Genomic DNA, 57,671 nt, shown 5'->3' on the forward strand with positions numbered 1-57,671 from the left:
AGCAGAGAAAGCACGAACAACTCCTTGACGTCGAGGACGTGGCGCTTGGTCACCAGACGCGGATGCGATGGAACGAGGCCGACGACTGGCTGTGGTCGACCGACATCGCTCACGCCCCCATCGTCAACACCGACACCTTCAACGCCGTCCAACAGCGCCTCGCCTCTCGGGGCCCACGCTCAACGAAACGCGCCACAGCGCGCGCCAAGCACCCCTACGCCTTCAAAGGGCTGTTGTACTGCGGGCTCTGCAACCGGCGAATGCAGGGGACTTGGAACCACGACAGAGCCCACTACCGGTGCCGCTTCCCGTCGGAGTACGCGATCGCGAACAAGCTGGACCACCCACGTTCGGTCTACCTGCGCGAGGACCAGCTCACCCCAGCCCTCGACTCCTGGCTAGCCGAGGTGTTCGCCCCCGATCGCGTCCGTTCGACTCTCGAACAACTCGCGGACAACCAAAAATGCAGCACCACCACCGACGAAGAAGCGGTCACCGCGCTGCGACAGAAGGTCGCAGGATGCCGACGCAAGCTTGAACGCCACAAAGAGGCCCTCGAAGCAGGCGCCGACGCCAGCTTGGTTGCGGGCTGGAGTAGCGAGGTCCAGAACGAGAAAGCCGCCGCCGAGGCGCAGCTCGCGCAACTCCAATCAGCATCCCGCCGAACGAGACCGATGACGGCAACACAGATCCACAAGACCGTGCGGGCGCTTGGCGGTCTACTCACGGTCCTGCAAAGGGCCTCGCCCGAAGACAAAGCCGAGGTCTACCGCCAGCTCGACTTGACGATGACATACGACCCAACACGCAAGATGGTCTTGGTCAAAACTCGACCAAGACCATCCGTGGACCAACTGGTTGTGTCCGAGGGGGGACTTGAACCCCCACGCCCATTAGTAGGGCACTAGCACCTCAAGCTAGCGCGTCTGCCATTCCGCCACTCGGACCCCTCAGGCCTCACCCGTTTCACCGGGTGCTGCCTGCTGTGTTGTGCGTACAGATTAGCGGACGCCTTCCGGGGCGTTCCAACCACCCCTCCTCGATCGACACGGATGGTAGAAATGCCTGGTGAACGAGCACACGGACACGCCCACCGAGGGTGAAACCGCAGGACTGCGCCAGGCCGAGGACGAGGTCGTCGAACTCACGAGCGATCTCATCCGGATCGACACCTCCAACACCGGCGACCCCGAGACCCTGAAGCCGGAGCGCCCCGCCGCCGAGTACGTCGCGGCCAAGCTCACCGAGGTCGGCTACGAGGTCACCTATGTCGAGTCGGGTGAGAATCCCGGCCGCGGGAACGTCATCGCACGCCTGCCGGGGGCCGATCGCTCGCGAGGTGCCCTGCTCGTGCACGGGCACCTCGACGTGGTACCCGCGGCGGCCGCCGACTGGTCGGTTCACCCCTTCTCCGGCGCGGTCCAGGACGGATACCTCTGGGGCCGGGGTGCGGTCGACATGAAGGACATGCTCGGGATGATGCTCGCCGTCGCGCGGCGGCTGAAGCGCGACGGCCTCACCCCCGAACGCGACATCGTGTTCGCTTTCCTCTCCGATGAGGAAGCGGGCAGCTTCCACGGGGCCCAGTGGCTCGTCGACCACCGCCCCGAACTGTTCGAAGGCTGCGTCGAAGCCATCAGCGAGGTCGGCGGGTTCTCCGTGACCCTCAAGGACGGTGTCCGCACCTACCTCGTGCAGACCGCCGAGAAGGGCATCCGCTGGCTGAAGATGCGCGCCCACGCCCGCGCCGGACACGGCTCGATGGTCCACGAGGACAACGCGGTCACCCAGCTCGCGACCGCAGTGTCCCGTCTCGGGCAACACCGGTTCCCCATCGTCATGACCGACTCCGTGCAGGAGTTCCTCGACGGAGTCACCGAGATGACCGGCTGGGACTTCCCGGCCGACGACCTCGACGGCGCCGTCGCGAAACTCGGGAACCTCTCCCGCATCGTCGGTGCGACCCTGCGCGACATCGCGAATCCGACGATGCTCGACGCCGGATACAAACACAATGTCATCCCCGCCGTCGCGGAAGCCGCCGTCGACTGCCGCGTGCTGCCCGGACGCGAAGCCGCGTTCGAGCGGGAGGTCGCCGACCTCGTCGGCCCGGACATCGAACTCGACTGGGTCGGACTGCCCCCGGTGGAGACGAAGTTCGAGGGCAGGCTCGTCGACTCGATGAGCGACTCCCTGCTGGCCGAAGACCCCGACGCACGGATGCTGCCGTACATGATGTCCGGCGGCACGGACGCGAAATCCTTCGCGCGACTGGGTATGAACTGTTATGGATTCGCACCGTTGAGGCTGCCGGCCGACCTGGATTTCAGCGCTTTGTTCCACGGTGTCGACGAACGCGTCCCCGTGGACGCGCTGCGCTTCGGCACGCGCGTTCTCGACCGCTTCATCCGCACCAGCTGACCGGGGCTCGCAACGACGAAAGGCCCGCTCACGTCTCGGCGAGTGCGTCGGCCTTCTCCTGCCTGAGTTGATCCTGCACCGCGTTCGTGGTGCGCAACGGAACCTCCTTGATTCCGGCGATGGCGACCAGCGACAGCGCGGCGAGCACGGACGCGACGAGGAAGATCGTGGCGGTCCCGTCGCCGTAGGCCCCGCGCACGATGTCGGCGAGCACCGGGGGAAGTCGGTCGAGGGAACCGATGCCGACGGTGCCCTCGCCCCCACCAGGCGGAACGGGCACTCCCAGTGCGGCCAACCCGCTCGCGATGGACTCGGTCACGCGGGTCGCCAGGACGGCGCCGAGCACCGAGACACCAACGGTGCCGCCGAGTGACCGGAAGAACGCCACCATCGAACTCGCCGCACCGAGATCGGACGAGTCCACGGTGTTCTGCACGGCGAGCACCAGGTTCTGCATCAGCATGCCCATCCCGAGCCCCATGAGGACGAGGTACGAACCGAGCAGCACCATGTTCGTGCGGTGATCGATCGTGCCGAGCAGCGCGAACGAAACAGACAGCAGCACGCTGCCGGCGAGTAGGAACCCCTTCCACCGCCCGAAACGAGTGATCAACGCCCCGGAACCGGCCGAGCCCACCATCGAACCGACGACCATCGGCAACGTGAGCAGGCCTGCCGCTGTCGGCGAGTAGCCTCGCGCGACCTGGAAGTACTGCCCGAGGAACACGGCGCCGCCGAACATCGCCGTTCCTACAGCGACACTCGCCAACGTTGCCAACGTCGTGGTGCGGTCGCGGAACAAGCGGAGCGGGATGATCGGCTCCGCAGCCCGGGTTTCGGCCACCACCGCGAGCGCCAGCGACACGACACCGAGCGCGAGCATCGTCCACGACGTGCGCGAACCCCATGCGAATTCGCTGCCGGCGAGAGTCACCCAGATCAGCAGCGTCGACACGCCACCCGCGATGAGCACCGCACCCGGGTAGTCGATGCGAACCTCGCGCTTGACCACGGGCAGGTTCAGCGTGCGCTGGACGACGACCAGCGCCACCACGGCCAGGGGCACACCGGCGAAGAAGCACCAGCGCCAGCCGAGCGCACTGTCGACGATGACACCGCCCAGCAGCGGGCCCGCGACCGTCGCCACCGACATCACGGCGGCGATCGGTCACATGTACTTGCCACGCTCGCGTGGGCTGATCATCGCCGCGACGACGATGACCACCAGCGACTGCAGTCCCCCGAGACCGAGTCCCTGGAACGCGCGCCAGGCGATGAGGGTGTCCATGGACTGCGCAAGGCCCGCCGCGATCGAGCCGAGGGTGAAGACGCTGATCGCCACCTGCACCAGCAGTTTCTTGCTCACCAGGTCCGCGAGCTTGCCCCAGATCGGCGTGCTCGCCGTGGACGCCAGCAGCGTGGCGGTCACCACCCACGTGTACTGGTCCTGGCTGCCGTTGAGCTCGGTGGTGATCGTCGGCAACGCGGTGGAGACGACGGTCGACGACAGCAGCGCGGTCATCATCGCCAGCAACATTCCTACGAGTGCCCGGATGACCTGGGCATGCGTCATGCGGCCGGACTCTTCGGCCGTGGGGGCGTCCTCCCCGGTCTCGGCGCCGGGCGGCCCAGCGTTGGACATGAACGATCCCCCGAAAATGAACGAAAGTGCGCACTCGACTCCGGAGACAACGTGCCGCGACGCACGCAGGTCGATGTACACCGCAACCATATCGATGATGGTTGCTTTACGCAACTATTTCGAGCGTAGTCGCCCGTCAACAGCGTGACGCCGGGAGGAACTCACGCAGCAGCCGGGCGACCGCGCCCGGCGCTTCGACAGTCGGCGAGTGCCCCGCATCCGGGAGGATTTCGACGCGAGCGCCTGCTGCCGCATAGCGATCGGCGGAACGAGCGCCGTAGAACCGGTCGCGGGAACCCAGGATCGCAAAGGACGGCAGCCCGGTCCGCGCCAGCTGCACGTCGAGTGGGCACGTGGCCATTCGGTCGCGGCGCTCGGTCAGCACCACCCTGAACATGCCCGGATGCATCGCGCGGTGGTCGAGATACGTCTGCTCGTCCAGCGCGGCCCCGGGTCGGAATCCCGGCGCGAAAGCATAAGCCGCGACGGTCCGCACCACGGGTCGCGGCGCCATGCGATGAGCGAAGGCTCCGAGGAACCTCTGTGCCATCAAGGCGTTCCCCGGCGGGAAAGTCGCTCCCTCGTAGTCCGGCGCCTGCGCGACGACGACCACTTCGCCGATTCGGCGGGAGCGCTCGGCAAGCGCGATCGCGACGTCGGCACCGAACGAGTGCCCGACCGCCGCCGCCCCGTCGACACCGAGTACCCCCAGGACCACCTCCACCATTCGAGCCTGTTCGCCGGCGTCGGCGGGTTCTCCACCGGTACTACCGTGGCCGAGCAGATCCACCCGGATCACCCGATACCGGTCGGCGAGCAAGGGCGTCAGCCGATCGAACCACTGCAACGACGCGCTGAAGCCGTGGAGCAACACCACCGGCTTGCCTTGTCTGCTCCCGTCCTCGCGGACGTGCACGCTCCTGCCGCCCGCGGTGAGGATTCTCCCGAGGCGCGGGCGCACCGGCATCAGGACAACCCGTGTTTGCGGGCGACGATCCGCTCCACCACCGAGCGAGGCACCAGCCGACGCAGGGCGAACACGAACGGCGCGTTGCTGCCGACGGCGTACAGCGAGCGGGGCTTGCCTGCGTCGATCGCCTTCACCACCGTTCCCGCCACCGTGTCCGCCGAGATCCCGCGCCGCTCGTTGCGATCGAGATGCGCGAGCATGGTGCGGAATCGGCCGGCGTGTACGGAGCCGTCCGCGAGGTACTTCGTGCGGCGCTCGCTGATGCCGGTGTTGATCGACCCGGGCTCGACGGTCGTGACCCACACGCCGAACGGTGCGAGCTCCCGGCGCGCCGCCGTCGCGAACCCCTTGATCGCCGCCTTCGATGCCACGTAGGACGACCGGTAGGCCAGCGGGAAACTCGCGAGCATCGAACCGATCATCACCACGCGCCCGTGCCCGCGAGCGCGCATCCCCGGCAGCAGCGACTGGGTCAGCCGCACCGCCCCGAAGACGTTCAACCGGAAGAGTCGCTCGAGCACCTCTGTTGGCAGATCCTCCAACGGCCCGGACTGACTCTCCCCCGCGTTGTTCACCACCACGTCGACCGCACCGACACGGTCGACCAGCGCATCGATCGAGGCATTGTCGGCGAGGTCGAGTTCTTCGTACCGCACTTCGGGAATCCGCATCGAGTCCGCAATGGACTCCGGCTTACGACTGGTGCCGATCACCCGGTAACCCCGCGCCACGAGAGCGCTCGCGACGGCGTGTCCGATGCCCGAGGAAGCGCCCGTCACGAGCGCCGTGCGGCTCACGCTCGCCCTCGCGCGAGCGCGAGACCCGCCGCACGGCCGGAGAAGATGCAGCCTCCGAGGAACGTGCCTTCCAGAGCGTTGTAGCCGTGCACACCGCCGCCGCCGAACCCGGCGACCTCCCCTGCCGCGTAGAGGCCGGGCATCGGCGTGCCGTCCGCGCGCATGACCTGTGAGTCGAGGTTCGTTTCGATCCCACCCAGAGTCTTACGGGTGAGGATGTTCAACCGCACGGCGATCAGCGGGCCGTGCGCGGGATCGAGGATCTTGTGCGGCTTCACCGCTCGAGCGAGCTTGTCCCCGAGGAACCGGCGGGCGGTGTCGATGGCCTTCAGCTGGGCGTCCTTGCCGTACTTGTTGTCGAGCTGCCGGTCCCGCGCGAGGATCTGGCGCTCGAGCTCGTCGTGATCGACCTTCGGCCCGCGGGCGATCGAGTTCATGCCGTCGACCAGCTCGGCGAGACTGTCGGCGACCACGAAGTCCGCGCCGTGTCGCTTGAACGCCTCCACCGGTCCCGACGCGCCCTTCTGCAGCCTGCTGCTCAGGGTCAGCTTCGTGTCCTTGCCGGTGATGTCCGGGTTCTGTTCGGATCCGGAGAGGTTGAACTCCTTCTCGATGATCGACTGCGTGAGCACCAGCCACGAGTAGTCGTGCCCACCCGCCAGAATCGCCTTCATCGTGGAGTTCGTGTCGAAACCGGGAAAGTTCGGCGCAGGCAGCCGACGGCCGTCGGCGTCGAACCACATCGAGGACGGCCCAGGAATGATCCGGATGGCATGGTCCGGCCAGATCGGGTCCCAGTTCTCGATGCCCTCGGTGTAGTGCCACATGCGGTCGCGGTTGACGATGTTCGCGCCCGCCTGCTCGCTGATCTGCAGCATCCGGCCGTCGACGTGGGCGGGCACACCGGAAATCAGCTTGTCCGGGCACGGGCCGAGACGATCGGTTGGCCAGTTGCGCCGGATCAACTCGTGGTTGTGCCCGATGCCGCCTGTGGTCACCACGACCGCCGGAGCCCGCAGCTCGAAATCCTCGACCTTCGTCCGCGAGGACGCCTCACCCCGTTCGAGGTCGGTCGGTTCCAGCACGGACCCGCGAACGCCGACGACGGCACCGTCCTCGACGACCAGCTCGTCGACCTGGTGCCGGAACGCGAACGACACCAAACCCCGCGTCTCCCCCGCCAGCACCGGTTCGGCGAACACGCGGACGACTTCGGGACCGGTGCCCCACGTGATGTGGAATCGCGGCACCGAGTTGCCGTGCCCGTCGGCGGTGCCGTCGCCGCGTTCGGCCCAGCCGACCACCGGCGTCACTCGCAGTCCCAGATCGTGCAGATACTGCCGTTTCGTCGTCGCCGCGAACTCGACGTAGGCCTGCGCCCATCGACGCGGCCAGGTGTCCTCCCGCTCCCGATCGAACGCGGCGCTGCCCATCCAGTCCTGCATCGCGAGTTCGTAGGAATCCTTGACGCCGAGCCGCCGCTGCTCGGGTGAGTCCACGAGGAACAGGCCGCCCAACGACCAGTAGGCCTGGCCGCCGAGGTTGCTCCGGTTCTCCTGATCCACCACGACGACCCGTTTGCCCGCCTTCACGAGCTCGTGGGTCGCCACCAGGCCGGCCAGACCGGCGCCGACCACGATCACATCGGCTCGTTCCTTCATCGCCACCTCCGGCGGACTCGGTGTGCAGGCAGGCACGACACCGAAGCGTCACCCTGCGCTTCGGCACCGTCGAGGCGATCAGCTTATGGCACGAACCTGCCGTCGTGAACGCACAGACCACCGCGTCGGCGCATCCTCGTTACTCAACGATCACGGGCGTTGCCGGATGCGAGAGACGTGGTCAGCTCTGTCGGGCGGCCACGTCGCCGTGCCCCGACGCGGCGGGGCGTACCTCGTGCGCCGGGTCGCTCACGGTCTGACACGAACACGCGCGTTGTTTCTGCCGCAGCATCTGCCCGTCCGCGGCCTCCAGTGCCTCGGTGATGCTGGGCATGTCGGTCAGCCTCGCCAGCCCGATCGTCACCGACACCGGCGTCCCCGGCACGAGCGCGCCCCAATTGCACTCGGCGATCGCCTGCTCCACCCGATGCCGCACTCCGTCCGCGTCCGCCAGTTCCACACCGGGGAGCACGACGACGAACTCGTCCCCACCGTAACGCGCCACGAAATCCCCGCCGCGGATCGTGCTCGCCAGAATCCCGGCGAGCCGTTGCAGCACGATGTCGCCCGCGAGATGGCCGTGGACCGTGTTCACCGCCTTGAACCCGTCCACGTCAACCACGCCCACCACCGCCGTCGCGTCACGGGCGACGAGTTCGGCGACGTAGCGGTCGAAATGCCTGCGGTTGGGCAGACCGGTCAAGGGGTCGGTCATCGCCTGCGTCACGCACTGCGCGACGACCCGTTGCAGCGCGTCGTGGTCCAGCTGCGTGTTCGTCCCGTCCAGCAGACGAGCCCGCAACATCGGGGTGGCCTTGTTCGCGGTCCGTACCGCGGACCGGTCGGCCGTCATCGCCGATTTGTGGTCGCCCGCCGCCACGTGAGCCAGCGCCCGCACCCGATCCAGCTCGGCACCGCCCAGCGTGTACTCCTGCACGGACTCGCCGTGCAACCGGTCGAGCGCGTCGCGCGGCCGTCCGTTCAGGATCGCCACGCACGCCTCACCGAGCAATCGCAGATCCTGGCCTTCCCACCCGTGGAGATCGGCGAACCCGGTGGGCAGCGCGGCGGTCGCAGCCGAGTGGTCCTCGACGGAGCCCGTCAGCAGCGCAAGCCGCACCTGCGCGTAGTCGTAGTAGAGCCGCTCGATCGACCACAGCTCGGAGATCGGGAAGCGCCGCGGCCACGCGGTCAGGACCTCGCGGAGAGCCGCGATGCAACCGTCGCTGTCGCCGAGCTGGTCCAAGGAGAGCGCGCGCCGGACCCCGATCTCGGGCAACGCATGGTCTCCTGGGCCGAGCCCGGCACCTCGCGCGCACCGATACGCCTGTTCGGCGGTCTCCAACGCGTGCCCGTGGAAGCCGATGTAGGAGTACGCGACGGCGAGGTTGTGCCACGCGTTGGCGGCTTCGACCGTCGGCGTTTCCACCTGGTTGAGTTCCCGGGAACTCTGCACGAGATGCCGCACCGCGCGGTCCATCGATTCCTGCGACGGGATCGTGCCCGCGAGGGCGTAGAGATCACCTCGGACCGTGGGAGCCTTGAGTCCGTCGATCAGCGCGAACGCCCGGTCGAGATGCGGGGGACACTCGTCGTGCCGCCCCAGGTTCAGCAACGCGGCGATCACCATGACCAGGGCGCGGGCGCCCGTGTGCGGATCAACCGCCCGATCGGCCAGCCGCGAGGCGAAATGCACGACCCCCTCGTGGTCGCCGACGCTGAACAGTCGACGCGCCTCGCCGAACGCGTCCTCGTCTCGCTCGAACTCCTGGTGAAGTGGTGTCACACGCCTGGTTCCCCTCAGCCCAGACCCACACCGTACTCCCGCGCGGTGCGGCGTTCAATGAACGCCGGAGCACCCAGGTAGGCAGAGTGATCAGGACGGTACGGATACGGCGTCACCCTCGGCGCAGGCAGTACCGGACCGTCCAGTGGCTCCGTGTGGCGTCTACGTGCGCGCAGTGAGCATTCGCAAGCGCGAGATCATCGACTGAACATCGGTCGTGTCGAGAACTCCGAACCCACGCCGGAGTGCTTGCGGGACTCCGCACTCCGTCGAGATCGAACCGGTATTCCTCGCCTGATCGTCTTCTCGTAGAGTGATGCCTCCAACACGCACCTGTGGAAGGACCGCCCCATGAGCGAACCCGCCCCGCGCGAGCCCGTGGGCGTTGACAGCACACGCGCCAGCATCGCCCGCGTCTACGATGCGATGCTCAACGGCAAGGACAACTACGCCATCGACCGCGAGGTCAAGCAGCAGCTGCTTGAGGCGGCACCTCAGATGGAGACGATCGCCCGGGACAACCGGGAGTGGTTGATCCGGGTGACCCGGTTCCTCGCGGGCACCGTCGGCATCGAACAGTTCCTCGACTGCGGTTCGGGGCTGCCCGCCGCCGAGAACACCCACGAAGCCGCTGCGCGTCTCAACCTCGACACCAAAGTCGTCTACGTGGACAACGACCCCGTGGTGTCCGCGCACGGGCGTGCGTTGCTCGACGAGGGAACGAACGGGTTCTTCGCAACAGCCGATCTCACCCGTCCCGACGAGGTGTACGGGAACCCGCTCGTCGCGCGCACCCTCGACCTCACGCAGCCGACCGCCTTGATGCAGGTCTCCACGCTGCACCATGTCGCCGACGACCACGACCCGGTCGCGATCATGCAATCCTACGTGGACAACCTTCCCTCCGGCAGCTACGTCGCGATCACCCACTTCTACGACCCAGAAGATGGCGGCCCGCTGTCGGCACTGGCCTCCGAACTGGAGGAGATCGCCAGCAGCGGGCCGATGGGCTCGGGTTTCTTCCGCACACGGGACCAGATCGAGGCGATGTTCTGCGGCCTCGAGTTCGTCAACCCCGGTTTGCAGTTACTGCCGGACTGGTGGCCGGACGGCCCGCGCACCAAGCCTCTGTTCGACGTACAACGGCTGATCCTCGGCGGAGTCGCCCGCAAACCCTGATGCGCGATCCGATCGCACAACGAAGCGGCGGTGCCCTGCCTCTGGTCGGCACCGCCGCTTCGTGCGCGACGGCACAACTCTCGCTCCCTGCGCCGAACAGCGCAAATGGCGTCCCCCGTTCAGTCCACTGTGCTCGGCTCGTTGGTTTGTTTCTCACTGTATGCATTGTCGGTGTGTTGTCGACCTGGCAGCGTGACAGCTCGTCGTGACCGCACACGAGGAGCACCCATGACACGCACCCGCACACTTCGATTACTCGCCCTGTCCGCCGCCGTCTCGCTCGGCCTGGTCGTGTCCCCTGCCCACGCTGCCGAATCGCCGGAACAGGCGGACCCGTTCAGCATCGTCGTCCTTCCGGACACCCAGTACTCGTCGGAGAGCTACCCCGCGGCGTTCGATGCCCAAGGCCGGTGGATCAAGGACAACAAGGACAGCCGCAACATCACCTACGCCCTGCACGCGGGAGACGTCGTCGACGACTCCGACCAGGACGGTCAATGGACGACGGCCTCCAACGCGATGGGCTGGCTGGACGGCAACGTTCCCTACATCATCGGCGTCGGCAACCACGACATGGACGCCATGCCCAACGGTGACGATCCGGAAAACGTCCGCGACGCCACGGCATTCAACAAGAACTTCCCCGTGAGCAAGTTCGAGAGCCTGCCCTCCTTCGGCGGCTCTTACCCGGAAGGACAGAACGACAACAGCTACCACACCTTCTCGGCGGGCGGCACCGACTGGCTCGTGCTGTCACTGAAGTACGTGCCCACCGACAAGGAACTCGACTGGGGCAACCAGGTCATCGCCGACCACCCCAACCACCAGGTCATGGTCCTCACGCACTCGTACCAGAAGGGCGAACAGAAGACCGAGGATGGCAAGCGAATCTGGTCGGAACTGGTCAGCAAGCACGCGAACGTCTCGTTCGTCTTCTCCGGCCACCACGTCGCGGCCGGCATGATCGAGGAGAAGGGCGACAACGGCAACACCGTCTATCAGATCCAGGCCGACTACCAGGACAAGAACAAGCTCGACCCGAACAGCTTCTTCCGTGTCATGGACTTCGACCCCGCGGCCGAGACGGTGTCGGTGGAGACCTACTCCCCCTACCTCGACGCGAACAAGGACGACGCCGCCAACGAGTTCGTCATCAAGGACTTCGATTTCCTGCCCGCCAACTGACGAGCCCACTCGCCACGCCGGAGCCGACGGTCCACGATGATGAACGCCCCGGCGCGAAGCCCGGATCCCTCGGATCCTGCGTCGCGCCGGGGCGTTCTGTTCGTTCGAGGATTCGGAACCGCTCAGATCGTCCAGGTGTCGCGACCCGTGAGCAGGCTCTGCAGGTCCGGCGGCGAACTCTGCGCCGCTTCCGCGGTCTGAGCCCGCACCAAGTCGTCGTAAACCGGGCGCTGCGTCGCGCGGAACACACCCGTCACCGTCGGGTCGAGATCCTGACCACCGAGACGGGACAGCGCGAACGCGAACGAGGAGTCCGCACGCTCGGCGTCGTGCACCACGATCGCCGAGGAGTCGACGTCGGAGCTCTTGGCGATCGTGAGCTCACCGTCGTCGTCACGGACCACGCACCGCTGCTCGCCCTCGGGCCCGAACACGATCGGCTCCCCGTGGCGCAGCGGAATGATGCGGCGCTGCTTCTCGTCGTTGTCCTTGAGGACGTCGAACGCGCCGTCGTTGAAGATCGGGCAGTTCTGGTAGATCTCCACCAGAGCGCTACCCCGGTGTTCGGCGGCGGCCTGCAACGTCTCCGTCACGTGCGCACGGTCGGAATCCAGCGTGCGCGCCACGAAACTCGCCTCGGCACCCAGCGCCAGGGACACCGGGTTGAACGGATGGTCGACCGAGCCTGCCGGGGTCGACTTGGTGACCTTGCCGACCTCACTGGTCGGCGAGTACTGGCCCTTCGTCAGTCCGTAGATCCGGTTGTTGAACAACAGGATCTTGAGGTTGACGTTGCGCCGCAACGCGTGGATCAGGTGGTTGCCGCCGATGGAGAGCGCGTCGCCGTCACCGGTGACCACCCACACCGACAGGTCCTCCCGCGAGGCCGCCAGGCCGGTCGCGATGGCGGGCGCACGCCCGTGGATGGAGTGCATCCCGTAGGTGTTCATGTAGTACGGGAACCGCGAGGAACAGCCGATCCCCGAGACGAACACGATGTTCTCGCGCTTGAGCCCGAGCGAGGGCAGGAAACTCTGCACCGCGTTGAGCACGATGTAGTCACCGCAGCCCGGGCACCAGCGCACTTCCTGGTCGGACTTGTAGTCCTTCGCCTTCTGCTGCTCGTCGGTGGTCGGAACACCGGCCAGGCCGCCCGGTGTGGGGAGTCCGAGGTCGGTCGTCACGCCGTCACCCCCTGAACGAAGTCGGTCAGCACGTTCTCCAGCTCCTCCGCGCGGAACGGCAGGCCTTCCACCTTGGTGTGACTGATCGCGTCCACCAGGTACCGGGCCCGCAGCAGCATCGCCAGCTGCCCCATGTTCATCTCCGGCACGATCACTTTGTCGTAGCGCCGCAGCACCTCGCCGAGGTTGCCCGGCATCGGGTTCAGGTAGCGCAGGTGTGCTTGCGCGACACGCATGCCCTTGCTGCGCACCCGCCTGCAGGCCGCGCCGATCGGGCCGAACGACGAGCCCCACCCGAGGACGAGCACGTCGGCGGCGCCGGACGGGTCGTCGACCTCGATGTCGGGGACCTCGATACCGTCCACCTTGGACTGACGGAGCCGCACCATGCGGTCGTGGTTGCTCGGGTCGTAGGAGATGTGGCCGGGGCCGTCGGCCTTCTCCAGACCGCCGACGCGGTGTTCCACCCCCGGCGTACCGGGCACGGCCCACTCCCGCGCAAGAGTCTCCGGGTCCCGCAGGTACGGCCAGAACTCACCCGAGCCATCCGGAGCGTTCGGCTCGGTCGCGAACGACACGCGAAGGTCGGGCAGGTCGGCCACGTCCGGGATCATCCACGGCTCCGAGCCGTTGGCGACCGCACCGTCCGAGAGCAGCAGCACCGGCGTCCGGTAGCGCAACGCGATCCGGGCGGCCTCGAGCGCCACGTCGAAGCAGTCCGACGGCGAGCAGGGTGCGATCACCGGCACCGGCGACTCGCCGTTGCGGCCGTAGAGCGCCTGCAACAGGTCGGCCTGCTCGGTCTTGGTCGGCAGACCGGTCGACGGGCCGCCCCGCTGGATGTCGCAGATCAGCAGCGGCAGTTCGAGCGTGACCGCCAGACCGATCGTCTCCGACTTCAGCGCGAGGCCCGGTCCGGAGGTCGTCGTCACGCCCAACGCACCGCCGAACGCGGCACCGAGCGCGGCACCGACCCCGGCGATCTCGTCCTCTGCCTGGAACGAGGTCACGCCGAAGTTCTTGTGCTTGGAGAGCTCGTGGAGCACGTCCGAGGCGGGGGTGATCGGATAGCTGCCCAGGAACAGATCGAGCCCGCTGCAGTGCCCGGCGGAGACCAGGCCGTAGGCGAGCGCCGCGTTGCCGGTGATCTGCCGGTAGGTGCCTTCCGGCAGCGTGGCCGGGGCGACCTCGTAGGTCACCGCGAACGACTCGGTGGTCTCGCCGTAGTTCCATCCGGCCCGGAACGCCAGCACGTTCGCCTCGGCCACGTCCGGCTTCTTGGCGAACTTCTCGCGCAGGAACGCCTCGGTGCCCTCGGTGGGCCGGTGGTACATCCACGACAGCAGGCCGAGCGCGAACATGTTCTTCGCCCGCTCGGCCTCCTTGCGCGAGAGGCCGGTCGGCTCCACGGCGCCCTTGGTCAACTCCGTCATGGAGACCTGGTGCACCTGATAGCGCTCCAGGTCGGGAGTCTCCAGCGGGTTCGACTCGTAGCCGACCTTGGTCAGGTTCCGCTTGGTGAACTCGTCGATGTTGACGATCAGGATCCCGCCGTGCGGCAGGTCGCCGATGTTGGCTTTGAGGGCCGCGGGGTTCATCGCCACGAGCACGTCCGGCCGGTCGCCGGGCGTGAGGATGTCGTAGTCGGCGAAGTGCAGCTGGAAGCTGGACACACCGGGCAGCGTCCCGGCGGGCGCGCGAATCTCCGCGGGGAAGTTCGGCAGCGTCGCCAGGTCGTTGCCGAACGCGGCCGCTTCCGAGGTGAACCGGTCGCCGGTCAGCTGCATGCCGTCGCCGGAGTCCCCGGCGAACCGAATCACCACGCGGCTGACCTGCACGGCTTCCTCGCCGGAGCCGTTCACCGGCTGAGCGGCGTGCTGCCCGTTCGTCGTCACCACTGGACCAGTGCCCTTTCGCCGTGCGGAGAAACTTCTTCTTCCACCACGCGCACGATACAACCTCCCGCAGTCGCTCCTACTCGCAGTAGCCCCCGGGATCGACGCGTTGTCCGCTGACAGGATACGCGCGGTCCCGGGTCCGACGAGGAATTCTCCCCGGTCCATCGTGAGTCGATTTCGCGAGGTGATCGCGAAGTCGACTCGCCTCCGTTGTCGCGTTGTTCCGAAGAAATGCACCGAGGGAAACACTTTTCGACCATCCGTGAACCGCACAGGAACGAGGGAATGACCGACTCGCGAACGGATCGGCACGACCATCCCCGCATGGAACCGACGCGCGCGCCGGGATGACGATCGCGACCGCACGTGGCTCTCGCACGCCCCTCCGTCTTCACGCCGCCTGCGGGACCGCACCGCAGCGCGCAGACTCGACCCGTTGATGCCCCGGCATAACGAGGACGCGACCCGCCGGACAAACCGAGGGAGAATGATCGAGCGCGCTGCACCGTGTCTCCGGTTCCGTGCGCGCGACCGTCCACCCTCACATCGGAAACCCCCGACCGGAACGTCGGGCAGCATTCCTCTGTGTTCCGGAAATTCATACCCGCCGCACCTCTCTCGTCATACTCTGTCTCGCCCACGAACTGTTCGCCCGGGAGGCCGACGAAATCAATTCCGCGTACGCTCGCTCAATTTTTCCCGAAGCCCTATGAGTTACGTCACAAAGCGGTCACATCCGCCTTCGTTCCCACTTCGCAGGATTTTCCGATGAAGTCCACACGATTCAGCGACGTCCACAGAGTGAGACCGCCTCGGTGCGGACCTCACCGGGTGGTGGTTCACACGGCTCCGTACACCGGCTCCGGCGCCGGCGCCTCGGCCACGAGGTCCTTGATCGCGGCGCCGAGCTCGGCGGCCTCCCAGCGACGCTCCGCCGTCCGCTCCGGACCATGCCGCCAGCCCGTGGCCAACGCGACCGCACCCCCCTCGACCTCGAACATCCGGCCGGTGACCTCCCGCGACTCCGCGCTGCCGAGCCAGACCACCAGCGGCGAGACGTTCTCGGGCGCCATCGCGTCGAAGGTCTGCGCGCCCGGGGCAGCCATCCTGTCCCGGAACACCTCCTCCGTCATACGCGTCCGCGCGGACGGTGCGATGGCGTTGACCGTCACCCCGTAGCGGCCCAGCTCGGCCGCCGTGTTGATCGTCAGAGCGGCGATCCCGGCCTTGGCCGCGGCGTAGTTGCTCTGGCCGATGCTGCCCAGCAGGCCCGCTCCGGAGGCCGTGTTCACCACCCGCGCGTCGACAGGCTCGCCGGCCCGCGAGCAACCGCGCCAGTACGCGGCGGCGTGGCGCATCGTCGCCGCGTGCCCCTTGAGGTGCACCCGGACCACGTCGTCCCACTCCTGTTCGGAGAGATTGACGAACATCCGGTCCCGGACCACGCCCGCGTTGTTCACCAGCACGTCGAGCCGCCCATAGGTCTCGACCGCGAAGTCGACGAGCTCGCGTGCCTGGTTCCAGTCGGCCACGTCGGCGCGGTGCACGACCGCCGAGCCACCGGCGTCGACGATCTCGCGCGCCACCTCGTCGCCGGGCGTGGTGGCACCACCCGACCCATCCAACTCGACGCCGACGTCGTTGACCACGACCTTCGCGCCGTGCGCCGCGAAAGCACGCGCGTGCGCGCGGCCGAGTCCGCGACCCGCTCCGGTGACGATGACGACCCGGTCCTCACAGATGCCGGACACTGTTCCTCCTGTCGTTGCCGGTACTGCCGTCGTCGAGGCCACGGCCGCGAGCGCGACGCACCTCGTCAGCTCGTGGCGTGCGCTCGGTGATCGGACCTGGTGAACGCCGCCAGGTGTCCCGGCGACTCGCCGCCACCGTCCACTGCCAGCTGAGCACCGCTGACGTAGGCCGCCAACGGCGAGGCGAGGAACACGCAGGTGTTGCCGACGTCGACGGGGTCGGCGGCCCGGCCCAGCGGGATGGCCGCCGTCGCGCCTCCGTCGTCGGCGCCGTAGTGCTCCTCGAATGCTTCGGTCCTGGCCAGGCCCAACGTGATCGCGTTGACCCGCACGTGCGGCGCGAACTCCCAGGCGAGGGTCCGCGTCAGGTTGGCGAGTCCTGCTTTGGCCGCCCCGTACGACGCCACGCCCGGTGCCGGGCGGGTCGCGGCGATACTGCTGATCATCACGATGGAACCACCGCTGTCCCGCAGCATCGGCCACGCGCACCGCGACGTCGTCAGTGGCGCCAGCAGATTCAGCTCCACGATCTTCGAGTGGAACCGCATCGACGCCGACAGCGTGTCGGTAGGCGGTGCTCCGCCCGCGTTGTTCACCAGCGTGTCCAACCGTCCCGATTCGTCCCGCACCGTCTCCACGACGGCGTCGACCTGATCCGGGTCGCGAACGTCGGCCGGGACGAAGCGGGCGGTGCGTCCCTCGACGACAGGGAGCTCGTCCGGCTCGTGTCGCGAGCACACGTACACCTCGGCTCCCGCGCGCAGGAACACCGTGGCGATCCCCGCGCCCACTCCTTTCGTGCCGCCCGTGACGAGGGCGACCCGACCGGTCAGATCGATCTGCACACTCACCGAATCTCCCTTCGCCGCGGCGAATTCCGACACTGGCGGTGGCCGCGTCGCGTTGCTACCGTACCAACCGAACCAAACAAGTGCTAGGTTTGGCAGGTGGCATGGGCACACGCATCGAGCGCCGCGACGACGGGGTCGTGATCCTCACCGTCGATCACCCTCCGGTGAACGCGCTGCCGGTCGACGGCTGGTTCGCACTCGCCGACGCGCTCCGGGAAAGCGGAGCCGACCCGCACACCCGCGTGGTCGTTCTCCGAGCAGAAGGACGCGGCTTCAACGCGGGGGTCGACATCAAGGAACTCGCCGCCGCCGAGGACCACTCCACGCTCGTCGCGGTCAATCACGGTTGTTACGCGGCTTTCGCCGGCGTCTACGACTGCCCGGTTCCAGTCATCAGCGCGGTGCACGGGTTCTGCGTCGGCGGCGGCATCGGCCTGGTCGGCAACTCCGACGTCGTCGTCGCCTCTGACGACGCCACGTTCGGTCTCCCCGAGATCGACCGCGGCGCACTCGGAGCCGCGACCCACCTCGCGAGGCTGGTTCCGCAGCACCTGATGCGGACGCTGTTCTACACCGGCAGGACGGTGACCGCGCAGCAGCTCGAGCATTTCGGTTCGGTGTGGCGGGTCGTGGCCCGCGAGGACCTGCTCGACACGGCACTCGAACTCGCCGGTGAGATCGCGGCGAAGGATCCGCTGATCATCCGCAAGGCCAAGGAGTCGCTCAACGGGATCGACCCGGTCGACGTGCACCGCAGCTACCGCTTCGAGCAGGGATTCACCTTCGAGCTCAACCTCGACGGGGTCGCCGAACGCGTACGCAACACGTTCGGTCGTCGCGATGACTCGACCGCCGCGGTCCACACAGGACCGTCCAGGGACGGCAGGAGGAAATGACGGTGCAGGACAGATCCACGACCGTCGACGGAGTCGTGTCCCGGCTCCGGGACGGAATGACGATCGGCATCGGCGGCTGGGGGTCACGCCGCAAACCGATGGCGCTGGTGCGGGCGATCCTGCGCTCCGAACTCCGGGACCTGACACTGGTCTCCTACGGCGGTCCCGACGTCGGACTGCTCGCGGCGGCTGGGAAGCTCCGCAAAGTCGTGTACGGGTTCGTCTCGCTGGACTCCGTGCCACTCGACCCGCACTTCCGCGCCGCACGGCAGCGCGGTGAGCTCGACGTCGCCGAGTACGACGAGGGCATGGTGCTGGCTGGACTCCGTGCGGCCGCGGCGCGGCTTCCGTTCCTGCCGACCCGCGCCGGCCTCGGCTCGGACGTGATGGCACTCAACCCCGGGTTGACGACCGTCACTTCGCCGTACGCGGACGGCGAAGAACTCGTCGCGATGCCCGCATTGGAGCTCGACGTCGCGCTGGTGCACATGAATCGAGCGGATCGGGCAGGCAACGGCCAGTACCTCGGTCCCGACCCGTACTTCGACGATCTGTTCTGTGCGGCGGCCGCCGAGGCGTACGTGAGTTGTGAGCAGCTCGTGTCCACAGAGGAACTTCTGCACACCGGGCCGTTGCCCTCCCTGCTGCTCGATCGAACCCACACCACGGGGGTGGTGGAAACGCCGAACGGTGCCCATTTCACCAGTTGCGTTCCCGACCACGAGCGGGATGAGCCGTTCCAGAGGCAGTACGCCGCGAGCGGAAAGTCCGCCGAGGCGTGGCAGGAGTTTCGCGAACGCTTCCTCAGCGGCGACGAGTCCGACTACCAGCAGGCCGTCGACGCGTTCCACGCCGGCGCGACAGAACGGCAGGAGGCGAGGGTCCGATGAACGACGTGACGCGGGCCGAGGTCTGTGCGGTCGCCTGCGCGGACTCGTGGGCCGACGCGGGGACGGTGCTCGCCTCCCCCATCGGCATCGTGCCGACCGTCGGCGCGCGGCTGGCCAAGCTCACCACGGCGCCGGAACTGCTGCTCACGGACGGCGAGGCACAACTGCTGGCTGACGTCCCTCCGATGGGGTCCGGCGCGGACGGCGCCACCGTCGAAGGGTGGATGCCGTACCGCAAGGTGCTCGACATGCTGGCAGGCGGACAACGCCGCGTGATGATGGGCGCGACCCAGATCGACCGCCACGGCAACCAGAACATCTCCCGGATCGGCACGTGGGACGCCCCGAAGGTGCAACTGATCGGCGTGCGCGGAGCGCCGGGGAACACGATCAACCACACCACGAACTACTGGATTCCCCAGCACGGCCCGCGCGTGTTCGTCGAGTCGGTCGACGTCGTCTCCGGGGTGGGTCACGACCGTGCCCGGCGGGTCGGCGCTCGCTATCACGACGTCAGCGTCGTCGTCACCGATCTCGCCGTTCTCGACTTCGCCGGACCCGAGGCGACCATGCGGCTGCGTTCGGTGCATCCGGGCGTCACGGTCGAGCAAGTACAGGAGAACACCGGGTTCCCGCTCGCGATCGACACGGTGGAACAGACGCGACTTCCCACGAGCGAGGAACTCGACCTCATTCGAAGCACTGTCGACCCGAAGGACCTCCGCTCGCAGGAGGTGGCGCAGTGACGGTGTCGCTTCGAACGCCACTGTGCGACCTGGTCGGCGTGCGGCACCCGGTGGTGCAGACGGGCATGGGCTGGGTGGCGGGACCGCGGCTGGTCTCGGCGACGGCCAACGGTGGCGGGCTCGGCATTCTCGCCTCGGCCACGATGGGCATCGAGCAGCTCACCGACGCGATACACGAGGTCAAAGAGCGCACCGATGAACCGTTCGGCGTGAACCTCCGCGCCGACGCCGAGGACGCCGAGCAGCGCGTCGATCTGCTCATCCGCGAAGGAGTCCGGGTCGCGTCGTTCGCCCTGGCACCGAACCAACGACTCATCGGCAAGCTCAAGGACGCCGGGATCGTCGTGATCCCCTCGGTGGGTGCGCGCAGACACGCGGAGAAGGTGGCAGCGTGGGGTGCGGACGCGGTTCTGGTTCAGGGCGGCGAAGGCGGCGGCCACACCGGCCCGGTCGCCACGACGCTGCTCGTTCCCCAGGTCGTCGATGCCGTGGACATTCCGGTGATCGCCGCGGGTGGGTTCTTCGACGGACGCGGGTTGGCTGCCGCGCTGTGTTACGGCGCGGCGGGCGTCGCGATGGGAACACGATTCCTGATGACGCGGGACAGCGCGGTTCCGGACGAGGTCAAGCAGCGCTACCTCGCGTCCGCATGCACGGACACGCTCGTGACGTCCCGAGTGGACGGACTGCCACACCGGATGATCCGAACCGACGTGTCCGATTCCGCCGAGCGTTCCGGGTCACTGCGGCGACTCCCCGGGGCAATTCGTCAAGCGGTCGGTTTCAAACGCATGATGGGGCTGTCGTGGCGCGGTCTCGTCACCGACGGGCTCGCGATGCGCAAGGCACAGCAGCTTCCGTGGCACCGGTTGTTGCTCGCGGCGAACACTCCGATGCTCATCAAGGCCGCGCTGGTCGACGGCGATCCGGAGGCCGGAATCCTGCCCTCCGGTCAGGTCGTCGGCATGATCGACGACCTGCCCAGCTGCGCGGAACTGATCGACGGGTTGGTCACCGAGGCCGCCTCCGTGCTCCAGACGAACGCAACCACGCAGGTCACCGACGCGTGAGCCTTTTTGGTGGCCCCAGCCACCAAAAAGGCTCACGCCTCCATGAGGCCGTGGCAGACGAGTTTGACGTACTCGTCGGCGATCACGTTCGCCGTCAGCCTGCCGCGCGGGTTGTACCAGTGCACAGCCGTCCACACGGTGTCCCGGATGAACCGGTAGACCAGCTTCACGTTGAGATCCGGCCGGAACAGTCCTTGCTCCTGGCCGTCCTGCAACACGCGGATCCACATCCGCTCGAACTCGGCGGCGGCCTTGTCCAGGTAGGCGAATCGCTCGAACTGGGCGAGATGGTTCGCCTCGTTCTGGAAGATCGCGATCGCCGAGCGATACTGCGGCATCGCCCGGAAGGACTGCCGCACGAGCTCGATGACCGCGGTCCGCGCGTCCTCGGCTTCTCCGAGGATGTCGTCGTAGCTGCGCTGTTGGTAGTCCAGGAACTCGCGGAGGATCTCGTCGACCATCGACTCCTTCGAGTCGAAGTGGTGGTAGAGACTGCCCGAGAGGATTCCGGCTTCGTCGGCGATGTCGCGCACGGTGGTGGCGAGGAAACCTCGGGTGGCGAACAGATTCGCGGCGATGGTCAGCAACTCCGCGCGCCGCTGCGAGCCACGAGCGTTCTCCCGTGTGCCGTTCGTCCGCGTCGACGCGCGCCTGGTTCCTGCCACGATGGACGTCCCTTCGACCTGCCCAGTGTCTCAAAGCCGATGCGGGCCGTGCGCCGGGCTCGCACGGTCCCGGCGCCTCACGCGTGCTGATTGCTCACCGAGACGACCTCTCCGGTGAGGTAGGTGGAGTACCCGCTGGCGAGGAACACGATGACATTGGCGACCTCCCACGGTTCCGCGGAACGGCCGAACGCCTCACGGGAGGTGAGCTCCCCGAGCAGTTCGTCCGACGTCACCTTCGCGAGGTTCGCGTGCATCACCAGGCTCGGGGCGACCGCATTGATCCGCACCCCCAACGGGGCCGCGTCGATCGCCGCACACCGGGTCAGGGCCATGACGCCCGCCTTCGCCGCCGCATAGTGCGCCTGCCCGGCCTGGGCACGCCACCCGACGACCGAGGCGTTGTTGACCACCACGCCCCCACCGCCCTGGTCCCGGAACCGGCGCACGGCCGCGCGGGTGCATCGGAACGTGCCGTTGAGCGTCACGTCGAGGACCTTGTTCCACTGGTCGTCGGTCATGTCCTGGATCGACGCCGTTCCACCGAGTCCGGCGTTGTTGACCAGCACGTCCACTCCGCCGAACTCGACGGCCGCCGTGTCGAGCAGTCGCGTCACCTGGTCCTCGTCGGTCACGTCGCACGGCACCGACACGACTTCGGCCCCCGGGATCTCGCCGAGTTCCGCGTGCACGGCTTCGAGTCTGCGCTCGTGGTGGTCGCTGACGACGACGCGGGCGCCTTCCTCGACCATCCGGCGCGCCGTGGCCGAACCGATACCGCTGCCTGCGGCGGCCGTGACCACGGCCGTCTTGCCCGCGAGCAGGTTGTGCGCCGCGGTTCGTTCCGGCGCGGACGGACTGGCGGTCACGGGCGAACCTCCTTGGGAAGTCCGAGCACTCGCTCGGCGATGATGTTGCGTTGGATCTCGTCGGAACCGCCGTAGATGGTGTCGGCCCGGGTGAACAGGAACAGCCGCTGGTGTTCGTCGAGTTCGTACGGCGGGCCGTCGGTGAGCAGACCGTCAGCCCCGGCGACCTCCATGGCCAGCTCCCCGAGACCGCGGTGAAAACGCGCCCAGTACAGCTTCGCGATCGAGGCTTCGGAGCCGGCGGTTCCGTTGGCGACGCCGGTCAAGGTGCGCAGCACGTTGAAGCGCATGATCTCCAGCCCGGTCCACGCGCGGACGATCTTGTCGCGCAGCACGGGATCCTCGAGCGCCCCGTTGGCTCTCGCCAAGTCGGTGATGCCCTGGAGCTCCCGGCGAAAGACGACCTGCTGGTCGACGGTGCCGATCCCGCGTTCGAAGCCGAGGGTGCCCATCGCGACCCGCCAGCCGTCCCCGACCTCGCCGACGACGTGATGGGCATCGGCACGGGCGCCGTCGAAGAAAACCTCGTTGAACTCCGACGTTCCGGTGAGCTGAGTGATCGGGCGCACCTCGATACCGGGCTGCTGCATGGGCACCAACAAGTAGGACAAGCCGTGGTGCCGGGTTTCCGCGGGATCGGTGCGGGCGAGCACGAAGCACCAATCGGCGAAATGCGCGTGCGAGGTCCACACCTTCTGGCCGTGCACGACCCATTCTCCGCCGTCCCGTTCCGCGCGGGTCGAGACGTTGGCGAGGTCCGAGCCCGCGCCTGGCTCGGAATAGCCCTGACACCACAGTTCGCGCACGGTGACGATCGGTGGAAGGAAACGCTGCTGCTGTTGCGGTGTGCCGAACGCGATGACGGTCGGGCCGAGCAGTTCCTCCCCGATGTGGCTCAGCCGGACCGGAGCGTTCGCCTGGGCGTACTCCTCGTGAAAGATCACCTGTTCCTGGATGGAGGCGCCTCGGCCGCCGAACTCCGTCGGCCAGCCCAGGCAGGTCCACCCGTGGTCGGCGAGGTGGCGGTCCCACGCGAGTCGCGCGTCGAACGCCTCGTGCTCGCGTCCGGGGCCGCCGAGCCCCCGGACCTCGGCGAAGTCACCGGTGAGGTGATCACCGAGCCATTCGCGCACCTGCGTGCGGAAGGCCGATTCCGCTGCGCTGTCGGTGAGATCCACCTGCCCACCTCGCTCGCTCCGCCGGGATTCGGACCGCCGTGAGCCTACCAAGCACTTGTTTGTTCCGCTAACCTCGGCAAGGATCGGGAACGAACCGCAGCGACGAGCCGGAGGAGCACCGATGGCACGGCAGGACGGCGAGACCATCACGGACGACGACGAGGTCGTTCGCTACGAACGGCGCGGTGAGATCGCGATGGTCACGATGAACCGGCCGCAGTACCGCAACGCACAGAACTCGGTGATGACCTACGCGCTCGACGACGCCTTTTACCGAGCCTGCGCCGACCCCGAGGTGACGGTCATCGTGTTGGCGGCCGCAGGTGAGCACTTCTCGGCAGGGCACGACATCGGCTCACCCGGCAGGGACATCGACGTGGCGTACCAACGCCGCGCCGGGTTGTGGTGGGATCACACGGAGCGTCGCGGCGGCGAGTCCCGGTTCGCCAGGGAGCAAGAGGTCTACCTCGGCATGTGCCGGCGGTGGCGCGAGATGCCGAAGCCCGTCGTGGCGTCGGTACAGGGCGCCTGCGTAGCCGGGGGCCTGATGCTCGCCTGGATCTGCGATCTCATCGTCGCATCGGAGGACGCGTTCTTCGCCGATCCCGTTCTGCGGATGGGCATCCCTGGCGTGGAGTACTTCGCACACCCGTGGGTTCTCGGGCCGCGCATGGCCAAGGAGTTCCTGTTCACCGGCCGGCGGATCAGCGCTGCGCGCGCCTACGAAGTCGGGATGGTCAACACCGTCGTGGCCCGCGACGAACTCGAGACGGCGACGACCGAACTCGCCACCGACATCGCCGCGATGCCCCAGTTCGGTCTGTCCTTGGCGAAGAAGGCAGTGAACCAGGCCGAAGACCTCATGGGGCTGAGCAACGGCCTCGACTCCGTGTTCGGGCTGCACCACTTCGCCCACGCACACAACGCCGAGGTCGGTAAGGACTCACTGAGCGGGATGGACGCCCGCAGCATGAAGAAGTCCGGCTCCGACGGCACACAGGAGCAGTGAGGCACCCCGATGGATCTGTCGTTCGCATCCGAGGATCTCGCATTCCGGGACGAAGTCCGAGCCTGGCTTGCCGAGCATGTCCCGAGAACGCCGCTGCCGTCGTTGGAGACCGAGGACGGCTTCGCCGCACACCGCGAATGGGAGCGGCTGCTCCACGACGCACGGTTGTCGGTCGTGTCCTGGCCGCAGGAGTTCGGCGGACGAGAGGCATCCCTGGTGCGATGGTTGCTGTTCGAGGAGGAGTACTACGCGGCCGGAGCGCCGGCGCGGGTGGGACAGAACGGCATCTTCCTCCTGGCGCCCACCTTGTTCGAACACGGCACGATCGAGCAGCAACGACGCTTCCTGCCCCGGATGGCCAGCGGTGCGGACGTGTGGGCGCAGGCATGGTCCGAGCCGGAGGCGGGCAGCGACCTCGCGAGCCTGCGCAGCCGTGCGCGTCGCGTGGACGGTGGCTGGGTGTTGTCCGGACAGAAGACCTGGAGTTCCCGAGCGGCTTTCGCGGATCTGGCGTTCGGCTTGTTCCGCACCGACCCTGACGCCCGGCGCCACAAAGGACTCACGTACTTCGTCTTCCCTCTCGACGCCACGGGGATCACGGTCCGGCCGATCGGCAGGCTGGACGGCAAACCCGCGTTCGCCGAGTTGTTCCTCGACGAGGTGTTCGTACCGGACGACGACGTACTCGGCGCCGTCGACGACGGCTGGCGCGTCGCGATGAGCACCGCGAGCAGCGAACGTGGCCTCTCGTTACGCAGTCCCGGCCGATTCCTCGCCGCCGCCGAACGACTCCTCGGCACGTGGCGAGAACGCGGGGACCATGACGTCGCCCACCCGCAGTCCGCGATCACCGACCGCGTGGTCGACGCGTGGATCGGCGCGCAGGCGTATCGGCTGGCGACCTTCGACACCGTCACGCGGGTGCTCGACGGCGGCGAAATCGGGCCGGAAGCGAGTGTGAACAAGGTGTTCTGGTCCGAGTTGGACATCGCGCTGCACGAGACCGCGTGGGAACTGCTGGGGCCGCACGGCGAACTCACTCCCGACGCGACGGAGGCACCGGAGTCGGGGGCGTGGCTCGACGGCTACCTGTTCTCCCTGGCGGGCCCGATCTACGCGGGCACCAACGAAATCCAGCGCAACGTCATCGCCGAACGCGTCCTGGGGCTGCCGAGGGGGTCTCGATGAGGTTCACACGCACCAGCGAGCAACAAGACATGGCCGAGGCCGTCGGTGATCTACTCGGCCGCGGCCACCTCCCGGCGCTCGCACGCGACTGGGCGCAAGGAGACGTCGCGTCCTGGTGGGCGCTGTGGCAGAAGCTCGCGTCGATGGGAGTCACCGGGGTCGCGATTCCCGAATCGCACGGCGGTCTCGGGACGGGTCCGGTGGAACTCGCGGCGTGTCTGGAGGAACTCGGTTACGCAGGGATGCCGGGTCCCGTCGTCGAAACGCTTGCCGCGATTCCGAAACTCGTGCAACACACCGGGGTCGCCGAGCCGGTTCTCTCGCGGGTCGGTTCCGGTGAGGCGATCGCCACGGTCGCGTTCACCGACCACGGAGGTCTCGCCCTCGACGCGGACCGGTCCGACTACCGCTACCTCTGCGTGGGCGACGCGGCCTACCGTGCGACACCCGATTCGGACGGACAACCGTCCTTCGACCCGGCACGACGGATGTTCGCACTGCGCCGGCGCGACGAGGCACTCGAGGGCGCCGACGCCGACGCGGCGTTCCTGCACGGTGCGTTCGGCTGCGCCGCCCAGCTGCTCGGCATCGGGCGTCGCCTACTCGACCTGAGCCTGCACCACGTTCGGCAACGACACCAGTTCGGCCGTCCCATCGGCGAGTTCCAAGCGGTCAAACACCATCTCGCCGACGTCCGCATCGCACTCGACTTCGCGCGTCCCGTGGTGAACGGGGCCGCACTGGCCCTACGGGACGCCACCGGGCAGGCAGCTCGGGACGTGTCCGCCGCCAAGATCGTCACCGCCGACGCCGCTCACCGGGCGGCGAGAGTCGCACTGCAAGTACACGGGGCGATCGGCTACACGGTCGAGCACGACCTGCACCTGTGGTCCACCAAGGCGACCACGTTGCGCAGCGCATGGGGCACTCCGTCGTGGCACCGCCACCGTGTCGCCGAAGCACTCGCGACCAGCTCGGAACTCCCCATCGGCGGAGCCTGAGCAGCCGCCCCGACTTCTCCGGAGGCACAGTGCATTTCGCGTTCACCGACGAGCAGGACGAATTGCGGACGGTTCTGCGTAGCCTTCTCGACCGCAGTGGTCCACCGCACCCGGGCTCACCCGACTCCCCGTCCGCAGGCTACGACCCCGAGCTGTGGCGCCGCCTCGCCGACGACATCGGCGCGTGCGGGCTGGCGATCCCCGAGACGTACGGGGGCGCCGGCTACACACTCGTCGAAACGGGCGTGGCCGTCGAGGAACTCGGGCGCATGCTGAGTTCCGCACCCCTGTTCGGGAGCGCGGTGGTCGCCGCCGAGGCGCTACTCGCCTCCGGTGACGACGCGGCGTGCAAGAGAGCGCTCCCGGGCATCAGCGACGGCAGCACGATCGCGACCTTGGCATGGGCGGAGGCGGCGCACCGGTGGAGCACCACGGACTGCGAGACGACCGCGGTACCGGACGCTCGACGAGGCTGGACGCTGCACGGGCGCAAGGACTTCGTGCTCGATGCGGCACACGCTGACCTCGTGCTGGTCGTCGCCCGCACCGACGCCGGCCTCACACTTTTCGAACTCGACCCCGCCGTGATTCCGGACACTCGCCTGGACGCCACCACTCTGGACGCCACACGGACACTGGGTGGGTTCGATCTCCGAGAGGCGCCGGCCAGGCTCATCGGCACCACGGGGGGCGCTCAGCCCGTACTCGAACGTGTCCGCGACGTCGCCGCAGCGGTCCTTGCCGCGGAACAGTTCGGTGCGGCACAACGCTGGCTCGGCGAGACGATCGAGTACACAAAGGTCCGCACACAGTTCAACCGCCCTATCGGCTCGTTTCAAGCACTCAAACACCGGCTCGCCGACCTCTACGTCGCTGTGGAGTCGGCGCGGTCGGTGTCGGCCGCGGCACTGTGGGCCGTCGCCACTCATGCCCCGGAAGCCCCGGAGTGGGCGGCCATGGCCAAGTCCTGGTGCAGCGACACCTATGCCGACGTCGCCGCCGAAGGAATCCAGCTTCACGGCGGTATCGGTGTCACGTGGGAACACGAGGCGCACCTGCACCTCAAACGAGCGCACTCCAGCGCCGCGCTCTTCGGCGGCCCCCGCGACCATCGGGCACGCTTGGCCGACCTCGTCGCACGGTGAGCGCTGAACTCCTTCAGCGACGACCTCGACGTCGCACGGTAGCCCGCCCCGGGCATCCCTTCAGGGGTCCTGAGAGGCTGTCTTGGATCCCGGTGGTGGGCATGTGAAGGGCCTCTGCTAGTGATCGTGATGCCAGTCATGATCACTAACAGCAGAGGCCCGACTCAGTTTGTACCCCACGACGCCTTCGTCCAGCGCATCGGCCCGCATTCGCCGCTACCCGTCGGACATGACGGACGCCGAGTGGGCAGTGATCGAACCACTGCTGCCCACGGCGGCGTGTGCCAGCCCGGCCGGGGGGCGTCCGGAGAAGCACCACCGCCGCGACATCGTCGACGCGATCCGCTACGTCACCGACAACGGAGTGAAATGGCGCGCGCTTCCCGTGGACTTTCCGCCCTGCAAGACCGTGTACGGCTTTTTCGCTCGCTGGCGCGAGAACGGCACGGTGGAAATAATGCGTGATGCGCTGCGTGAACAGGTCCGCCAGCAGGCCGGCCGGCGCCCGCGGCCCACCGCAGCCGCCATCGACGCGCAATCGGTGCGCGCCGCCGAAACAGTCGGTGACTCCACCCGCGGCTACGACGCCGGCAAGAAGGTCAACGGCCGCAAACGCCACATCGCCGTGGACACCATGGGACTGCTGCTGGTCGTCATGGTCACCGCCGCCAACTTGCAGGACCGGCCCGCCGGGCGCCCTCTGCTGTCGCTGCTGCACCGCGCCCACCACAGGGTGCGCCACATCTGGGCCGACGGCGGCTACACCGGAACCCTGCTGACCTGGGCGAAAACAACCCTGGGCATCACCGTCGAGATCGTGAAAAAACTCGCCGAACAAACCGGGTTCGTGCCCCTGCACCGCCGATGGGTCGTCGAACGAACCTTCGCCTGGATCAGCCAAGCCCGCCGCAACACCCGCGACTACGAACGCCTCCCCGAACACTCCGAGGCCTTCATCAACTGGGCCATGATCACTACGATGAGCCGACGACTGACCCGCCCACAAACGCGGGCCCCCACCCCCTAACCAAGATCAAAGACAGGCTCTGAGACGGCATCTCGGAACCCGGGGTGGGTTGTCCAGTAACCGCCGCCCCGGTTCCCAGACGCCCTTTTACGTGTCGTGTCAGCGGAGGAGCCGCTGAGCCGTCACCACGGAAGCGGCCCGAAGCGGCGGGTTCTCAGCGCCCTCCTCGCGAGGACTGCGATTCTCGTTGCGTAGGTGGCTACTCGAGAAATCGATCCCGCAGCGAGGAGGGCGCTGAGGTTCCGCCACCCGAGCCACCAAGCAACACCGGCAGACAGGAGCTCTGAGAAGCAGTCTGTGATCTGCGGTGGTGGTCACCTACCGGCGTCCCAGCTTGCCGCTCGCGGCGTGGGGGTCGCCTCGAGTACCAACACGTACGCAGCGGCGGCCCCGGCCTTGCGAGCGACAACCTGGAACGCCGGAGCTTCTCACCGTGCTCGGGCTGAGCACGCAAGACCATGCCCTGACGGGCATCAGAACAAGATCACAGACCGGAGCTCTTACTCGCCGAACACCAGCGGTGGAGGCGCCTGCGCCGGCTCGGGGACGGGCTGGCGCGGCACGTTCTGCGAGCCGCGCACCCCGGTCGGGCTGCCCGGCGGCTCCGCACACCGAATGTTCGGATCGACCGGCTTGTCCGTCGTGTCGCTGGCGGGCCGCCGCTCGGTGACTTCGTAGCCCTTCTGGCAGTTGGGCGGATTCCCGAAGTTCAACACGACCGCGAGATGCCCGGTGTCGTCGGGCGCGAGGTTCTTGGTGAACGCCGAGATCACCGGCAACGCCACCAACATCTGTTCCACCGCGTCCGTACGAACCTTCAACACCTGGCTCGTGGACAGCAGATTCGCCGTCACAAGACCGAAATCGTTGGCGCTGTCCCGGAGGAGGGCGTTGATCTCGTTGCTCGCCTTCGGCGCGTCCCGGATCACCGTGCGTACGTCGCCGTCGGATTTCCTCAACTGGCCTGCGAGCTCCCGTAGGCCAGTGCTCATCGTGCGGATGTTGGCGTCCTGTTCCTGTTGCGTCGCCAGCACCCGATTCCCGTTCGCGAGAAGGCCCGTCGTCTGCGGCAGGTTCTCGTCCGCCGCCCGGATGAGCGTGTCGCCGTTGTCGAGCAAGCGCTGGAGGTCGTCACCGGTGCCGTTGAAGGCGGTGCCCAGCTCGTCGACCACGGTGCGCAGCGAATCGGTCGGCACGCTCGTCACCAACCGGTCGAGGTTCACCAACAACGACTCCGGCGCCGGCGGGAGTTGTGTCCGCCCGCGTGGGATCACCGATCCGTCCGCGAGATACGGGCCGTCCTCGGTGACCGGTCGCAGATCCAGGTACTGCTCCCCCACCGCGGAACGGTTGGCCACCACGGCTTTCGTGTCCGACGGGATGTCCGGAGCGTCCGCGTCGACGTGGACCCGCGCTTCGATCCCGTCGTCGGTCAGGTCGATCGCGGTCACCCGGCCGACGGCGACACCACGGTAGGTGGCTTCCGAGTTCACGAACAGGCCGCCCGACTCGGGCATGGGCACCCGGATCGTGTACCCGGAGCTCCCGAAGACGCGATTCAGACCCACGTAGTTCGCACCCGTGTAACCGATCCCGACCACCGCGATCACTAAGAACAGCGCCAGTCGGACCTTCGTGGCCTTCGAGTACATCAGTCACCTCCCAGGAGACCGTCGAGCAGCCCGCCGGACCCCTCGTCGCCCCCGGAGGGCGGTTCCGGCGTCGGAACGGGCGGGAGGTCGGGCGGTTTTTCGGTGCCGGGAAACGGGATCGGCGGAACATCCGGCGGGATGATCCCGGACTCGCCGTCGTCGGTCACGCCCGGAATCGGAATCAGGTCGCCCCGCGATCGTGTGATGTTACCGATGATCGTGTCCAGGTTGAGGTCGATGTAGACGTCGGAGTTGACGAAGTCGCCCTTCAGCGCGTTCATCACGTACTCGGGGAACGGGTACGTCGCGAGGAAACCGATCGCCTTCGGCAGCTTGTCGCCGGTCTCGGCGAGTTTCTCCAGCGTGGGCCCCACCGCTTCCAGGTCGGCGATCAGGTTCTGCTTGCTGCGGTCGATCGTGTCCACCGAGACCTCGGAGAGTTCGTCCATGGAGCGCAGCATCTCGACGAGCTGGCCGCGTTGTTCCTCGATCACCTTGATCCCGGGCCCGAGGTCGTCGAGCGCGATCTCGACGCTGTCGGTCTGAGCACGCACCGACGCCGACAGGCGGTTCAGCCCGTCGATCGCGCGGGTGATGTTCTCCTTCTGTGCGTCGAGCCTGCCGACCACGTCGTTGAGCTGACGGAACAACGCCCGCAGCTCTTCCTCGTTGCCGGACAGAGCGTTGTTCAGTTCCTTGATGATCACCTGCAATTGCGCGACCCCGCCACCGTTGAGCAGCATCGACAGGGCTCCCAGTACTTCTTCCACCTGAGGGTTGCGGTTGGTGCGCTGCTACGGGATCCGGGAGCCGTCCGTGAGCATCGCGTCGGTTCCCGGCGACGCCGCCGGCTGCGGCTGCTCCGGGGCAGGCGCGGCGAGCTCGACGAACTTCTCGCCGAGCAGGCTGGACTGGCGCAGTTTCGCCGACGCCGTCTCCGGCATCCGAACGTTGCCGTTGACGAGCATCGTCACCAACGCCGTCGAGTTGTCGTCGCTGAGACCGACCCGTTCGATGCGTCCGACCGGCACGTCGTTGACCTTCACCGCCGCTTGCGGCACCAGGTCCAGCACGTCCGCGAACTCGGCCTGGACCCGGTACGGATCGTCGCCGAGGTCGGCGCCGCCCGGAAGCGGGGCGTTGTAGAGCCCCGAGAAACCGCCGATCCCACACCCGGCGACCAAGGACGACGCCACCAGGCACGCCACCGTCACCCGTGCCGTGCGCGCCCACGACCGGCCCGTCGAGACCGCGGCGCTCATCGTGGGCCATCCTCGGCCGGTGCCCCGTCGAGCGAGCCGAGGTTCTCCAACACCGGCAGCGGCAGCGGGGGCAACTCCCCCTGCTGCAGACTCGACACTGTCTCGTTCACCGACGGCAGCGGTACCGCGCCACTGAGCACGGGTTCGAGCTCCTCACAGGTCTCGGTGAGTTCGGGCGGGATCGGTCGGGGCGTGCTCGCCTGGATGAGCTTGCACACCATGAGTACGGGAGGTGCGGACAGTTCGTTGAACTCGCCGCGCACCGCCACCGCACCGGACGCGGCGTCGTAGGCGTTGGTGAAGTTCGCCGCTGCGGTGGGCGCGATGTCGATGACCTCGCCGAGTGCTTGCCGCTGGTCCACCAACGCCTGCGTCACCCCGGTCAGGTTCTCCACATTCGACGACAACTGCTGCCGGTTGTCCCGGACGAACCGCTCGACGTCACCGAGTGCGAGGGCCAGCGATTCCAGTGATGCCCCGATCTGATCTTTCTGCCCCGCCAGGGTCGTCGTCACGTCCGCCGTCCGGCCGTAGAAGTCGCGGATCTGGGCATCGCTCTGCGCGAGCGTGGCCGTGAACGTGTTGAGGTTCTCGACGGTGGCAAACAGGTCACCCTCCGAACGAGCCAGGGTCGAGGACAGCTCCCCCAACCGCTGCACGGTCGTGTTGAGGTTCTCCCCGTTGCCTTCCAAATTGGCCGCGCCCGTGTCGAGCAGCGCGGACAACGCGCCCTGGTCGTTCGCTCCTTGCGGTCCGAGTGCCTCGGTCAGCGCGTTCGCACTGCGGTAGAGATCGTCCAGTTCCGCAGGCGTGACCGTGTGTTCCTTCGAGATGACCGCGCCCGACGCCATCACGGGTCCGTCGGCGTAGGCAGGCGTGAGCTGCACGTAGCGGTCGCTGACCAGGCTCGGCGCGACCACGACCGCTTTGGCCTCCGCCGGTATGTCAACGCCCTCGTCGACCCGCAGATCCAGCTGCACGACCTCGCCCTTCGGCGCGACCGACTCGATCGTGCCGACCTGAATGCCCAGCACCCGCACGGCCGAGCCCTGGTACAGGCCGACCGCTTTGTCCACATAGGCCGTCACGCGGGTGCCGGTCATCTGACCGACCCACCACAGACCGGCGCTGACGAGCAGCGCCAGAACGCAGCCGACGACGAGCCACCGGGTGGCTGGCACCCGCACCGTGCGCTTCATGATCCGCTCCCGGGTAGCTGCTGTAGGTCGCATCCCTTCGGGTTGACCTGGAGTGGCCCGGACTGCGAACTCGGCGGCAGCAGTCCGCAGAGATAGCCATCGAACCACCGGCCGTTGCCGACGGTGTTGTTGAAGCCCCGCACGTACGGCGCGAGCGCCTCGACGGTGCGACTGAGGTTGTCCTGATTGCGTTGCAGCATCTCGGTCACCCGGTTGAGCTTGTCCAGCGCGGGCCGAATCTGTTCCTGGTTGTCGGCGACCATGCCCCGCAGTTCGTCGGAGAGCTTCTCGGTGCCGACGAGCAGACCTGTGATCGCTTCCTTGCGGGCCTGTACCTCGCCGAGCAGCCGATTGCCGTCCTCGATCAGCAGGCGCACCTGCTCGTTGCGGTCGGCGACGACCTTGGTCACGTCGGCGGAGTTCTTCAGTAGCTCGCTGAGTTCCCGATCTCGCGAGGCGACCGTCTCCGAGAGCTTCGAGAGTCCCTCGAGCGCCTCACCCATGTGCTCGGGCGTTCCCTGGAACGTCTCGGAGATCGCCCGGAAACTCTGCGCCAGTTGCTGCGAGTCGATCTGGCCGGTGGTACTCGTGAGCTGGTTGATCGCCTCCGGGATGTCGAACGGCGCCGACGTCCGTTCCAGCGGGATCGGCTCGTCGGAGTCCAGTTCACCCGCACCGGCGGGCTGCAGCTCGACGAACTTCTCCCCCATCAACGTCCGGATCTTGATCGCCGCGGTGGTTCCGGTCCCGAGCGCGGTCCGGTCGTCCACGGTGAACTCCGCGAGGATCTTGGCGCCGTCCAACTCGACCGACTTGACCTCGCCCACCTTGATCCCGGCGATCTGCACCTGGTTTCCCGGGATCAAGCCGGCCGATTCGCTGAAGTTCGCCGAATACGTCTCGCCGTTACCGATGATCGGCAGCTCTCGGGCGAAGAACGCCAGGGTCGCGACCAGCGAGATCAACACGACCGTGACCACCCCGACCGCAGCCTGGTTGCGTTGGGCCAGCGGCGTGAACCCGCCGAGTCGTCCTCGTCCCGGGGCCCTGTTCATACCTTGCACCTTTCCGAGACCTCGGCCGGTGGGATCGGATTGAGCGGGAGGTTGATCTCCAGCTCCCGGCTGCCGACGTTGCCCTGCATCTGGCACAGGTAGAAGTTGAACCAGCTTCCGTAGCTGACGGTCCTGGTCAACGAGTTCAACCGGTACGGCAGCGTCCGCAGGTCGTGCTCCAACTTCGGAATGCCCTTGTCGAGCACACCCGCCAGGTTGTTCAGCGCCGTGATGTCCCGCCGCAACGGCGGACGAGCCTCCTGCACCAGATCACCGGTCGTGTTGGTGAGCTCGTCCAACGCCGTGACCGCGTCGCCGATCGGCTCGCGTTGCTCGGCGAGCCCGGTGACGAGCTGCTGCAGTGAGTCCAGGAGTTCCGACAGTTGCGGGCCGCGTGCGCTCACGGTGCCCATCACCTGGTTGAGGTTGTCGATGACCTGCCCGATCACCTCGTCCTTCTTCGCGATCGTCGACGTCAACGACGCGGTTCGTTCCAGCAAACCCTCCATGGTGCCGCCCTCACCCTGCAGCACCTGGATGAGTTCGAAGGACAGCTTGTTCACGTCCTCGGGGGACAAGGCTTGGAACAGCGGTTTGAACCCGTTGAACAGTTCGGTCAGATCCAATGCGGGACGCGTCCGTTCCGCCGGGATCACGCCTTCCGGCGCCAGTACCGCGTTCGGGGCGTGCACCACCGCGTCCAGCGCGAGATACCGCTGGCCCGCGATGTTGCGATACTTCACCGTCGCCGACGCGTCCCTGCCGAGCTCGCGCCCTGCCGCGACCTCGAAGGTGACCTGTGCCTGCGCCTTCTCCGAGAGGTCGAGGGCGATCACCTTGCCGACTTTCACGCCGTTGATCCGCACGTCGTCGCCCTCGCCCAGCCCTGAGGCGTCCGCGAACTCCGCCGTGTAGTTGACGGTGTTCTGGGAGGTCGAATTCGCCACCGTCATGGCCAGCACCGTGGTCAACAGCAACGTGATCACGCTGAACAGCGCCATCTTCGCCGCCGTGGTCCGAAAACCCCTCATCGCACGGTCACCTCCTGGCCGCGGAAGACCGGACCGACCAGCAGGTCGCTCCATCGTGGAACCTCGTCGGGTGCCACCCCCATCGACGGCGCCAGCAACATCCCCAGCAGGTCGCGCTCGGCCGCCGAGTGTTTGATCTGGGGTGCACTCGCCGAGTTCGGCGTCGTCGACGCGGGGTTGTCGCCGAAGTCCGGGGCGGGCTCGCCGTCGGTGGGAACGCCTTCGCCCGGTGGACGTACCGGCAGCGGAGACTCCCTCGGCGGCGGCGGCTTGTAGGAACCGTCGTCGACGGGGCCACCCGGCGGGTACTGCGGGAAGACGTCCGGGTTCTGCACCCACGGGTAGCAACGCGGACCCCGCTTGTCGTTGTACTCCGGATCGTCCCTGCCGGGTACGTACTTGCCACGGCTCGCGGTGAACTCGATGGTGAACCGGCCCATCTCGGGGTTCTTCTTGCCCTTGCCGAAGGAACGCTCACCCGTTTCGACCTGGTCGGCGAACTGGGTGAGCATGCACGGGTACTGGGGGGCGTACTTCTCCAGGACCTCCAGCGTGGCCCGGGATTCCGCGGTCACGTTGATGAAGTTCTCCCGGTTGGCCGCCAGGAACCGGGTGCCGTCCTGCGCGGTCGTCGTCAGCGATCCGAGCATGCCGGCGATCTGTTCCCTGTTCTCCACCACCGTCCGGCTCGTCGCGCTGAGGTCTTCGAGTGCCGTCAACAGTTCCGGTGCGGCGTCGGCGTAGGTGTTGGCCACGTCGTCGATGCGTCCCAGCACCGCTTCCAGGTCCGGTAGGGCCGGATCGAGCTTCTGCAAGTAGTCGTTGAGCCCTACGAGCGTCTCGCCCGCTTGCTCACCTCGCCCTTGCAAGGCGTTTGAGATCGCGCTCAACGTGGTCGACAACTTCTGCGGCTGCAGTGCCTGCAACACGGGCATCAGATCGTCGAGGACCTTCTCGATCTCGATGGTCCCCTCGCTGCGGTCCTGCGGGATCACGGCGCCCGCGGCGATCGGACCGGTGCCCCCACCGGAGGACGTGTCCAGCGCGACGTAGCGCTCGCCGAACAGGGTCTTCGGCAGCAGTTTCGCGGTGACCCCGGCGGGGACGAGGTCGGCCTTGTCCGGCTGGAGCGCGAGCTCGAGCACGGCACCGTCGTCGGACTGCCGGATCTCGGTCACGTCGCCCACGACCGCACCGCGCACCTTCACGTCGGCCCCGACCCGCATCTGGTTGCCGACCCGGTCGGTTTCCAAACTGACGGGCACTTCCGAGCGGAACACCTTGGCGTAGATCCCGATGGTGGCCGCGATGAACACCGCGGCCACGATCAGCAGGACGGCACCGTAGAGCTGGTACCGGCCTCGACTCGGTTCCCTGCGTCTGTTCATCGGCGCATCCTCATCCCGCGATCCGGACGGTTGTGGTCGAGCCCCAGATCGCGAGGCTCAGGAAGAAGTCGATGATGACCACGAGCACGATCGAGGTCTTGACGGCGCGACCCACCGCGACCCCGACGCCGGCCGGTCCGCCGCGCGCGGTGTAGCCGTAGTAGCAGTGCGTCAACACGATGATGAAGCTGAACACCATCACCTTCGCGAACGACCACAACACGTCGACCGGTGGCAGGAACAGGTGGAAATAGTGGTCGTAGGTTCCCGCCGACTGGCCGTAGAAGGACACGGTGACCTGTCGCGAGGCGAAGTAGGCGCCGAGCAGACCCACCACGTACAGCGGGATCACAGCGACGACACCGGCGATCATCCGGCTCGTCACCAGGTACGGGATGGACCGCACGCCCATCACTTCCAGTGCGTCGATCTCCTCCGAGATCCGCATCGCGCCGAGCTGGGCGGTGAATCCGCACCCGACCGTCGCCGACAACGCGAGCCCCGCCGACAGCGGTGCCACTTCACGGGTGTTGAAGTAGGCCGTGACGAATCCGGTCAGCGCCGAGGTACCGAGCTGGTTCAGTGACGCGTAACCCTGCAGACCGACAATGGCGCCGGTGCACACCGCCATTCCCACCATGACACCGAGCGTTCCGCCGATCACCGCGAGCGCACCGTTGCCGAACACGACCTCGGTAAGCAGCCGCACTGTTTCCTTCCGGTAGTGGCGCAGCGTCACCGGGACCGTCGAGACGGTGTAGACGTAGAAGGCGAGCTGATAGCCGAGCACGGCGAGCGTGTCCCCCGGCCGGGACACCAGACGGGAGATCCGGCTCCGCCACATCGGTGCCGGCCGTTGCCTCGGGCTCAGCGTCGCGTCCACGGTACCCACGGGCTCACAACGCCTTCGGCGGAACGATTTGCAGGTAGATTCCCGTGATCACCAGGTTGATGACGAACAACAACAGGAACGTGATCACCACGCCCTGGTTGACAGCATCGCCCACGCCCTTCGGCCCTCCGCTCGGGTTCAGCCCGCGGTAGGCGGCGACGACACCGGCGACGAAGCCGTAAAGCAGCGCCTTGAACTCGCTGACCCACAGGTCCGGCAGTTGTGCGAGCGCGTTGAAACTCGCCAGGTAGGCACCGGGAGTGCCACCCTGCAACACCACGTTGAAGAAGTAGCCGCCCATCACACCGACCACGCTGACGAGACCGTTGAGCAGCACCGCGGTCACCATCGCGCCGATCACACGGGGCACGATCAACCGGTGAATGGTGGGCACACCGAGGACTTCCATCGCGTCGATCTCTTCGCGGATCGTGCGTGCGCCGATGTCGGCGCACATCGCCGAACCACCCGCTCCCGCGACCAGCAACGCGGTGATCAGTGGACTGGCCTGCTGCAGGATCGCGAGCGCACTCGCGGCCCCGGTGAACGACTGGGCACCGATCTGCTGGGTCAACGAGCCGAGCTGCATCGAGATGACGGCACCGAACGGGATCGCGACCAGCGCGGTCGGCAGGATCGTCACGCTCGCCACGAACCAGGCCTGCGTGATCCATTCCCGTACGTGGTACGGACGTTGGGGCATGGCGCGCAGCACTTTCCAGCTCAGCGTGGCCAAATGCCCGACCTGGGCGAAGGCAGCACTGAGCGGAACACTCGCGCTCGCACCCGGAGAACTCACCCGACACCACCCGTACTCGAAGCGCGCCGATGTCGCACGCTCGTCACTTCCCTGGCCCGCCGCATCCGCACGATCGTCCGTCTCACCCGATCAACGAGTGCGTCGCCGTCGCGCCACCGTCGGCGACGAATTCGGAACCGGTGCAGTAGGAACTCTCGTCACTGGCGAGAAACAGCACCAGCGACGCGATCTCGCCTGCCTCGCCCACCCGGTTGAGAGCGACGCGCTTGCCCACCCAGGACATGTCGATCGGACCACCGGCGGCGTCGTGCACCATCTGGGTGTCGATCATGCCCGGATGGACCGAGTTGACGCGGATTCGGCGCTCCCCGAGTTCCAGCGCGGCCACCTTCGTCATGCCCCGGATCGCGAACTTGCTCGCCGTGTAGGCCCCCACCAGCGGCATCCCGGCCAAACCCTCCACGGAGGACACGTTGATGATCGAGCCGCCGTCGGGCATCGTCCGCAGTGCGGCACGCATCCCGAGGAACGTGCCGACCTGGTTGATCCGGACGACGCGTTCGAAGTCCTCCAGCCGCGTGTCGGCGATCGCGGAGAAGTGCAGGACGCCCGCGTTGTTGACCAGCACGTCCACCGGCCCGAACTCCGCGGAGCACATCTCGATCGCCGCGTCCCACTCGTCCTCGACGGAGACGTCGAGGTGGCAGTACCGCGCCGCGTCGCCGAGTTCTTTCGCCAGCACGGTGCCGTCCGCGTCGGCGACGTCGGCGATCAGCACGCGCGCTCCTTCGGCGACGAACCGGCGCACCGCCGCCGCGCCCTGTCCTCGCGCACCACCGGTGATGATCGCGACCTTGCCGTCCAGGCGTGCCATCCGCTGCGTCCTCACATCATCTCGTCGGTCAACGGCATGAGTACCGACTTGAGTTCGGTGTAGGACTCGAACGCGGCCAGGCCGCCCTCGCGTCCCAGGCCCGACTGCTTGTAACCGCCGAACGGCACGTGCGGCTCGACCTGGAACCCGTTGACGCCCACCATTCCGCACCGGAGCCGCTTCGAGACCCGAAGAGCTCGCTGGGCGTCCCGGGTGAACACTCCGGCGCCCAGGCCGTACTCGGTGTCGTTGGCCATCGCGACCGCCTCGTCCTCGTCGTCGAACGGGACGACGGAGAGCACCGGACCGAAGATTTCCTCCCGTGCGATGGACATCCGGTTGTCGACGTCGGCGAACACGGCCGGCGTCACGTAGTTTCCCGCCGCGAGTTCGCCGTCGACGCGCTCGCCGCCGGTCACCAGACGGGCACCGGCGGCGCATCCCTGCTCCACGTAGCCGAGCACCTTCTCCAGCTGCGCCTCAGTGACGAGCGGGCCGGATAGCACTTCGGGGTCGAACGGGTCGCCGTAGGTGACCGAGCCCGCGATCATCTCGGCCGCGCCGACGAACTCGTCGTAGACGTCGCGATGCACGAGCGCGCGCGTGTGCGCGACGCAAGCCTGCCCGGACAGGCCGAGGGTGACCATCCCCATGGCGGTCATTCCGGCCAGTCCCGCGTCGGCGTCCGGGAACACCACGGCGGGGCTCTTGCCCCCGAGTTCCAACGACACCCGAGTGAACCCCTCCGCCGAGGCGGACACGATCCGTTGTCCGGTCGCCCGGCTGCCGGTGAAACTGATCTTGTCGACACCCGGGTGGTGAATGAGTGCGTCGCCCGTCGGTTCACCGGGGCCGCTGACGAGGTTCACGACGCCGTCCGGTACACCCGCTTCCGCCAGCAGCTCGACCATCCGCAGCACACAGAAGGTCGCGTGTTCGGAAGGCTTGATCACGACCGTGCACCCGGCCGCCAACGCGGGCGCGATCTTCTGCGCGAACAGCAGGAACGGCGCGTTCCACGGCAGGATCGCCGCCACCACGCCGATCGGCTCGCGCAACGTCATCGCCATGTGGTCGCCACCCTGGAACGGTGGCAACGTCTGTCCGCCCGCCTTGTCGATCCATCCCGCATGGTGTTCGAACGCGTCGGCCGCGATGTCGACCGAACCGGCATAGACCGTGCCGAACGACAACGGCACGCCGTTGTCGAGTGCCTGCAGCGAGCGGAGTTCGTCGGCGTGTTCGCGCAGGAGGTCACCGCACCGTCGCACGATCCGCATCCGTTCACCCGCGCGCATCGACGGCCACGGCCCGTCGTCGAACGCCCGGCGGGCCGCGCGCACGGCGTCGTCGACGTCCTCGGTGTCGGCGACGGCGACCGTGCCCACGGTTTCACCCGTCGCGGGGTGCCGGTGGGCCCACGTCGCGCCGGCCTTCGCTTGTCTCCACGTCCCGCTCACGAACAGCCGACCGTCCGCGAGTCCCACCTCGTCGAGGTGGTGCTTGATCGTGAGTGTCATGCCGAGCCTCCCACCGGCGCGTGGTTCGTCGATCCGTCGCACCGGCGGGGCCGAGTGCTGTGTGCCCCGGGCGCGAGCGTGTGTTCCCGGGGCGAGTCCTGCGGATTTCGGTCAGGGCAGGGATGCGAGTTGCATGCTGGCGAACATCTGGTCCGGGTCACGGTCGACGAAGTGCTCGCCCACGACCTTGTGCAGTTCGTCGGTCGTCCACGTCCGGTCGGCCGCGTCGAAGCGTGCCTCGATGGCGGGCGCGGACATGAGCACGACCATCCCGCCGTGCACGACGAACAACTGCCCGTTGATCGCGTCCGCGGCGGGGCTCGCCAGGTAGGCGACGAGCGGCGAGACGTGTTCCGTCGACAGCGCGTCGACACCGTCCGAGTCCCCGTCCAGCTCCCCGAAGACGTGTTCGGTCATCCCGGTTCTGGCGCGCGGGCAGATCACGTTCGCTCGTACCCCGTAGCGCGCCATCGCGCGTGCGGTGGAGACCGTCAGCGCGGTGATCCCCGCTTTCGCAGCGGCGTAGTTCGGCTGCCCGGCGGCGCCGAACAGGGACGCCTCCGATGCCGTGTTGACGATCCGGCCGTAGACCTGCTGTCCGGACTCTTTGGACAGTTGCCGCCAGTGCGCGCACACGCTGCGAGTGACGAGGAAGTGCCCGCGCAGGTGCACCCGCACGACGTCGTCCCATTCCTGGTCCGACATGGAGAACACCATGCGGTCGCGCAGCACGCCCGCGTTGTTCACCACGACGTCGACACCGCCGAAACGCTCGACGGCCGTGGCGACCAGTGTCTCCGCGATGCGTGCCTCGCCGACGTCGCCGACAACCGCGGCCGCTCTCACCCCGAGCTCCTCGATCTCCGCGACAACGGACTCGATCGAGTCCGAGACGTCGTTGACCACCACGTGCGCACCGGCACGCGCGAGTGCCAACGCCTCGGAACGGCCGAGGCCCGCACCGGCTCCGGTGACCAGTGCGACCTTCCCGTCGAGAGCGACCCCGTCTGCTGCGACGGCACCGTCGTGACCGGTCATGATGTCTTTCCTTCCTCCCCGGACGTTCCACACAATCCCGTGCGGTCCGTCAGTCGAACGTGATCACCTGGCGGACGAGACCACCGTCCGGGGAGTGCAGTGCCTCGAGCCCGGCGTTGACGTCGGCGAGTCCGATCCGTTTGCTGACCATGCCTTCCAAATCGAGCCGGCCCGTGCGCCACAGCGACAGCACCAGGTCGACGTCCCGGCGCGGATCGACCGAGCCGTAGAACGACGGCAGGATCTTGCGTTCCATCATGAACAGTTCCTGCGCGCTGAACTCGACCTTCTCCTCCGGGCTGCCCGCGCCGACGACCACGGTCGTCCCACCGCGCCGGGTGGCGTCGTAAGCGGCTCGGATCGTGCTTCCCCGCCCCACGACCTCGAAGACGTAGTCGAAACCGGCGCCACCGGTGACGTCCTGACTCACGTCGGCCAAGCCGTCCGGCGTGGTCGCGTGCGTGGCGCCGAACCGCTCGGCCAGTTCGTGCTTGCCGACCACGGGATCGACCGCGACGATCGTCGTCGCGCCGACGGCGCGTGCCCCCTGGATCGCGGAGATTCCGACGCCTCCGCACCCGAGGACCGCAACCGACGAGCCGGGACGCACCGCAGCCGTGTTGATCACGGCCCCGACACCGGTCACCACCGCGCACCCGACGAGTGCCGCCACCTCGTACGGCACGTCGTCCTCGATCTTGACGACACCCGCGCGCGGGACGACGAGTTCCTCGGCGAACGTCCCGAGCCCCGCGAAGCCGAACGTCGGTTCACCACCGACGGAGAAGCGCGGAGTGGAGAGGCCTTCGATCACGTGCACGTCGCAGAGGTAGGCCTGGTTGCTGGCGCAGGCCTTGCAGTGGCCGCAGGGCGCGACGAAGGAGACGACGACGCGGTCGCCCGGCGCGAGGTCGGCGACCTGCTCACCGACCTCGACGACGTCGCCGGAGCCCTCATGCCCGATGACGCCGGGCGCCATCGCAGGCAGCGACCCGTCCATCGCCGCGAGATCGCTGTGGCAGATGCCTGCGACGCGGGTCCGGACGCGTACCTGGTCCGGCGCGAGTTCCGCTGTCGTGACGTCCGCACGCAGCTGCAACTCGCGGTCACCGATCTCGTTGAGCACCGCTGCTTTCACGGGGGGACTCCTCACTGCACCGCTGATCACCGCCTGTTATCTGCGACACACTAGAACGTGTTCTCGATTCTTTCAAGCGTGACCGTCCGCCGCTTCCCGGATCGTCACTCCTCGTCGAGCCGGAGCGCTTGCTTCGGGCAGAGCTGGACCGCCTTGGAAACACGTTCCAGGTCGGTGGCCGACTCGTCCGGTTGGCGAATGTGCAGCAGTTCGTCGTCGTCGAGCGAGAACACCCCCGGCGCGAGGCCGACGCACACGCCGTTGGCCTCGCACAGATCCGGATCGACACTGACCTTCATCGCTTTCTCCTTTTCTCGTGTCGCGGACCCTCGGCGCGCGAGACTCCGCACCGTCCGACGCCGTCGTATGACGACCAACGAGTGGCGCCGAGCACACGACGTTGCCCTGAACGGCGGCCACGACTACTCCGTGCGGCCCAGCCGCTACACGGGATCATGCGTTCATCGAGAACGTGTTTCGCATGGCGTGAACCGTCCGCAATCGGCACAGAATCGACGTTCGCGACCGTGGACACTCGACCATCAGCACCGCGACGCGGTATCTTCACTGCAACATGTTCCACCAGTGACCGAGGTCGCGTCCAGTCCCGGCGTCCCGCCGCTGGCCGGCGCCGTCGACGGAGGACCGATGCGCATCACCTACACCGCAGAGCAGGAGGAACTCCGCCGCGAACTCCGCAGCTACTTCGCCGGACTCATGACGCCGGAGGTTCGTGCGGAGCTGCACCACGGCGGCGAGTACGGCGACGGACGCACCTACAAAGCGATCGTCCGGCAGATGGGCACCGACGGCTGGCTCGCTCTCGGATGGCCCGTCGAGCACGGCGGCCGAGGCCGCACGATGCTCGATCAGTTGATCTTCACCGACGAGGCGGCCGTCGCAGGCGCACCCGTGCCGTTCCTGACCCTCAACAGCGTCGCTCCGACGATCATGCGATACGGAACCGACGCCCAGAAGGCCCACTTCCTGCCCCGCATCGCCGCAGGCGAACTGCACTTCTCCATCGGCTACTCCGAACCCGACGCGGGCACCGACCTGGCCGCGCTGCGCACCACCGCCGACCGCGACGGCGACGAGTTCGTCGTCAGCGGCCAGAAGATGTGGACCAGCCTCATCGCCCACGCCGACTACGTGTGGCTGGCCTGCCGTACGGACCGGGAGGCCCGCAAGCACAAGGGACTGAGCGTGCTCGCCGTGCCCACCGACAGCCCGGGATTCTCGTGGACACCGGTACACACGGTCGCCGGTCCGAGCACGAGTGCCACCTACTACCAGGACGTGCGCGTCCCGTCCTCGGCGCTGATCGGTGACCTCAACGGCGGATGGCCGCTGATCACCAATCAGCTCAATCACGAACGCGTCGCACTGACCTCGTCGGCGCCGTTGCGGCTCGCACTCGACGAAGTGCGCACGTGGGCGTCCGAGACCCGGCTGTCGGACGGGCGCCGGATCCTCGATCAGGAATGGGTGCAGACCCACCTTGCTCGCGTGCACGCGAGCGTCGAGGTGCTCAAGCTGATGAATTGGAAGATCGCCTGGACCTCCGAGCACCAACCGGCTCCGGCCGCCGCCTCCGCCACGAAGGTCTACGGCACAGAACTGGCGACCGAGGCCTACCGCCTGCTGATGGAGACACTCGGCTCCAGCGGCACCGTCCGAGACGGCTCGCGCGGCGCGGCGCTGCACGGGCGGGTCGAACGGATGCACCGCTCGTCGCTGATTCTGACCTTCGGTGGTGGCACCAACGAGGTGCAGCGCGACATCGTCGCCTCCGTCGGTCTCGGCATCCCCCTGGCCAAGCGCTGATCCCGGAGGTCGACCGTGGACTTCTCGCTCACCGACGCCCAGCAGGACCTCGCGGGCTTGACGCGGCGCATCGTCGGCGACCACGCCACACACGAGCGGCTCACCCATGTCGAGACGGGCCCGGATCGGCACGATGCGCGGTTGTGGTCCGCCCTCGCCGACGCCGGCGTACTCGCCGCCGCACTCCCGCAGCGAGCGGGTGGCGACGGGTTCGGCCTGCTCGAACAGTGCAGCGTGCTGATCGAACTCGGACACGCCGTGGCGCCGGTGCCGTACACGAGCACGATCACGACCTGCGCCTCAACGCTGGCCGAGTTCGGCGACGAGCGACAACAGAAGACATGGCTCACCCCTGTGCTGTCGGGAGAGAAGATCGTGACCGCGGCCCTCACCGAGCCGCACCAGCCACACGACGCTCCGCTCGCGACGCGGGCACGGCAGGACGACGGCGCATGGATTCTCGACGGAACGAAGACGTCGGTTCCGGTCGGGGGCTTCGCTGACGGATTCCTCGTTCCCGCGCAGACCACGGACGGTCCTGCTGTCTTTCTCCTCGGTCCGTCGGACGGTGGCGTGCACGTCGAACGCCAGGAAGTCGTCGACGGCAGCAGCGAGGCATGGCTCGACCTCGACGGCGTTCGCCTCGACGACGACCGCCGACTCGACGGCGAGCCGGACGTGCTCCGGTGGCTGCGAACCCGCGCGACGGTGGGTGTGTGCGCCGAGCAGCTCGGTGTACTGGAACGGGCGTTGGAACTCACGGCCGAGTACGCCACCGAGCGCGTGCAGTTCGATCGGCCGATCGGGAGCTTCCAAGCCGTCTCCCAACGCCTCGCCGACGCCTACATCGACGTCGAGGCCGTCCGCTTGACGCTGTGGCAAGCGGCGTGGCTGGCCTCCGAAGGTCTGCCGTGCGCCGCCGAGACCGCCACCGCGAAGTTCTGGGCCGGCGAGGCGGGACACCGCGTCGCCCATACCGCGGTGCACGTTCACGGCGGGATCGGCATCGACGTCGACCACGTGCTGCACCGATACTTCGTCGCGGCGAAACGGGCGGAGTTCGCGCTCGGCGGGGCGACCCAGCAAGCACTGCACCTCGGATCCCTTCTCGCACGAGCACCGGAGGACCCGCGATGACCTATCAGGCCGAGATTCCGACCGTCACCGACCTGTTGCTCGCGCACACGGAGGCAGACCGTGCGGGGCTGCTCTTCGAGGACCAAGCATGGTCCTGGCGCGAGCACGTGCAGGCCGGTGCGGATCGGGCTGCTTTGGCACACACGCTGCTCGACAAGAAGGAGCGGCCCCACGTCGGCGTGCTGCTCGACAATGTTCCGGAATTCTCCTTCCTCGTCGCCGCAGCGGCGTTCGGCGGATTCGTCCTCGTCGGACTCAACCCGTACCGCCGTGGCGAGGCGCTCGCGCGTGACGTCCGGACGGCCGATTGCAGCGTGGTCGTCACCGAGAACAAGTACGCGCCGTTGGTGGACGGACTGGACCTCGGGGGCGCCACCGTGCACGACATCGACAGTCCGGAGTGGGCCGCGCTCCTCGAAGCACACGCGGACAGCCCGCTGGCACCGGTGCCCGCCAAGCCGGACGACGTGCTGATGCTGGTCTTCACCTCCGGTACCGGCGGTGCGCCGAAGGCGGCCCGCTGCACCCACGCGAAGTTCGCGTTCCCGGGAAGGATGCTCGCGGAACGGTTCGGGCTCGGTCACGACGACGTCGTCTACGAAGCGATGCCGTTGTTCCACTCCAATGCCCTCATCACGGGATGGAGCGTCGCGGCGGCATCCGGGGCGACACTGGCCCTTCGTCGCTCGTTCTCCGCGTCCGGGTTCCTCCCCGACGTCCGGCGGTTCGGCGCCACCTACGCCAACTACGTCGGCAGACCCCTGTCGTACGTCCTGTCCACCCCCGAGCAGGCCGACGACGCCGACAACCCACTCCGCCTGATGTACGGCAACGAAGGTGCCCGGCGCGACCTCGACCGTTTCGCCGACCGATTCGGGTGTCACGTGGTGGACGCGTTCGGCTCGACCGAAGGTGGGCTCGCCATCAGTCGGACCCCGGATACACCGCAGGATGCGTTGGGGCAGCTGACGGACGGGGTCGCAGTCCTCGACCCGGACACGGGCGAACCGTGCCCTCGCGCCCGGTATGCTAACGACGGCACGGTGACGAACCTTCAGGAAGCCACCGGAGAACTGGTGAACACTGCGGGCCCCGGGTTCTTCACCGGCTACTACCGCGATCCGGACGCGGACGCGGACCGTCTCCGGGACGGCATGTACTGGAGCGGTGACCTCGCCTACGTCGACGAGCACGGATTCTGCTACTTCGTCGGCCGCGCGGGCGGGTGGCTGCGCGTCGACGGTGAGAACCTCGGCACCGCCGAGATCGAACGGATCTTGTCGCGCCATCCCGACATCGCGCAAGTGGCGGTGTACGCGGTCCCCGACCCCCACGTCGGCGACCAGGTCATGGCGGCCGTCGTGGCCGGCCCGAACGGTCTGGACATGACGCGGTTCGCGGACTTCCTCGGCGCGCAGGACGATCTCGGACCCAAACAGCACCCGAGTTACGTGCGGCTCGCCGAGGACCTCCCCCGGACGGCGACGTTCAAGGTACTCACCCGGCAGCTCGCCGCCGAGGCGCACGACTGCGCCGATCCGGTCTGGTGGCGACCGGATCGGCGCCGTCCGTACGAAGTGTTCGCTCGGGAAACCTGAGCGCGCATTGGGGAAGTTCGTGCCTCGTGGCGTTGGGGTCCTCTTGAGTACCACACGTACGCGGCGAGAACCCCTGCCTTGCGAGGCACGAACTCCGAACACCGGAGCGTCTAACCTGCCGGGGCTGATCACGAGACGGGCACAAAAGCCAGTTCCCCAATGCCCTCTGAGCGCCGGACGATTCCGGCACGCTCAGCTCAGCTCTCCCAGGCGTGCCACCGTCTTCTCGGTGTCCCGGACGAGTTCGGACATGACGTCCTGCACCGAGCGCACCGCGTTCATCCGGCCCACGATCTGACCGACGGGCATGGACACGACCTCGGGGTCGTCCGACCGCATGATCCGCTGGTGTGCCTCGCTGACGAGAATGTTCTGCAACGGCATCGGAAGCGGCTCCGGCGCCTCCGGGCTTTCCCACGCTTCGGTCCACTTGGTCTTCAGCAGCCGAGCCGGCTTGCCGGTGTAGATCCGCGACCGGACCGTGTCCGCCGACCCCGCCGACACCAAAGCTCGCTGCATCGCCGTGTCACCGGCTGTCATGGCGTACTCCGAGGTCGTCAACCAGTACGAGCCCATCCAGGCGCCCGAGGCACCCAGCGCCAGCGCGGCGGCGACCTGCCTGCCGGAGCCGATCCCGCCCGCGGCGAGCACGGGGACCCGATCGCCCACGGCGTCGACGACCTCGGGAACCAGCACCATCGAGGCGATCTCTCCGGTATGGCCCCCGGCTTCGTGCCCCTGTGCGACCACGATGTCGACGCCTTTGTCCACATGCGACACCGCGTGGTCGCCTTTGCCCGCGAGCGCGGCCACCAGGACGCCGGCGTCGTGCGCCTCGTCGATCACGTCCTTCGGCGGCGAGCCCAGCGCATTGGCGATGAGCTTGACCGGATGTTTCAACGCGACGTCGACGTGTGCCCGCGCGACCGAGTGCAACCAGCCCAGCACGGCGTCGGACTGCTGCTGCTCCGACGGCAGTTCCGGCACTCCGAGCTCGGAGAGGGTGCGGTCGACGAACCGACGATGTTCGGGCGGGACGAGTTCTCCCAGATCGACGCTGGTGCCTTCCTGCGGCACCTTCATCGGCATCACCACGTCCACCCCGTACGGTTTGCCGTCGGTGTTGGCGTCCATCCAGTCCAACACCGTGTCGAGCTCGTCGGCGTCGTTGAACCGGACACACCCCAGTACTCCCAGCCCGCCCGCGCGGCTGATCGCCGCGGCCACGTGCTCGGACGGGGTGAACCCGACGATCGGGTGCTCGATGCCGAACGTCTCGCACAGTGCGGTACGCATCCTGGTCCTCTCAGAAGGCATTCGGGAATTGGGCTTGTGTGCCCGTAGGGCACGCCTCATGCGTGACCAGCCGAGCCACGGTGAGGGGATACTGTTCGTGCCTCGCAACGCAGGGGTTCTCGGTACTCAAGAGGACCCCAACGCGGTGAGGCGCGAAGTGGTGCGGCGGTCCCGGACCACCTCCCCGAGTTCCACAATGCCCACTCAGTTCACGTCGGCGGCCGGCGCGGCCGCCCCCTCGGTGTGCGACGGCTCCGTCCGTTCGGCGTACCTGCGCGCCCACTGGTAGTCCGGTTTCCCACTCGGGGACCGTCGAACCTCGTCGACGAGCCACACCGTGCGCGCGACCTTGTACCCGGCCACCTGCTCGCGCACATGCGCGTTGAGTTCCTCGAGTGACGGCTCCGCGCCCGGACGTGCCTGCACCACCGCTGCGACCCGCTCGCCCATCCGCTCGTCGGGAACGCCGAACACCAGCACGTCGAAGACGTCGGGGTGGGACTTCAGTGCCCCCTCGACCTCCTCGGGGAACACCTTCTCCCCGCCGGTGTTCACGCACATCACCCCGCGGCCGAGCATCGTGACGGTCCCGTCCGCCTCCACTCGCGCGTGATCACCCGGCACGACGTGCGGGACGCCATCGACCCGCACGAAGACCTTCCGGGATTTCTCGTCGTCCTTGTAGTAGCCCAGCGGCACGTGCCCCCGGCGGGCGATCCATCCGACCTCGCCGGTGCCCGGCTCCAGCTTGCGGCACTCGTCGTCGATGACACACGTCTGCGAATCGGCCTTGACGCGCGGTCCGCCGGTGAACTCCTCGTCCTTGGTCACCACACTGATCCCACTGAAACCCGTTTCAGACGACCCGATCGAATCGGTGATCACCGCGTTCGGAATCGCGTCCAGGTACTGCTCCTTGACCGACGGCGAGAACAGAGCGGCGCTACTGGAGATCGCCAACACGGAGGAGACGTCGTAAGGGTGTTCGTGGAAGGCCTCGATGAGCGGCCGTGCCATCGCGTCGCCCACGATGAACAGCACGTTGACCTTCTCCCGCTCGACGGCGCGCCAGATCTCGTGCGGATCGAACTCCGGCACGAACACGACCGCGCTGCACGCGAACAGGTTGCCCAGGGCGGCCCATTGCGCGGCGCCGTGGATGAACGGAGCCGCGGGCAACCGCACGAGTCCACCGTTCTCGGCTCCGGTGCGCGACTGTTGCCACTCGTCGGCCATCGGCTCGCCGGTCATGAAGTCGATGCCGCCGCCGAGGGTCCGCCAGATGTCCTCGTGCCGCCACATCACGCCTTTGGGCTGGCCGGTCGTCCCTCCGGTGTACAGCAGGTAGAGATCGTCGGCGCTGCGCTCGGAAAAGTCGCGTCCGGTCGAGCGGCCGGAGAGCGCGGACTCGTAGTCGACGCCTCCGTATCCGGTCGCGTCGGCCTCGGTTCCGTCGTCCACCACGAGAACGTGCCGCAGGCCCGTCAGGTCGCGGACCGCCTCGGAGACCCGATCGCTGTAGCGGCGCTCGTGAACCAGGGCCACCAGGTCGGCGTCGTCGAAGATGTAGCGGAGTTCGCCGGGCTGGTACCGGTAGTTGATGTTCACCGAGACGGCCCGGATCTTGTAGGCCGCGAGCATCGTCTCGAGCGATTCGACGGAGTTGCGGGAGTACACACCGATGTGGGCACCGGGGCCGATCCCGCACTCGATGAAATAGTGCGCCAACCGGTTGGCGCGCTCGTCGAGTTCGGCGAAGGTGAGGCGACGCTCGCCGCAGACAACGGCGACGCGGTCCGGTGTCGTGTCGACGGCGTGCTCGAAGAGATCTGCGATGTTGTATGCCACACCGACAAACTAGAACGTGTTATTGTTTTGGGCAATGGTCCGATCGTCGAATTCCGGAGGCCGTCCGTGACAGCGACCCCGCACCCCTCGGGCGCACCGACCGGGAACGACACCGCCGACCCGCCACACTGCCTGGTCGAGCAACGAGGCCACGTCCTCGTGGTGACGCTCAATCGACCGGAAGCGCGCAACGCACTCTCCGGGCCGATGATGGCGATCATGAAACAGGCGTGGGACGAGGTCGACCACAACGACGAGATCCGCGCATGCGTGCTCACCGGCGCGGGAGGCGCCTTCTGCGCGGGCGCCGACCTCAAGGCGATGAACTCGGCACACCCGGGTGATACTTCGGCAGGTCGCGATCTCTCGGTGATCGAACCGCTACTCAAAGGCAGACGGCTCACCAAGCCGCTGATCGCCGCGGTCGAGGGGCCTGCCGTGGCGGGTGGCACCGAGATTCTGCAGGCAACCGACCTGCGCGTCGCCGGAGAAAGCGCGCGCTTCGGTGTCTCCGAGGCGCGCTGGGGCCTGTTCCCGCTCGGGGGCTCAGCCGTCCGCCTGCCTCGGCAAATCCCGTACACACTGGCCGCCGAACTCCTGCTCACGGGACGACACGTCGGCGCAGCCGAAGCCAAGGAGATCGGACTCGTCGGCCACGTCGTGCCGGACGGTCAGGCTCTCGACAAGGCGCTGGAGCTCGCAGAGCTCATCGCCGCCAACGGCCCACTCGCGGTGCGCGCCCTGTTGCGGACCATCCGCGAGACCGAAGGTCTGCCCGAGAACGAGGCCTTCCAGGTGGACACCCGGTTGGGCATGGAGGTGTTCACCAGCCGCGACGCCAAGGAGGGGCCGCGCGCGTTCGCCGAGAAGCGCAAGCCCGACTTCGAGGGACGGTGAGCCCCGAACTCGGTCAGTACCGGCCTCCGAGTTTGCGGTGATCCCAGCTGATGAGGCGCGCGGGCTCGAACGCCACGGCCACTCGTTTCCTGCCGGACGCGCGGACGACCTCACGTGCGTCCTCGTCCAGCGCGGTCCCCGCGTAGCGCTCCGCGATCGCCACACCGACCCGCTGAACCTCGTCCGGTTCCGAGACGATCCGGCCGTGCCCTTCCATGTGCACCGCACGCAGCTCCTCGTAGGCCTCGCCGTCCTCGACCAGGCAACTCATCCGGGCGTCCCGCCGCAGGTTCACCACCTTCTGGGCCGAGGAGTAGGTCCAGAACACCAGGGCACCGTCGACCCAGGCGAACCACATCGGCGCCACGTGCGGATGCCCGCGCGCGCCGTGCGTGGCCACCACGAGCGTGTGTTGCGCGGCGAGGAATCCGTCGATCTCCGCAGGGCTCATCGCGATCAGGTCGCGGCGGTTCCGGGACATCAGATGGCGTTCTCCCTGTCGGACCAGTACGGATCACGGAGTGTGCGCTTGTACAGCTTGCCGTTCGGGTCGCGCGGGAGCTCGTCGACGAAGTCGACACTGCGCGGCAGCTTGAACTTCGCGAGCCGTTCGGCGGCGAAGGCGAGTATGTCGGAGACGAGCGCGTCGTCGGCGCAGGCCCCCACGCGCGGCTGCACGACGGCCTTGATCTGCTCACCGCGGTCCGCGTGCGGGATGCCGAACACCGCCACGTCCGCGACCTCGGGGTGCACGACCAGAACGTTCTCGATCTCGGCGGGGTACACGTTCACCCCACCCGAGATGATCATGTCGTTCTTGCGGTCGCAGAGATACAGGTACCCGTCGTCGTCGAGGTACCCGACGTCGCCGAGGGTGAACAGGTTCCCGACACGCGCTCGCTCGGTCTTCGCCTTGTCCTGGTGATACTCGAACGTCGACCGCCCCATCCGCATGTACACGGTGCCAACCTCACCACCGGGCAGTTCCGAACCGTCCTCGCCGAGCACCTTGACCACCGATCCCGGCCACGGCAGACCCACCGACCCCGGTTTTCTCACCCAGTCCTCGGCACCGATCACGGTGCCGCCGCCTTCGGTGGCCGCGTAGTACTCGGTCACGACCGGCCCCCACCAGCCGAGCATGGCGCGCTTCACCTCGGGTGGACACGGTGCCGCGCCGTGGACAGCGGCACGCAACGAGGACACGTCGTACCGTTCCCGGACATCGGCAGGCAGGTCGAGCAGACGACGGAACTGGGTGGGCACCATGTGGGTATGGGTGACGCTGTGTCGCTCGATGAGCTCGAGCATCTCCTCCGGTTCCCACCGGTCCATCAACACCGCCGTATGTCCCAATTGGACGGAAATCGCGACGAAGTTCAACACCGCGGTGTGATACATCGGTGAACCGCACAGGTGCACGTGCCCGTCGTGCGGCTTCAGCCCGAACAGGCCGAAAAAGTGCCCGGACGCTGCCGGGACGTCGTCGGGGTCCTCTCCGCTCAGCGGGCGGCGAACTCCTTTGGGCCGGCCGGTGGTTCCCGAGGTGTAGAGCATCGGCGAACCAGTGGTCCGCACGTCGGGGCGGTCGGCGGGTTCGGCAGCGCCCAGCCGCTGCAGGTCCTGAAAACCCGGGATCTCGCCCACCGCGAACCGCGCCTTGGAGGACAGCCCGCTGCGGGCGGCGGCGTCCGTCGCGGTGTCGGCGAACCGCTCGTGTGCGACGAACACCTTCGCCCCACTGTCCTCGATGATGTGTGCGAGCTCGGGACCGACGAGATGCCAGTTGGCCGTGACCACGTACAGACCGGTCTCGATCGCGGCGAAGTACGCGGCGAGCAGATCCGTGCCGTTGGGCAGCATGAGCACGATCGCGTCGCCCGGTTCCAGCCCCTCGGCCTGCCAACCGCGGCCGTAGCTGTCCGCTCGCGCGGCGAGTTCGGCGTAGCTGAGTTGCGTGCCGTCCGGAGCCACGGCGGCGACGCGGTCGGGCTCCTCGCCGGCGATGTTCCACAAACCCACGGTGCTCACGGCGTTCTCCCGTCTCCGAGATCGAGGACCCTCTCAAACTAGAACTCGTTGCACTGGCTCAACAACCCCACGGCCCGGAGTTCGGCTCTTGGGTCTGGCATACCGTGCTCGAGCGAGCACGCCTTGCCCCCCTGTTCGAGAACATGTTTCACTCTCTGGGTGACTGGGACATCGCCTCCGCTCAGCGCCCCGTTCGACGTCGGATTCGACTACACCCGCACACTCGGCCCGGTGCTGGGCCCCTTCGCCACGGCCTTGCGTGACGGCCGGGTTCTCGGCATCCGCGGAACCGACCGCAGGGTGCACGTCCCCGTCGTCGAGTTCGACCCGGTCACCGGTGACGCGCTCGACGAACTCGTGGAAGTCTCCGACTTCGGCACCGTCGTCACCTGGACCTGGCAATCCCGTCCGTCGGAGGGTCAGCCCCTCGACCGTTCGTTCGCGTGGGCGATGATCCGTCTCGACGGAGCCGACACTCCCCTGCTGCACGCCGTCGACACCGGCTCGGCCGAGGCGATGTGGACCGGCATGCGCGTGCGAATCCGGTGGGCGGACGAACGCAGCGGCAGCATCACCGACATCGCGTGCTTCGTTCCCGCCGACTCCGCTACCGCGTCCGAACCGGAAGCTCCGGCCGCCGCGAGCGACGCGGCACCGGTCACCACGGTGGTGACACCGATCCACCTGCACCTGCGGCATTCGGCCTCCGCGCAGGAAAGCGACTACCTGCGGGCGCTCGAGCAGGGCCGCCTACTGGCCCAACGCTGCACGGAGTGCGACAAGGTCTACATTCCGCCCAGGGGCGCGTGTCCGACGTGCGGTGTGCCGACCACCGAGCCCGTCGAACTTCCCGACACCGGAACCGTCACCACCTTCTGCATCGTCAACGTGCCGTTCCTCGGCCAGCGGATCGCGCCTCCGTACGTCGCCGCCTACATCTTGCTCGACGGTGCCGACATCGCCTTCCTGCACCTCGTACTCGGTTGCGACGCCGCACACGTGCGGATGGGCATGCGGGTGCGCGCGGTATGGAAACCACGCGAGGACTGGTCGACGACGATGGAGAACATCGACCATTTCGCACCCACCGGTGAGCCGGACGCCGCCGACGAGACCTACGCACACCACCTCTGAGCCCCACCGCATCGTGAGAGGACGACCGCCGTGGCTGTTCCCGATGTCGCCGTCGTCGGCTTCGCCGAAGCTCCGAACCTCCGGGCCGCCGACGCCACCACCAACGGCGTGGAGATGCTCGTGCCGCTGTTCGAGCAGGTCCTCGACGAGCTGTCGATGACGCGGCACGACATCGGTTTCTGGTGCTCGGGGTCCTCGGACTACCTGGCGGGCCGCGCGTTCTCGTTCATCGCGGCGATCGACGCGATCGGGGCGGTGCCGCCCATCAACGAGTCCCATGTCGAGATGGACGCGGCATGGGCGTTGTACGAGGCATGGGTGAAGCTGCGCACCGGCGAGGTCGACACCGCACTCGTGTACGGATTCGGCAAGTCGTCGGCGGGCGATCTACGACGGACCCTGGCGCTGCAGCTCGATCCGTACTCGGTAGCCCCGCTGTGGCCGGACTCGGTCACCATCGCGGCCCTGCAAGCACGACTCGGCCTGGAAACAGGAATGTGGACCGAACGAGAGATGGCCGAGGTCAGCGCCCGCTCGTTGCGCGACGGCGCGACGAATCCACTCGCCCAGCGCGGTCACGCCACGGATGCGGACGCGTTGCTCGCCGAACCCACGCTGGCGGATCCCCTTCGAGCGTACGACTGCGCTCCGATCACCGACGGTGCCTCGGTGGTGGTGCTCGCCGCGGCGGATCGAGCGCGGGAACTCCGGCGCGATCCCGCTTGGATCACCGGGATGGCACACCGCACGGAGTCAGGCACCCTCACCGCCCGCGACCTCACTCGATCCTCGTCCACACAGGACTGCAGTAAGGCGGCGGGTACGGACGGCGTCGCTGTCGCCGAGCTGCACGCGCCGTTCAGCCATCAGGACATCGTGCTCCGTCGAGCCCTCGGACTCGGCGACGCGGTCTCGGTCAGCCCCTCGGGTGGCGCGCTGTGCGGCAATCCGATGTTTTCGGCCGGACTGTCCCGCATCGGGCACGCCGCGCGTCACGTGCTCGACGGCCGGGCGGAGAAGGTGCTCGGCCACGCGACCAGCGGTCCGGCGCTGCAACAGAACCTCGTGTGCGTGATGGAAGGCGGAAACTGATGGCCGGGCAGCTCGTCGCCGTGCTCGGGAGCGGGCAGACGCACCACGCCAGCAAACGCACCGACGTCTCGATCGCCGGACTGTGCCGCGAAGCGGTCGACCGGGCACTCGCCGACGCCGATCTCGACTTCGCCGACGTCGACGCGGTCGTACTGGGCAAAGCACCGGACCTGTTCGAAGGCGTCATGATGCCCGAACTCCACCTGGCGGACGCACTCGGTGCGAACGGAAAACCACTGATGCGCGTGCACACCGCCGGTTCGGTCGGGGGTTCCACGGCGAACGTGGCGGCCAGTCTCGTGCAGGGTGGGGCGCATCGTCGCGTCCTGGCGGTCGCGTTCGAGAAGCAGTCCGAGTCCAACGCCATGTGGGCGCTGTCCATCGCTCCACCGTTCACGATGCCGGTCGGAGCCGGTGCAGGCGGCTACTTCGCGCCGCACGTGCGCGCTTACATCCGGCGGTCCGGAGCCCCCGACCACATCGGCGCCGTCGTCGCGGCCAAGGACCGCCGCAACGGGGCCCTCAACCCGTACGCACACCTTCGCGAGAACGACGTCTCCGTCGACTCGGTGCTGGAGACACAGATGCTGTGGGACCCGATCCGGTTCGCCGAGACGTGCCCCTCCTCCGACGGTGCGTGCGCCGTCGTACTGGGTGACGAGGCAACCGCCGACCGAGCCGCCCGGCGGCCGGCGTGGGTTCATGCGACGGCGATGCGTACCGAACCCACCACCTTCTCCGGCCGTGACCACGTCAACCCACAGGCCGGCCAGGCCGCCGCCCGCGCACTGTGGTCGCAAGCCGGCATCACCGATCCGATGTCCGAAGTGGACGTCGCGGAGATCTACGTACCGTTCTCCTGGTTCGAGCCGATGTGGCTGGAGAATCTCGGCTTCGCCGAACCCGATTCGGGGTGGAAGGTCACCGAGGCGGGAGACACCGCACTCGACGGGCGACTTCCCGTCAACCCCTCCGGCGGCGTGCTCTCCTCCAACCCGATCGGCGCGTCCGGGATGCTGCGCTTCGCCGAAGCCGCGATGCAGGTCAGCGGCCGCGCGGGCGACCACCAGGTCGACGGTGCGCGCACGGCGCTCGGACACGCCTACGGCGGCGGGTCCCAATACTTCTCGATGTGGCTGGTCGGTTCCGACAAACCTGGAGGCACCCGGTGAAGTTCACCCTTTCCGTGGCCATGTCACCGCTCGGTCAGATCACCGAACTCGCTCGCACCGCCGAGGAAAGCGGCTTCGACGCCGTAGCCCTGCCGGATTCGCTGTTCTACTCCGAGAAGGTGGCTGCCGACTATCCCTACACCGCCGACGGCAACCGCATGTGGGACGCCGACACTCCCTGGTCCGATCCGCTGGTCGCGGCCGCGGCGATGGGGGCGGCGACCGAGCGGATCCGCTTCTACACCTCGGTTCTCAAACTCGGCCCGCGCAACCCCGTCCTGCTCGCGCGTCAACTCGCGTCGGTCGCCGTGCTCACCGGGAACCGGTTCGGGCTGGGGATCGGACTCGGCTGGACTCCCGAGGAGTTCGAGTGGTGCGGCGCACCGTTCGCCCGACGTGGCGCCCGCGTCGACGAGGCGATCGACGTGTTGCGCCTGATCCTCGGCGGAGGCATGGTCGAGCACCACGGCGAGTTCTTCGACTTCGACCGGCTGCAGATGAGTCCGGCGCCGTCCGAACCGGTACCGATCTACATCGGCGGCCACAGCGAACCCGCGCTCCGCCGTGCCGCCCGACGCGGCGACGGGTGGGCCTCGGCGATGATGCCGTTCGAGGAACTGCGTGCCACGATCACGGAGCTGCACCGGCTGCGCGGCGAGTTCGGCACGGACAACCGGGATTTCGAGATCCAGGCGGTGTGCATCGACCGGTTCGGTCTCGACGGCTACCGGCAGCAGGCCGACATCGGCGTCACGGACGCGATCACCGTGCCGTGGTTGTTCGACGGCCACGGATTCGACGCCGACGTCGCGGTGAAAAAG

The 57,671-nt window shown here is 67.8% G+C and carries 49 protein-coding genes, 1 tRNA gene and 3 pseudogenes (2 of these 53 running past the window's edge); 21 read left to right on the forward strand and 32 right to left on the reverse strand.

The features are described from left to right. A pseudogene (locus GIY23_RS23430) lies at positions 1-365 on the forward strand (recombinase family protein) (its annotated part extends 796 nt beyond the left edge of the window); the annotation flags it as partial. Positions 366-398: 33 nt separating this feature from the next. On the opposite strand, the gene GIY23_RS23040 reads toward GIY23_RS23430, so the two are convergent. Next, entirely contained in the window at positions 399-650 is a 252-nt protein-coding gene (locus GIY23_RS23040) for a hypothetical protein (protein ID WP_228717268.1), read from the reverse strand. Between the two features lie 211 nt (positions 651-861). Then, positions 862-947: transfer RNA gene (locus tag GIY23_RS13055), tRNA-Leu, on the reverse strand. Positions 948-1,068: 121 nt separating this feature from the next. Between GIY23_RS13055 and GIY23_RS13060 the strand changes: the two genes are divergently transcribed. After that, a complete protein-coding gene (locus tag GIY23_RS13060; protein ID WP_154076909.1) occupies positions 1,069-2,421 on the forward strand; it encodes a M20/M25/M40 family metallo-hydrolase in 1,353 nt (450 codons plus the stop codon). Positions 2,422-2,449: 28 nt separating this feature from the next. On the opposite strand, the pseudogene GIY23_RS13065 reads toward GIY23_RS13060, so the two are convergent. The 5 genes and pseudogenes from GIY23_RS13065 to GIY23_RS13085 all read right to left on the reverse strand — a co-directional run bounded on the left by GIY23_RS13065 (position 2,450) and on the right by GIY23_RS13085 (position 9,277). Continuing rightward, positions 2,450-4,153 (reverse strand): annotated as a pseudogene (locus GIY23_RS13065) (MFS transporter). 46 nt (positions 4,154-4,199) lie between these two features. After that, positions 4,200-5,030, reverse strand: coding sequence for an alpha/beta fold hydrolase (locus tag GIY23_RS13070; protein ID WP_154076910.1), 831 nt, complete (start codon positions 5,028-5,030; stop codon positions 4,200-4,202). After that, positions 5,030-5,830, reverse strand: a complete 801-nt coding sequence (locus tag GIY23_RS13075) for an SDR family oxidoreductase (RefSeq protein WP_154076911.1) — start codon at positions 5,828-5,830, stop codon at positions 5,030-5,032. Before GIY23_RS13075 ends, GIY23_RS13070 begins: the two co-directional genes overlap by 1 nt. Next, positions 5,827-7,491, reverse strand: a complete 1,665-nt coding sequence (locus GIY23_RS13080) for an FAD-binding dehydrogenase (RefSeq protein ID WP_154076912.1) — start codon at positions 7,489-7,491, stop codon at positions 5,827-5,829. The genes GIY23_RS13075 and GIY23_RS13080 overlap by 4 nt, the downstream gene beginning before the upstream one ends. Before the next feature lie 181 nt (positions 7,492-7,672). After that, complete coding sequence (locus tag GIY23_RS13085) at positions 7,673-9,277, reverse strand: GGDEF domain-containing protein (protein ID WP_154076913.1); 1,605 nt, start codon at positions 9,275-9,277, stop codon at positions 7,673-7,675. A 351-nt stretch (positions 9,278-9,628) separates the two neighbouring features. On the opposite strand from GIY23_RS13085, the gene GIY23_RS13090 reads away from it, so the two are divergent. Both GIY23_RS13090 and GIY23_RS13095 read left to right on the forward strand, forming a co-directional pair. Further along, a complete protein-coding gene (locus tag GIY23_RS13090) occupies positions 9,629-10,456 on the forward strand; it encodes an SAM-dependent methyltransferase (protein WP_154076914.1) in 828 nt (275 codons plus the stop codon). A gap of 228 nt (positions 10,457-10,684) precedes the next feature. Further along, positions 10,685-11,641, forward strand: coding sequence for a metallophosphoesterase (locus GIY23_RS13095; protein ID WP_187351873.1), 957 nt, complete (start codon positions 10,685-10,687; stop codon positions 11,639-11,641). Positions 11,642-11,763: 122 nt separating this feature from the next. Here GIY23_RS13095 and GIY23_RS13100 read toward each other — a convergent pair whose 3' ends face one another. The 4 genes from GIY23_RS13100 to GIY23_RS13115 form a co-directional block, all read right to left on the reverse strand. Next, the gene (locus tag GIY23_RS13100; protein WP_154076916.1) at positions 11,764-12,825 is read right to left on the reverse strand and encodes a 2-oxoacid:ferredoxin oxidoreductase subunit beta; all 1,062 of its coding nucleotides are present in this window, start codon (positions 12,823-12,825) and stop codon (positions 11,764-11,766) included. After that, on the reverse strand, positions 12,822-14,687 hold the full coding sequence (locus GIY23_RS13105) for a 2-oxoacid:acceptor oxidoreductase subunit alpha (protein ID WP_407646875.1): 1,866 nt from the start codon (positions 14,685-14,687) through the stop codon (positions 12,822-12,824). Before GIY23_RS13105 ends, GIY23_RS13100 begins: the two co-directional genes overlap by 4 nt. Positions 14,688-15,562: 875 nt before the next feature. Next, entirely contained in the window at positions 15,563-16,474 is a 912-nt protein-coding gene (locus GIY23_RS13110) for an SDR family oxidoreductase (protein WP_154076918.1), read from the reverse strand. 65 nt (positions 16,475-16,539) lie between these two features. Next, a complete protein-coding gene (locus GIY23_RS13115) occupies positions 16,540-17,325 on the reverse strand; it encodes an SDR family oxidoreductase (RefSeq protein WP_154076919.1) in 786 nt (261 codons plus the stop codon). A gap of 101 nt (positions 17,326-17,426) precedes the next feature. Here GIY23_RS13115 and GIY23_RS13120 point away from each other — a divergent pair, with 101 nt between their 5' ends. Genes GIY23_RS13120 through GIY23_RS13135 form a run of 4 tightly spaced genes read left to right on the forward strand, consistent with a single transcriptional unit; the run spans position 17,427 to position 20,927 of the window. Next, a complete protein-coding gene (locus GIY23_RS13120) occupies positions 17,427-18,221 on the forward strand; it encodes an enoyl-CoA hydratase family protein (protein WP_154076920.1) in 795 nt (264 codons plus the stop codon). Positions 18,222-18,223: 2 nt separating this feature from the next. Then, positions 18,224-19,111: a CoA transferase subunit A gene (locus tag GIY23_RS13125; RefSeq protein ID WP_222850373.1), complete on the forward strand. Its 888-nt coding sequence runs from the start codon at positions 18,224-18,226 to the stop codon at positions 19,109-19,111. Further along, a complete protein-coding gene (locus tag GIY23_RS13130) occupies positions 19,108-19,857 on the forward strand; it encodes a CoA-transferase subunit beta (protein WP_154076922.1) in 750 nt (249 codons plus the stop codon). Before GIY23_RS13125 ends, GIY23_RS13130 begins: the two co-directional genes overlap by 4 nt. A gap of 2 nt (positions 19,858-19,859) precedes the next feature. Further along, the gene (locus tag GIY23_RS13135; RefSeq protein WP_222850374.1) at positions 19,860-20,927 is read left to right on the forward strand and encodes an NAD(P)H-dependent flavin oxidoreductase; all 1,068 of its coding nucleotides are present in this window, start codon (positions 19,860-19,862) and stop codon (positions 20,925-20,927) included. Positions 20,928-20,959: 32 nt separating this feature from the next. Here GIY23_RS13135 and GIY23_RS13140 read toward each other — a convergent pair whose 3' ends face one another. The 3 genes from GIY23_RS13140 to GIY23_RS13150 form a co-directional block, all read right to left on the reverse strand. Next, the gene (locus GIY23_RS13140) at positions 20,960-21,592 is read right to left on the reverse strand and encodes a TetR/AcrR family transcriptional regulator (protein WP_154076924.1); all 633 of its coding nucleotides are present in this window, start codon (positions 21,590-21,592) and stop codon (positions 20,960-20,962) included. Between the two features lie 77 nt (positions 21,593-21,669). Next, the gene (locus GIY23_RS13145) at positions 21,670-22,461 is read right to left on the reverse strand and encodes an SDR family oxidoreductase (RefSeq protein WP_154076925.1); all 792 of its coding nucleotides are present in this window, start codon (positions 22,459-22,461) and stop codon (positions 21,670-21,672) included. Further along, positions 22,458-23,639, reverse strand: a complete 1,182-nt coding sequence (locus GIY23_RS13150; RefSeq protein ID WP_228717270.1) for an acyl-CoA dehydrogenase family protein — start codon at positions 23,637-23,639, stop codon at positions 22,458-22,460. The genes GIY23_RS13145 and GIY23_RS13150 overlap by 4 nt, the downstream gene beginning before the upstream one ends. Positions 23,640-23,760: 121 nt before the next feature. Between GIY23_RS13150 and GIY23_RS13155 the strand changes: the two genes are divergently transcribed. The 5 genes from GIY23_RS13155 (at position 23,761) to GIY23_RS13175 (ending at position 29,009) form a co-directional block, all read left to right on the forward strand. Continuing rightward, a complete protein-coding gene (locus GIY23_RS13155) occupies positions 23,761-24,648 on the forward strand; it encodes an enoyl-CoA hydratase (protein WP_154076927.1) in 888 nt (295 codons plus the stop codon). Between the two features lie 9 nt (positions 24,649-24,657). Next, positions 24,658-25,836 carry an acyl-CoA dehydrogenase family protein gene (locus GIY23_RS13160; RefSeq protein ID WP_154076928.1) on the forward strand — a complete coding sequence of 393 codons (1,179 nt, stop codon included), beginning with the start codon at positions 24,658-24,660 and terminating at the stop codon, positions 25,834-25,836. Then, positions 25,833-26,837 (forward strand): acyl-CoA dehydrogenase family protein, encoded by a 1,005-nt coding sequence (locus GIY23_RS13165; RefSeq protein WP_154076929.1) that lies wholly within the window; start codon positions 25,833-25,835, stop codon positions 26,835-26,837. Before GIY23_RS13160 ends, GIY23_RS13165 begins: the two co-directional genes overlap by 4 nt. 29 nt (positions 26,838-26,866) lie before the next feature. Further along, a complete protein-coding gene (locus GIY23_RS13170) occupies positions 26,867-27,982 on the forward strand; it encodes an acyl-CoA dehydrogenase family protein (RefSeq protein WP_154076930.1) in 1,116 nt (371 codons plus the stop codon). 229 nt (positions 27,983-28,211) lie between these two features. Beyond that, entirely contained in the window at positions 28,212-29,009 is a 798-nt protein-coding gene (locus GIY23_RS13175) for an IS5 family transposase (protein WP_154076931.1), read from the forward strand. A gap of 500 nt (positions 29,010-29,509) precedes the next feature. On the opposite strand, the gene GIY23_RS13180 is transcribed toward GIY23_RS13175, so the two are convergent. The 14 genes and pseudogenes from GIY23_RS13180 to GIY23_RS13240 form a co-directional block, all read right to left on the reverse strand. Further along, positions 29,510-30,661, reverse strand: a complete 1,152-nt coding sequence (locus tag GIY23_RS13180; RefSeq protein WP_154076932.1) for an MCE family protein — start codon at positions 30,659-30,661, stop codon at positions 29,510-29,512. Continuing rightward, a pseudogene (locus GIY23_RS23310) lies at positions 30,661-31,440 on the reverse strand (MCE family protein); the annotation flags it as partial. The gene GIY23_RS13180 and the pseudogene GIY23_RS23310, both read right to left, overlap by 1 nt. A gap of 15 nt (positions 31,441-31,455) precedes the next feature. Beyond that, positions 31,456-31,923, reverse strand: coding sequence for an MlaD family protein (locus tag GIY23_RS23315; RefSeq protein WP_323844957.1), 468 nt, complete (start codon positions 31,921-31,923; stop codon positions 31,456-31,458). Then, positions 31,920-33,122, reverse strand: coding sequence for an MCE family protein (locus GIY23_RS13190; RefSeq protein WP_154076933.1), 1,203 nt, complete (start codon positions 33,120-33,122; stop codon positions 31,920-31,922). Before GIY23_RS13190 ends, GIY23_RS23315 begins: the two co-directional genes overlap by 4 nt. Beyond that, positions 33,119-34,177, reverse strand: a complete 1,059-nt coding sequence (locus GIY23_RS13195; protein WP_154076934.1) for an MCE family protein — start codon at positions 34,175-34,177, stop codon at positions 33,119-33,121. The genes GIY23_RS13190 and GIY23_RS13195 overlap by 4 nt, the downstream gene beginning before the upstream one ends. Further along, the gene (locus GIY23_RS13200) at positions 34,174-35,208 is read right to left on the reverse strand and encodes an MCE family protein (RefSeq protein WP_154076935.1); all 1,035 of its coding nucleotides are present in this window, start codon (positions 35,206-35,208) and stop codon (positions 34,174-34,176) included. Before GIY23_RS13200 ends, GIY23_RS13195 begins: the two co-directional genes overlap by 4 nt. Further along, on the reverse strand, positions 35,205-36,596 hold the full coding sequence (locus GIY23_RS13205) for an MCE family protein (RefSeq protein ID WP_154076936.1): 1,392 nt from the start codon (positions 36,594-36,596) through the stop codon (positions 35,205-35,207). The genes GIY23_RS13200 and GIY23_RS13205 overlap by 4 nt, the downstream gene beginning before the upstream one ends. Before the next feature lie 10 nt (positions 36,597-36,606). Next, on the reverse strand, positions 36,607-37,440 hold the full coding sequence (locus tag GIY23_RS13210; RefSeq protein ID WP_154078820.1) for an ABC transporter permease: 834 nt from the start codon (positions 37,438-37,440) through the stop codon (positions 36,607-36,609). Between the two features lie 52 nt (positions 37,441-37,492). Beyond that, positions 37,493-38,287 (reverse strand): MlaE family ABC transporter permease, encoded by a 795-nt coding sequence (locus tag GIY23_RS13215; protein WP_154076937.1) that lies wholly within the window; start codon positions 38,285-38,287, stop codon positions 37,493-37,495. An 82-nt stretch (positions 38,288-38,369) separates the two neighbouring features. Further along, positions 38,370-39,122, reverse strand: a complete 753-nt coding sequence (locus tag GIY23_RS13220) for a glucose 1-dehydrogenase (RefSeq protein WP_154076938.1) — start codon at positions 39,120-39,122, stop codon at positions 38,370-38,372. A gap of 11 nt (positions 39,123-39,133) precedes the next feature. Beyond that, positions 39,134-40,642: an aldehyde dehydrogenase family protein gene (locus GIY23_RS13225; RefSeq protein WP_154076939.1), complete on the reverse strand. Its 1,509-nt coding sequence runs from the start codon at positions 40,640-40,642 to the stop codon at positions 39,134-39,136. 111 nt (positions 40,643-40,753) lie between these two features. Then, the gene (locus GIY23_RS13230) at positions 40,754-41,680 is read right to left on the reverse strand and encodes a 3-oxoacyl-ACP reductase (RefSeq protein ID WP_154076940.1); all 927 of its coding nucleotides are present in this window, start codon (positions 41,678-41,680) and stop codon (positions 40,754-40,756) included. Between the two features lie 49 nt (positions 41,681-41,729). Next, the gene (locus GIY23_RS13235; protein ID WP_154076941.1) at positions 41,730-42,818 is read right to left on the reverse strand and encodes a Zn-dependent alcohol dehydrogenase; all 1,089 of its coding nucleotides are present in this window, start codon (positions 42,816-42,818) and stop codon (positions 41,730-41,732) included. 104 nt (positions 42,819-42,922) lie between these two features. Further along, positions 42,923-43,117 (reverse strand): ferredoxin, encoded by a 195-nt coding sequence (locus GIY23_RS13240; RefSeq protein WP_154076942.1) that lies wholly within the window; start codon positions 43,115-43,117, stop codon positions 42,923-42,925. Between the two features lie 349 nt (positions 43,118-43,466). Between GIY23_RS13240 and GIY23_RS13245 the strand changes: the two genes are divergently transcribed. From GIY23_RS13245 to GIY23_RS13255, 3 genes are read left to right on the forward strand one after another with little or no spacing between them, the layout of a single operon-like run. Beyond that, positions 43,467-44,645 carry an acyl-CoA dehydrogenase family protein gene (locus tag GIY23_RS13245; RefSeq protein ID WP_154078821.1) on the forward strand — a complete coding sequence of 393 codons (1,179 nt, stop codon included), beginning with the start codon at positions 43,467-43,469 and terminating at the stop codon, positions 44,643-44,645. A 15-nt stretch (positions 44,646-44,660) separates the two neighbouring features. Beyond that, positions 44,661-45,782, forward strand: coding sequence for an acyl-CoA dehydrogenase family protein (locus GIY23_RS13250; protein WP_154076943.1), 1,122 nt, complete (start codon positions 44,661-44,663; stop codon positions 45,780-45,782). After that, on the forward strand, positions 45,779-47,380 hold the full coding sequence (locus tag GIY23_RS13255) for a long-chain-fatty-acid--CoA ligase (protein WP_154076944.1): 1,602 nt from the start codon (positions 45,779-45,781) through the stop codon (positions 47,378-47,380). The genes GIY23_RS13250 and GIY23_RS13255 overlap by 4 nt, the downstream gene beginning before the upstream one ends. Before the next feature lie 192 nt (positions 47,381-47,572). On the opposite strand, the gene GIY23_RS13260 is transcribed toward GIY23_RS13255, so the two are convergent. After that, complete coding sequence (locus tag GIY23_RS13260) at positions 47,573-48,676, reverse strand: NAD(P)H-dependent flavin oxidoreductase (RefSeq protein ID WP_154076945.1); 1,104 nt, start codon at positions 48,674-48,676, stop codon at positions 47,573-47,575. A 204-nt stretch (positions 48,677-48,880) separates the two neighbouring features. Further along, on the reverse strand, positions 48,881-50,524 hold the full coding sequence (locus GIY23_RS13265; protein WP_154076946.1) for an acyl-CoA synthetase: 1,644 nt from the start codon (positions 50,522-50,524) through the stop codon (positions 48,881-48,883). Between the two features lie 66 nt (positions 50,525-50,590). Here GIY23_RS13265 and GIY23_RS13270 point away from each other — a divergent pair, with 66 nt between their 5' ends. Beyond that, the gene (locus GIY23_RS13270; RefSeq protein ID WP_154076947.1) at positions 50,591-51,421 is read left to right on the forward strand and encodes a crotonase/enoyl-CoA hydratase family protein; all 831 of its coding nucleotides are present in this window, start codon (positions 50,591-50,593) and stop codon (positions 51,419-51,421) included. A gap of 13 nt (positions 51,422-51,434) precedes the next feature. Here GIY23_RS13270 and GIY23_RS13275 read toward each other — a convergent pair whose 3' ends face one another. After that, positions 51,435-51,902: a pyridoxamine 5'-phosphate oxidase family protein gene (locus GIY23_RS13275; protein ID WP_154076948.1), complete on the reverse strand. Its 468-nt coding sequence runs from the start codon at positions 51,900-51,902 to the stop codon at positions 51,435-51,437. Next, positions 51,902-53,452 (reverse strand): acyl-CoA synthetase, encoded by a 1,551-nt coding sequence (locus GIY23_RS13280; RefSeq protein WP_154076949.1) that lies wholly within the window; start codon positions 53,450-53,452, stop codon positions 51,902-51,904. The genes GIY23_RS13275 and GIY23_RS13280 overlap by 1 nt, the downstream gene beginning before the upstream one ends. Positions 53,453-53,611: 159 nt before the next feature. Here GIY23_RS13280 and GIY23_RS13285 point away from each other — a divergent pair, with 159 nt between their 5' ends. The 4 genes in view from GIY23_RS13285 to GIY23_RS13300 are tightly spaced (at most 30 nt apart) and all read left to right on the forward strand, a layout consistent with a single transcriptional unit that may run on beyond the window. After that, a complete protein-coding gene (locus GIY23_RS13285; RefSeq protein WP_154076950.1) occupies positions 53,612-54,586 on the forward strand; it encodes a Zn-ribbon domain-containing OB-fold protein in 975 nt (324 codons plus the stop codon). Positions 54,587-54,616: 30 nt separating this feature from the next. Continuing rightward, on the forward strand, positions 54,617-55,678 hold the full coding sequence (locus GIY23_RS13290) for a thiolase domain-containing protein (protein ID WP_154076951.1): 1,062 nt from the start codon (positions 54,617-54,619) through the stop codon (positions 55,676-55,678). Next, the gene (locus GIY23_RS13295) at positions 55,678-56,850 is read left to right on the forward strand and encodes a thiolase domain-containing protein (RefSeq protein ID WP_154076952.1); all 1,173 of its coding nucleotides are present in this window, start codon (positions 55,678-55,680) and stop codon (positions 56,848-56,850) included. Before GIY23_RS13290 ends, GIY23_RS13295 begins: the two co-directional genes overlap by 1 nt. Then, a protein-coding gene (locus GIY23_RS13300) for a TIGR03619 family F420-dependent LLM class oxidoreductase (RefSeq protein WP_154076953.1) crosses the window boundary here: on the forward strand, positions 56,847-57,671 show its 5' portion. 45 nt of this gene lie beyond the right edge of the window; the window shows 825 of its 870 coding nt (coding positions 1-825); it begins with the start codon at positions 56,847-56,849; its stop codon lies beyond the right edge, outside the window. The genes GIY23_RS13295 and GIY23_RS13300 overlap by 4 nt, the downstream gene beginning before the upstream one ends.

Origin of the sequence: Allosaccharopolyspora coralli, from assembly GCF_009664835.1 — a bacterium.
Lineage (GTDB): Bacteria > Actinomycetota > Actinomycetes > Mycobacteriales > Pseudonocardiaceae > Allosaccharopolyspora > Allosaccharopolyspora coralli.

Coding starts and splice junctions, on each gene's coding strand:
- GIY23_RS13225 (WP_154076939.1), bottom strand. CDS start 40,642: ATGACACTCACGATCAAGCACCACCTCGACGAGGTGGGACTCGCGGAC.
- GIY23_RS13195 (WP_154076934.1), bottom strand. CDS start 34,177: ATGAACAGGGCCCCGGGACGAGGACGACTCGGCGGGTTCACGCCGCTG.
- GIY23_RS13180 (WP_154076932.1), bottom strand. CDS start 30,661: ATGTACTCGAAGGCCACGAAGGTCCGACTGGCGCTGTTCTTAGTGATC.
- GIY23_RS13230 (WP_154076940.1), bottom strand. CDS start 41,680: ATGACCGGTCACGACGGTGCCGTCGCAGCAGACGGGGTCGCTCTCGAC.
- GIY23_RS13120 (WP_154076920.1), top strand. CDS start 17,427: ATGGGCACACGCATCGAGCGCCGCGACGACGGGGTCGTGATCCTCACC.
- GIY23_RS13095 (WP_187351873.1), top strand. CDS start 10,685: ATGACACGCACCCGCACACTTCGATTACTCGCCCTGTCCGCCGCCGTC.
- GIY23_RS13130 (WP_154076922.1), top strand. CDS start 19,108: ATGAACGACGTGACGCGGGCCGAGGTCTGTGCGGTCGCCTGCGCGGAC.
- GIY23_RS13210 (WP_154078820.1), bottom strand. CDS start 37,440: ATGTGGCGGAGCCGGATCTCCCGTCTGGTGTCCCGGCCGGGGGACACG.
- GIY23_RS13200 (WP_154076935.1), bottom strand. CDS start 35,208: ATGAGGGGTTTTCGGACCACGGCGGCGAAGATGGCGCTGTTCAGCGTG.
- GIY23_RS13165 (WP_154076929.1), top strand. CDS start 25,833: ATGAGGTTCACACGCACCAGCGAGCAACAAGACATGGCCGAGGCCGTC.
- GIY23_RS13190 (WP_154076933.1), bottom strand. CDS start 33,122: ATGAAGCGCACGGTGCGGGTGCCAGCCACCCGGTGGCTCGTCGTCGGC.
- GIY23_RS13160 (WP_154076928.1), top strand. CDS start 24,658: ATGGATCTGTCGTTCGCATCCGAGGATCTCGCATTCCGGGACGAAGTC.
- GIY23_RS13275 (WP_154076948.1), bottom strand. CDS start 51,902: ATGTCCCGGAACCGCCGCGACCTGATCGCGATGAGCCCTGCGGAGATC.
- GIY23_RS13220 (WP_154076938.1), bottom strand. CDS start 39,122: ATGGCACGCCTGGACGGCAAGGTCGCGATCATCACCGGTGGTGCGCGA.
- GIY23_RS13255 (WP_154076944.1), top strand. CDS start 45,779: ATGACCTATCAGGCCGAGATTCCGACCGTCACCGACCTGTTGCTCGCG.
- GIY23_RS13205 (WP_154076936.1), bottom strand. CDS start 36,596: ATGAACAGACGCAGGGAACCGAGTCGAGGCCGGTACCAGCTCTACGGT.
- GIY23_RS23315 (WP_323844957.1), bottom strand. CDS start 31,923: ATGAGCGCCGCGGTCTCGACGGGCCGGTCGTGGGCGCGCACGGCACGG.
- GIY23_RS13245 (WP_154078821.1), top strand. CDS start 43,467: ATGCGCATCACCTACACCGCAGAGCAGGAGGAACTCCGCCGCGAACTC.
- GIY23_RS13070 (WP_154076910.1), bottom strand. CDS start 5,030: ATGCCGGTGCGCCCGCGCCTCGGGAGAATCCTCACCGCGGGCGGCAGG.
- GIY23_RS13090 (WP_154076914.1), top strand. CDS start 9,629: ATGAGCGAACCCGCCCCGCGCGAGCCCGTGGGCGTTGACAGCACACGC.
- GIY23_RS13240 (WP_154076942.1), bottom strand. CDS start 43,117: ATGAAGGTCAGTGTCGATCCGGATCTGTGCGAGGCCAACGGCGTGTGC.
- GIY23_RS13080 (WP_154076912.1), bottom strand. CDS start 7,491: ATGAAGGAACGAGCCGATGTGATCGTGGTCGGCGCCGGTCTGGCCGGC.
- GIY23_RS13295 (WP_154076952.1), top strand. CDS start 55,678: ATGGCCGGGCAGCTCGTCGCCGTGCTCGGGAGCGGGCAGACGCACCAC.
- GIY23_RS13260 (WP_154076945.1), bottom strand. CDS start 48,676: ATGCGTACCGCACTGTGCGAGACGTTCGGCATCGAGCACCCGATCGTC.
- GIY23_RS13155 (WP_154076927.1), top strand. CDS start 23,761: ATGGCACGGCAGGACGGCGAGACCATCACGGACGACGACGAGGTCGTT.
- GIY23_RS13175 (WP_154076931.1), top strand. CDS start 28,212: ATGACGGACGCCGAGTGGGCAGTGATCGAACCACTGCTGCCCACGGCG.